General features: G+C 72.4%; 49 protein-coding genes (1 of these 49 cut by a window edge). 19 read left to right on the plus strand and 30 right to left on the minus strand.

The features are described 5' to 3' along the window. Positions 1-313: 313 nt before the first annotated feature. Positions 314-1321, minus strand: a complete 1008-nt coding sequence (locus ACZ7JA_RS20355; RefSeq protein WP_351664627.1) for a stage II sporulation protein M — start codon at positions 1319-1321, stop codon at positions 314-316. Between the two features lie 143 nt (positions 1322-1464). Here ACZ7JA_RS20355 and ACZ7JA_RS20360 point away from each other — a divergent pair, with 143 nt between their 5' ends. After that, positions 1465-2478, plus strand: coding sequence for an RDD family protein (locus ACZ7JA_RS20360; protein ID WP_470809597.1), 1014 nt, complete (start codon positions 1465-1467; stop codon positions 2476-2478). Positions 2479-2493: 15 nt separating this feature from the next. Here the strand turns inward: ACZ7JA_RS20360 and ACZ7JA_RS20365 are convergent, their stop codons facing one another. From ACZ7JA_RS20365 to ACZ7JA_RS20400, 8 genes are all read right to left on the minus strand, one after another. Further along, a complete protein-coding gene (locus tag ACZ7JA_RS20365) occupies positions 2494-3105 on the minus strand; it encodes a hypothetical protein (protein WP_389449748.1) in 612 nt (203 codons plus the stop codon). A gap of 178 nt (positions 3106-3283) precedes the next feature. Continuing rightward, positions 3284-4741 carry an adenosylhomocysteinase gene (gene ahcY / locus ACZ7JA_RS20370; RefSeq protein ID WP_351664633.1) on the minus strand — a complete coding sequence of 486 codons (1458 nt, stop codon included), beginning with the start codon at positions 4739-4741 and terminating at the stop codon, positions 3284-3286. 251 nt (positions 4742-4992) lie between these two features. Further along, entirely contained in the window at positions 4993-5973 is a 981-nt protein-coding gene (locus tag ACZ7JA_RS20375) for a cation diffusion facilitator family transporter (protein ID WP_351664635.1), read from the minus strand. A gap of 132 nt (positions 5974-6105) precedes the next feature. Continuing rightward, positions 6106-7257, minus strand: coding sequence for a mannose-6-phosphate isomerase, class I (manA, locus tag ACZ7JA_RS20380; RefSeq protein ID WP_470809600.1), 1152 nt, complete (start codon positions 7255-7257; stop codon positions 6106-6108). Between the two features lie 130 nt (positions 7258-7387). After that, positions 7388-8515 (minus strand): SIS domain-containing protein, encoded by a 1128-nt coding sequence (locus ACZ7JA_RS20385; protein ID WP_470809601.1) that lies wholly within the window; start codon positions 8513-8515, stop codon positions 7388-7390. Between the two features lie 110 nt (positions 8516-8625). Next, positions 8626-8796 carry a Trm112 family protein gene (locus ACZ7JA_RS20390; protein WP_007382472.1) on the minus strand — a complete coding sequence of 57 codons (171 nt, stop codon included), beginning with the start codon at positions 8794-8796 and terminating at the stop codon, positions 8626-8628. Between the two features lie 154 nt (positions 8797-8950). After that, positions 8951-10315: a phosphomannomutase/phosphoglucomutase gene (locus ACZ7JA_RS20395; RefSeq protein WP_450751982.1), complete on the minus strand. Its 1365-nt coding sequence runs from the start codon at positions 10313-10315 to the stop codon at positions 8951-8953. Between the two features lie 176 nt (positions 10316-10491). Beyond that, positions 10492-10869, minus strand: coding sequence for a DUF3499 domain-containing protein (locus ACZ7JA_RS20400; RefSeq protein WP_250404864.1), 378 nt, complete (start codon positions 10867-10869; stop codon positions 10492-10494). 366 nt (positions 10870-11235) lie between these two features. Between ACZ7JA_RS20400 and ACZ7JA_RS20405 the strand changes: the two genes are divergently transcribed. Next, entirely contained in the window at positions 11236-11688 is a 453-nt protein-coding gene (locus ACZ7JA_RS20405; RefSeq protein WP_470810034.1) for a metallopeptidase family protein, read from the plus strand. Positions 11689-11760: 72 nt separating this feature from the next. On the opposite strand, the gene ACZ7JA_RS20410 is transcribed toward ACZ7JA_RS20405, so the two are convergent. The 3 genes from ACZ7JA_RS20410 to ACZ7JA_RS20420 all read right to left on the minus strand — a co-directional run bounded on the left by ACZ7JA_RS20410 (position 11761) and on the right by ACZ7JA_RS20420 (position 17388). Next, a complete protein-coding gene (locus ACZ7JA_RS20410; protein ID WP_470809602.1) occupies positions 11761-13263 on the minus strand; it encodes a DUF5719 family protein in 1503 nt (500 codons plus the stop codon). Continuing rightward, positions 13260-16910: a glycosyltransferase family 2 protein gene (locus tag ACZ7JA_RS20415; protein ID WP_470809603.1), complete on the minus strand. Its 3651-nt coding sequence runs from the start codon at positions 16908-16910 to the stop codon at positions 13260-13262. The genes ACZ7JA_RS20410 and ACZ7JA_RS20415 overlap by 4 nt, the downstream gene beginning before the upstream one ends. Positions 16911-17124: 214 nt before the next feature. Next, positions 17125-17388 carry a WhiB family transcriptional regulator gene (locus ACZ7JA_RS20420; protein ID WP_003975777.1) on the minus strand — a complete coding sequence of 88 codons (264 nt, stop codon included), beginning with the start codon at positions 17386-17388 and terminating at the stop codon, positions 17125-17127. Positions 17389-18056: 668 nt separating this feature from the next. Here ACZ7JA_RS20420 and ACZ7JA_RS20425 point away from each other — a divergent pair. The 4 genes from ACZ7JA_RS20425 to ACZ7JA_RS20440 all read left to right on the plus strand — a co-directional run bounded on the left by ACZ7JA_RS20425 (position 18057) and on the right by ACZ7JA_RS20440 (position 21988). Beyond that, positions 18057-18563, plus strand: coding sequence for a cysteine dioxygenase (locus ACZ7JA_RS20425; protein ID WP_351664647.1), 507 nt, complete (start codon positions 18057-18059; stop codon positions 18561-18563). Positions 18564-18596: 33 nt separating this feature from the next. Further along, on the plus strand, positions 18597-19556 hold the full coding sequence (gene cofD / locus ACZ7JA_RS20430) for a 2-phospho-L-lactate transferase (protein ID WP_351664649.1): 960 nt from the start codon (positions 18597-18599) through the stop codon (positions 19554-19556). Beyond that, on the plus strand, positions 19553-20860 hold the full coding sequence (locus tag ACZ7JA_RS20435) for a coenzyme F420-0:L-glutamate ligase (protein ID WP_470809604.1): 1308 nt from the start codon (positions 19553-19555) through the stop codon (positions 20858-20860). Before cofD ends, ACZ7JA_RS20435 begins: the two co-directional genes overlap by 4 nt. Positions 20861-20941: 81 nt before the next feature. Beyond that, positions 20942-21988 (plus strand): DNA-3-methyladenine glycosylase family protein, encoded by a 1047-nt coding sequence (locus ACZ7JA_RS20440; RefSeq protein ID WP_389449768.1) that lies wholly within the window; start codon positions 20942-20944, stop codon positions 21986-21988. Positions 21989-22388: 400 nt separating this feature from the next. Here ACZ7JA_RS20440 and manB read toward each other — a convergent pair whose 3' ends face one another. Further along, positions 22389-23471 (minus strand): mannose-1-phosphate guanylyltransferase, encoded by a 1083-nt coding sequence (manB, locus tag ACZ7JA_RS20445; RefSeq protein ID WP_389306503.1) that lies wholly within the window; start codon positions 23469-23471, stop codon positions 22389-22391. A gap of 166 nt (positions 23472-23637) precedes the next feature. Next, a complete protein-coding gene (locus ACZ7JA_RS20450) occupies positions 23638-24960 on the minus strand; it encodes a peptidoglycan recognition protein family protein (RefSeq protein ID WP_403682427.1) in 1323 nt (440 codons plus the stop codon). Positions 24961-25088: 128 nt separating this feature from the next. On the opposite strand from ACZ7JA_RS20450, the gene ACZ7JA_RS20455 reads away from it, so the two are divergent. The 4 genes from ACZ7JA_RS20455 to ACZ7JA_RS20470 all read left to right on the plus strand — a co-directional run bounded on the left by ACZ7JA_RS20455 (position 25089) and on the right by ACZ7JA_RS20470 (position 30985). Continuing rightward, on the plus strand, positions 25089-25844 hold the full coding sequence (locus ACZ7JA_RS20455) for a TIGR03089 family protein (RefSeq protein WP_389306499.1): 756 nt from the start codon (positions 25089-25091) through the stop codon (positions 25842-25844). A 172-nt stretch (positions 25845-26016) separates the two neighbouring features. After that, positions 26017-27198 carry an LCP family protein gene (locus tag ACZ7JA_RS20460; RefSeq protein WP_470809605.1) on the plus strand — a complete coding sequence of 394 codons (1182 nt, stop codon included), beginning with the start codon at positions 26017-26019 and terminating at the stop codon, positions 27196-27198. Between the two features lie 233 nt (positions 27199-27431). Continuing rightward, positions 27432-29201 (plus strand): LCP family protein, encoded by a 1770-nt coding sequence (locus tag ACZ7JA_RS20465; protein ID WP_470809606.1) that lies wholly within the window; start codon positions 27432-27434, stop codon positions 29199-29201. Positions 29202-29395: 194 nt separating this feature from the next. Next, entirely contained in the window at positions 29396-30985 is a 1590-nt protein-coding gene (locus ACZ7JA_RS20470; protein WP_351664665.1) for an LCP family protein, read from the plus strand. 64 nt (positions 30986-31049) lie between these two features. On the opposite strand, the gene ACZ7JA_RS20475 is transcribed toward ACZ7JA_RS20470, so the two are convergent. Continuing rightward, positions 31050-32078 carry a glycosyltransferase family 2 protein gene (locus ACZ7JA_RS20475; protein ID WP_351664667.1) on the minus strand — a complete coding sequence of 343 codons (1029 nt, stop codon included), beginning with the start codon at positions 32076-32078 and terminating at the stop codon, positions 31050-31052. Between the two features lie 127 nt (positions 32079-32205). Between ACZ7JA_RS20475 and ACZ7JA_RS20480 the strand changes: the two genes are divergently transcribed. Continuing rightward, entirely contained in the window at positions 32206-33765 is a 1560-nt protein-coding gene (locus tag ACZ7JA_RS20480) for an LCP family protein (RefSeq protein ID WP_470809608.1), read from the plus strand. A 51-nt stretch (positions 33766-33816) separates the two neighbouring features. On the opposite strand, the gene ACZ7JA_RS20485 is transcribed toward ACZ7JA_RS20480, so the two are convergent. Next, positions 33817-34365, minus strand: coding sequence for an acyl-CoA thioesterase (locus ACZ7JA_RS20485; RefSeq protein ID WP_351664669.1), 549 nt, complete (start codon positions 34363-34365; stop codon positions 33817-33819). A 119-nt stretch (positions 34366-34484) separates the two neighbouring features. Here ACZ7JA_RS20485 and ACZ7JA_RS20490 point away from each other — a divergent pair, with 119 nt between their 5' ends. After that, on the plus strand, positions 34485-35777 hold the full coding sequence (locus ACZ7JA_RS20490) for an LCP family protein (RefSeq protein WP_351664671.1): 1293 nt from the start codon (positions 34485-34487) through the stop codon (positions 35775-35777). On the opposite strand, the gene ACZ7JA_RS20495 is transcribed toward ACZ7JA_RS20490, so the two are convergent. The 3 genes from ACZ7JA_RS20495 to ACZ7JA_RS20505 form a co-directional block, all read right to left on the minus strand. Continuing rightward, on the minus strand, positions 35774-36592 hold the full coding sequence (locus ACZ7JA_RS20495; protein WP_450747034.1) for a class I SAM-dependent methyltransferase: 819 nt from the start codon (positions 36590-36592) through the stop codon (positions 35774-35776). The genes ACZ7JA_RS20490 and ACZ7JA_RS20495 overlap by 4 nt on opposite strands. 71 nt (positions 36593-36663) lie before the next feature. After that, entirely contained in the window at positions 36664-37026 is a 363-nt protein-coding gene (locus ACZ7JA_RS20500; protein ID WP_351664675.1) for a four-helix bundle copper-binding protein, read from the minus strand. A 160-nt stretch (positions 37027-37186) separates the two neighbouring features. After that, positions 37187-38344, minus strand: a complete 1158-nt coding sequence (locus ACZ7JA_RS20505) for an acyl-CoA dehydrogenase (RefSeq protein ID WP_470809611.1) — start codon at positions 38342-38344, stop codon at positions 37187-37189. A 180-nt stretch (positions 38345-38524) separates the two neighbouring features. Between ACZ7JA_RS20505 and ACZ7JA_RS20510 the strand changes: the two genes are divergently transcribed. Further along, positions 38525-39868, plus strand: coding sequence for a UDP-glucose dehydrogenase family protein (locus tag ACZ7JA_RS20510; RefSeq protein ID WP_351665045.1), 1344 nt, complete (start codon positions 38525-38527; stop codon positions 39866-39868). 92 nt (positions 39869-39960) lie between these two features. On the opposite strand, the gene ACZ7JA_RS20515 is transcribed toward ACZ7JA_RS20510, so the two are convergent. Further along, positions 39961-40494 carry a CGNR zinc finger domain-containing protein gene (locus tag ACZ7JA_RS20515; protein WP_470809613.1) on the minus strand — a complete coding sequence of 178 codons (534 nt, stop codon included), beginning with the start codon at positions 40492-40494 and terminating at the stop codon, positions 39961-39963. Positions 40495-40608: 114 nt separating this feature from the next. Between ACZ7JA_RS20515 and ACZ7JA_RS20520 the strand changes: the two genes are divergently transcribed. Beyond that, a complete protein-coding gene (locus tag ACZ7JA_RS20520; protein ID WP_389306484.1) occupies positions 40609-40971 on the plus strand; it encodes a VOC family protein in 363 nt (120 codons plus the stop codon). 24 nt (positions 40972-40995) lie between these two features. Next, positions 40996-41397: a VOC family protein gene (locus ACZ7JA_RS20525; protein WP_351664683.1), complete on the plus strand. Its 402-nt coding sequence runs from the start codon at positions 40996-40998 to the stop codon at positions 41395-41397. Between the two features lie 234 nt (positions 41398-41631). On the opposite strand, the gene ACZ7JA_RS20530 is transcribed toward ACZ7JA_RS20525, so the two are convergent. The 4 genes from ACZ7JA_RS20530 to ACZ7JA_RS20545 form a co-directional block, all read right to left on the minus strand. Continuing rightward, a complete protein-coding gene (locus ACZ7JA_RS20530; RefSeq protein WP_351664685.1) occupies positions 41632-42759 on the minus strand; it encodes a dipeptidase in 1128 nt (375 codons plus the stop codon). Positions 42760-43135: 376 nt separating this feature from the next. Then, complete coding sequence (locus ACZ7JA_RS20535) at positions 43136-44323, minus strand: dipeptidase (RefSeq protein ID WP_389303611.1); 1188 nt, start codon at positions 44321-44323, stop codon at positions 43136-43138. Between the two features lie 5 nt (positions 44324-44328). Next, positions 44329-44853, minus strand: coding sequence for a 5-(carboxyamino)imidazole ribonucleotide mutase (purE, locus tag ACZ7JA_RS20540; protein WP_351664689.1), 525 nt, complete (start codon positions 44851-44853; stop codon positions 44329-44331). Beyond that, positions 44850-46010, minus strand: a complete 1161-nt coding sequence (locus tag ACZ7JA_RS20545; RefSeq protein ID WP_389303609.1) for a 5-(carboxyamino)imidazole ribonucleotide synthase — start codon at positions 46008-46010, stop codon at positions 44850-44852. The genes purE and ACZ7JA_RS20545 overlap by 4 nt, the downstream gene beginning before the upstream one ends. Before the next feature lie 182 nt (positions 46011-46192). On the opposite strand from ACZ7JA_RS20545, the gene ACZ7JA_RS20550 reads away from it, so the two are divergent. Next, positions 46193-46714 carry a GtrA family protein gene (locus tag ACZ7JA_RS20550; protein ID WP_389303607.1) on the plus strand — a complete coding sequence of 174 codons (522 nt, stop codon included), beginning with the start codon at positions 46193-46195 and terminating at the stop codon, positions 46712-46714. 160 nt (positions 46715-46874) lie between these two features. Here the strand turns inward: ACZ7JA_RS20550 and ACZ7JA_RS20555 are convergent, their stop codons facing one another. Beyond that, positions 46875-48146, minus strand: a complete 1272-nt coding sequence (locus ACZ7JA_RS20555) for an ATP-binding protein (protein WP_351664695.1) — start codon at positions 48144-48146, stop codon at positions 46875-46877. 42 nt (positions 48147-48188) lie between these two features. Next, positions 48189-48866 carry a response regulator transcription factor gene (locus tag ACZ7JA_RS20560; RefSeq protein ID WP_351664697.1) on the minus strand — a complete coding sequence of 226 codons (678 nt, stop codon included), beginning with the start codon at positions 48864-48866 and terminating at the stop codon, positions 48189-48191. A gap of 490 nt (positions 48867-49356) precedes the next feature. Here ACZ7JA_RS20560 and ACZ7JA_RS20565 point away from each other — a divergent pair, with 490 nt between their 5' ends. Beyond that, positions 49357-50895: a peptide MFS transporter gene (locus tag ACZ7JA_RS20565; RefSeq protein ID WP_403682395.1), complete on the plus strand. Its 1539-nt coding sequence runs from the start codon at positions 49357-49359 to the stop codon at positions 50893-50895. An 85-nt stretch (positions 50896-50980) separates the two neighbouring features. On the opposite strand, the gene ACZ7JA_RS20570 is transcribed toward ACZ7JA_RS20565, so the two are convergent. The 3 genes from ACZ7JA_RS20570 to ACZ7JA_RS20580 form a co-directional block, all read right to left on the minus strand. Further along, the gene (locus tag ACZ7JA_RS20570) at positions 50981-51340 is read right to left on the minus strand and encodes a hypothetical protein (protein ID WP_389303601.1); all 360 of its coding nucleotides are present in this window, start codon (positions 51338-51340) and stop codon (positions 50981-50983) included. A gap of 822 nt (positions 51341-52162) precedes the next feature. Continuing rightward, complete coding sequence (locus tag ACZ7JA_RS20575) at positions 52163-52723, minus strand: ATP-binding protein (protein ID WP_389449808.1); 561 nt, start codon at positions 52721-52723, stop codon at positions 52163-52165. A gap of 280 nt (positions 52724-53003) precedes the next feature. Further along, positions 53004-53381, minus strand: coding sequence for an STAS domain-containing protein (locus tag ACZ7JA_RS20580; RefSeq protein WP_351664704.1), 378 nt, complete (start codon positions 53379-53381; stop codon positions 53004-53006). 249 nt (positions 53382-53630) lie between these two features. Between ACZ7JA_RS20580 and ACZ7JA_RS20585 the strand changes: the two genes are divergently transcribed. Then, positions 53631-54524 (plus strand): RNA polymerase sigma factor SigF, encoded by an 894-nt coding sequence (locus tag ACZ7JA_RS20585; protein ID WP_351664705.1) that lies wholly within the window; start codon positions 53631-53633, stop codon positions 54522-54524. A 288-nt stretch (positions 54525-54812) separates the two neighbouring features. After that, on the plus strand, positions 54813-56351 hold the full coding sequence (locus tag ACZ7JA_RS20590; RefSeq protein ID WP_470809620.1) for a ricin-type beta-trefoil lectin domain protein: 1539 nt from the start codon (positions 54813-54815) through the stop codon (positions 56349-56351). 22 nt (positions 56352-56373) lie between these two features. On the opposite strand, the gene hutI is transcribed toward ACZ7JA_RS20590, so the two are convergent. Then, positions 56374-56611 carry the 3' portion of an imidazolonepropionase gene (gene hutI, locus ACZ7JA_RS20595; RefSeq protein ID WP_351664708.1) on the minus strand. The gene runs 938 nt beyond the window's last position, so 238 of the gene's 1176 nt are visible here — the last part of the coding sequence; the start codon falls outside the window, past its right edge; its stop codon occupies positions 56374-56376.

Raw genomic sequence — 56611 nt, forward strand, 5'->3', positions numbered from 1 at the left:
TCTATCAGATCTTTTCTCGACCCGATTTCCTCGGCGCTTTCCAGGTTCCCGCTCTCGCGTTTCCCTTTCCGGCGGTTCCGACTTTATCAGAAGTTTTCAGCCGGTCTGACCGGCTGCTCATTTCTGAGTAATTCGGAGGAGTGCTTCTCTCGGCCGCGTCCGCGGCTCTTGGGAAGCGAGTAGATTCTAAACGATCAGCCCCGAACCTGTCCAGTTCTAGGCAACTGTTTGAATCTACCTCCCCGCTCGCGCCGTGTCAACGGCTCTTGCGGGGCGATGGAGAGACTAGCAGCTCAGAGACCGTGGATGCACATCAGGCGGCCGTGGGCACGGTGGAACTCCGTTCGGTCGCCTCGACGTCCCCCGTCTCTCCGGCCCGCACCGCACGGCCGCCCAGGACGAAGACGTACGCCAGGAACGCCAGCTCGGCCGCGATCCCGATGCCGATCCGAGCCCAGGTGGGCAGGCCGGACGGGGTGACGAAGCCTTCGATGGCACCGGAGACGAAGAGGACGAGCGCCAGGCCGATGGCCATGCCGACCGCGGCTCGGCCCTCCTCGGCGAGGGCGACCCGTCGGGTGCGCGGCCCCGGGTCGATGAGGGTCCAGCCGAGGCGCAGACCGGTGCCGGCGGCGACGAACACCGCGGTCAGTTCGAGCAGGCCGTGCGGAAGGATCAGTCCGAGGAACGTGTCGAGGCGGCCGGCGGACGACATCAGGCCGAAGCCGACGCCCAGGTTGAGCATGTTCTCGAAGAGGATGAAGAGCACGGGCAGGCCCAGGAAGATGCCCAGAACCAGGCACATCGCCGCCGCCTGGGCGTTGTTCGTCCACACCTGGGCGGCGAAGGACGCCGCGGGGTGGCTCGAGTAGTAGGTCTCGTACTCGCCGCCGGGACGGGTCAGCTCGCGCAGCTGGCTGGGGGCCGCGATGGTCGACTGCACCTCCGGATGGGTGCCTATCCACCAGCCCAGGAGGATCGCGACGGCTGTGGAGACGAGCGCGGTGGGCACCCACCAGCGACGCGCGCGGTAGACCGCGGCGGGGAATCCCTGTCCCAGGAATCGTGTGACGTCCCGCCATGACGCACGGCGGGTGCCGGTCACGGCGCTGCGCGCGCGTGCCACCAGTTGGCTGAGCCTGCCGGTCAGCTGCGGGTCGGGAGCGCTGGACTGGATGAGGGAGAGGTGGGTGGCGGTGCGCTGGTAGAGGGCGACGAGCTCGTCCGCCTCGGTTCCGTTGAGCCGGCGCCGGCGGCGGAGCAGGGAGTCGAGGCGGTCCCACTCGGCGCGATGTGCGGCGACGAAGACGTCCAGGTCCATGGGGTCTGCCTGCTCCTCGGCTGGTCGTCCACTGCTCGTCGTGGAGGCTCTTGTTGCCGTCAGCTTGTCGTACTGCGGCGCGATGCGCCCTCAGCTTGGCAGACTTGCGGTTCACGGGGCAGGCCAGGGGAAGGACGACGGGCGTGAGTGAGCTGGTGACCGGCGAGGCGGTGGCACTCGAACTGCGGCCCGCGAAGCTGCCGAGCAGGGCGTTGGCCGTGTTGCTCGATCTGGTCGTGGCGGTGTTCGTGTACATGGCCGCGACGCTGGCGCTGGTGGCGGCGACGGCGTCCCTCGACGAGGCCGCTCAGGTCGCGCTGTCGATCGCCACCTTCCTGCTGGTGCTGGTGGGTGGGCCGATCGCGGTGGAGACGCTCAGTCACGGCCGTTCGCTGGGGAAGCTGGCGTTCGGGCTGCGTGTGGTGCGGGACGACGGTGGTCCCGTCCGGTTCCGGCACGCGTTGGTGCGCGGCGCCATCGGTGTGGTCGAGATCCTGATGACGTTCGGGGTGGTGGCCTGTATCGCCTCGCTGGTGTCGGCCCGGGGGCGCCGGCTCGGTGACGTGTTCGCGGGCACCCTGGTCGTGCGCGAGCGGATACCCGCCGGGCAGGCCGGTCAGGTGCCTCCGCCGCCGCCGTGGCTGTCGGGGCGGTTCGCCGAGCTGGACCTGTCGGCCGTACCGGACGGGCTGTGGCTCGCGATCCGGCAGTACCTGACCCGGATGCAGCAGCTGGACGCGCAGGTGTCCTGGGAGATGGCGCAGCGGCTCGCGGCGGACGTGGCGGCGCGCACCGGCGCTCCCGTGCCGCAGGGCGAGCACCCGGCGGCCTTTCTGGCCGCCGTGCTCCAGGAGCGGCAGTCCCGCGAGGCCCGGCTGGCGTTCGGCGGGACCGGGTCCGTCGCGGCGGGCCCGTCGTCCTCACCCTTCTCTCCGGGAGTGTCCGCGGAGCCTGTGGGGCCTTCGGCGGCGGGCGACGGTGCGCCCGGGGGCTTCGCGCCGCCGTCGACGCAGCCGCCCGCGCCGGGCATCCACGGGTCCCCGGTCGCCGCTGGGCCTCGGGTTCCCGTGCCGTCGTCTTCCGCGCCGGACGCACCGGTCCGTCCGGACGAGCCGCCGGCCGGTCGCCCCGCCACCGGATTCGCGCCGCCGGCCTGAAGCGTCGGCGGTCGCTCAGTCGAAGCTGGACGGCGGTGACTGGAGGTCCTCCAGTTCGATCCCGGGCGCGGACAGGACCACGTCCCCGGCGATGTGCACGGTGTGGCTCTCGCCCGTGTCCAGGGCTGTGACCTGGTATTCGTCCACGGTCAGGGGGCCGTTGTCAGTGGCGTGTGCTTCGCTCTTCAGCAAGGTCCAGGACTGGTCCAGGGTGCGGGGGGCGAGGACCGGGTCGGTGAATGCGACGAGGCGTACGCGGGTCGCCGAGGAGGGGGTGAGGCGCAGGAGTCGGGCGGTGGCGACGAGGAACGCGGGGGACGTGCCGGTGAAGGCGTGGGCGCGCACATTGCCTTCGGTGGCATGGGTTCCGGTGGCGTCGGTGCGGACCCAGGTGACGCCGTCGAGGGCGGCGCCTCGCACCTGCCAGCCTTCCGCGTGCAGTTCGAGGCGGATGGGGCGGCCGAGGTCGTCCAGGGTGAGGTCGACTGAGCCGCGGTGGTCACCGGCGAGGGTGGTCAGCTGGGAGACGTAGCGCCAGCCGGAGGGGCCGGGCGCGCACTGGAAGTGCTCTTCGGCGAAGGGGGTGTGATCGTGCGGATCGTGAAGCGAATATCGGCCGCGTGGCATGGGGGTCCTGGGTCTTGACGGGCCGGCGGTCCGGCTGCGGCTGCTGGTCCGGTCCGGGGCCAAAGGGGCAGGCCCCCGGCACGGGGGTGCGGGGGCCTGCCTCTGCGGATCTTGCGGACCTGCTGCCGGGGAGCGCGGCGGTGCACCGGTGTGCTCCCCGGCGGGCGGGACTGCGGACTCAGTAGCGGTAGTGGTCCGACTTGTAGGGGCCGTCGACCTCCACGCCGATGTAGGAGGCCTGCTCGGGGCGCAGCTTGGTGAGCTTCACGCCGAGGGCGTCCAGGTGGAGGCGGGCGACCTTCTCGTCGAGGTGCTTGGGCAGCACGTAGACGCCGGTCGGGTACTCGTCGGGCTTGGTGAACAGCTCGATCTGGGCCAGGGTCTGGTCCGCGAAGGAGTTGGACATCACGAACGACGGGTGACCGGTGGCGTTGCCGAGGTTCAGCAGACGGCCCTCGGACAGCACGATGATGACCTTGCCGTCGGGGAACGTCCAGGTGTGGACCTGCGGCTTCACCTCGTCCTTGACGATGCCCGGGATCTGGGCGAGGCCGGCCATGTCGATCTCGTTGTCGAAGTGGCCGATGTTGCCGACGATCGCCTGGTGCTTCATCTTCGCCATATCCGAGGCGAGGATGATGTCCTTGTTGCCGGTGGTGGTGACGAAGATGTCGGCGGTCTCGACGACCTCGTCCAGGGTGGTGACCTGGTAGCCGTCCATCGCCGCCTGCAGGGCGCAGATCGGGTCGATCTCGGTGATGATCACGCGGGCGCCCTGGCCGCGCAGGGACTCCGCGCAGCCCTTGCCCACGTCGCCGTAACCGCAGACGACGGCGGTCTTGCCGCCGATGAGGACGTCGGTGGCGCGGTTGATGCCGTCGACCAGGGAGTGGCGGCAGCCGTACTTGTTGTCGAACTTCGACTTGGTGACGGCGTCGTTGACGTTGATCGCGGGGAAGAGGAGGACGCCGTCGCGCTGCATCTCGTACAGACGGTGGACGCCGGTCGTGGTCTCCTCAGTGACGCCGCGGATCTCCGAGGCGAGCTGGGTCCACTTCTGGGGGTTCTCGCCCAGGGTGCGGTGCAGCAGCTGGAGGATGACGCGGTGCTCGTCGGACTCGGCGGTCTCCAGGCCGGGGACCTTGCCGTCCTTCTCGTACTCGACGCCCTTGTGGACGAGCAGGGTGGCGTCGCCGCCGTCGTCGAGGATCATGTTCGGGCCGCCGGTGGCGCTGTCAGGCCAGGTCAGCGCCTGCTCGGTGCACCACCAGTACTCCTCCAGGGTCTCGCCCTTCCAGGCGAAGACCGGGACGCCCTGCGGGTTGTCCGGCGTGCCGTTCGGACCGACGGCGATGGCGGCGGCCGCGTGGTCCTGGGTGGAGAAGATGTTGCAGGAGGCCCAGCGGACCCGCGCGCCGAGGGCGACCAGGGTCTCGATGAGGACGGCGGTCTGCACGGTCATGTGCAGGGAGCCGGTGACGCGGGCGCCGGCGAGGGGCTGGGCTTCGGCGTATTCCTTGCGGATCGCCATCAGGCCCGGCATCTCGTGCTCGGCGAGGGTGATCTCCTTGCGGCCGAACTCGGCCAGGGAGAGGTCGGCGACCTTGAAGTCCTGTCGGTTGTCGACAGTCGTCATTGGGAGCTGCTCCTCGGGGTTGGGTCGAGGGTGGGTACGGCTGGTCTGCGCGACGGCGGACACAGGAATGCCCGAGAAGAGGACACAGGCATGCCCACGTGCGCGCAGCGCAGTCCGTCGGAGGCCCTCTCTCCCTCGGCCGGTCCGCTTCGGGACCGCCCGACCGCCATCAGCAGCGACGTCTGGCTCCGTCCCAAGCTACACCGGGAGACGGGAGAGCCCCCAGTCCGCCTTCGACGAGTTCCCGTCAATCAGTGCCCGGCCGCGTGCGGAGTGGGGCCGCCAGGGGTGGCCTCCGGATCCGGGCCCTTGGCGGCCTCGGCCTCGCTGTAGATGTCGGGTTCCAGGTAGATCACGCGGGCGATGGGGACGGCCGTCCGGATACGGGCCTCGGCGGCGTCGATGGCCCGGGCGACCTCCGTGGCCGTGTCGTCGTGCTGGACGGCGATCTTGGCGGCGACCAGCAGTTCCTCGGGGCCGAGGTGGAGGGTGCGCATGTGGATGATCCGGGTGACGGTGTCGCCGTCGACGATCGCGGCCTCGATCTTCTTGACCTCCTCGAGGCCCGCGGCCTCGCCGAGGAGCAGCGACTTGGTCTCGGCGGCGAGCACGAGGGCGATGCAGACCAGCAGGACACCGATGCAGACCGTGCCGATGCCGTCCCAGACGCCGTCACCGGTGAGCAGGGCCAGGCCGACGCCGCCGAGGGCGAGGACCAGACCGATGAGCGCGCCGAAGTCCTCGAGGAGCACGACGGGCAGCTCGGGGGCCTTGGCGCGGCGGATGAACTGCGACCAGGACAGCTTGCCGCGGAGTTCGTTGGACTCCTTCATGGCCGTGCGGAAGGAGAAGCCCTCGGCGATGATCGCGAAGAGCAGGACCCCCACCGGCCAGTACCAGTGCTCGACCTCGTGGGGGTGGGTGATCTTCTCGTAGCCCTCGTAGATGGCGAACATGCCGCCGATGGAGAAGAGCACGATCGAGACGAGGAAGGCGTAGATGTAGCGCTCGCGGCCGTAGCCGAAGGGGTGCTGCGGGGTCGCCTCGCGCTGCGCCTTCTTGCCGCCGACGAGCAGCAGGAACTGGTTGCCGGAGTCGGCGACCGAGTGGACACCTTCGGCGAGCATCGACGACGAGCCGCTGAACGCGAAGGCCACGAACTTCGATGCCGCGATCGCGAGATTGGCGCCGAGTGCCGCCACGATCGCCCTGGTACCGCCTGACGCGCTCATGTGTCCGCGTTGTCCCTTCGCCCTCGTCCGTCTACGCCGTCCAGGCGTGTACCCGTCTTTGCCCGTGCTTTGCCGGTGGGCCATTGTTGCAGCCCGTCCGGGTGGCGACGCGTCAGGTGTCCACAACCCCGGTCATACGATCACAGTGGCCCGGAAGAGCGTGCCCGCGCCGGAGACCTCGGCCTTCTCGCCCGCGGGAACGAAGACCGACTGGCCGGGGGCCAGCTCGTGCTCGCCGGCCCGGACGGACCCGGCCGTGCAGAGCAGGATCTGCGGGGTGTCCAGGGTGAGGTCGTGGGCGGTGCCGCCCTCGGACAGGGCGTACCGGGAGAGCCGGAACTCGTCGATCGGGGTCTCGTAGACCTCCTCGCCGTCCGGGGAGGCCTCGGGGCGCAGGACGCCCGGGTCGCCCGCCTCGAAGCGGACGACGCGCAGCAGTTCGGGGACGTCGACGTGCTTGGGGGTCAGGCCGCAGCGCAGGACGTTGTCGGAGTTGGCCATGATCTCGACGCCGAGGCCGTCGAGGTAGGCGTGCGGGATGCCGGCGCCGAGGAACAGCGCCTCGCCGGGCTGCAGGCGGACGTGGTTGAGGAGCATGGCCGCGATGACGCCGGGGTCGCCCGGGTAGTGGTGGGCGAGGCCGGCGTAGGGGGCGTAGTCGCCGCCGAGGCGGGTGCAGGCGGCGGTGGCCTCGGCGACCGTGTGCGCCATCTCCTGCGGGTCGGCGGTGAGTACGGCGGTGAGGACCTCGCGGAGGGCCGCGTCCTCGGGGCGCGCCCGCAGCAGGTCCACGTACGGCTTCAGGGAGCCGACGCCGAGCCCGTCGAGCAGACCGGCCGCCTCGGCAGGGGCGCGGAACCCGCACAGGCCGTCGAACTCGGTGAGCGCGCAGATCAGTTCGGGCTTGTGGTTGGCGTCCTTGTAGTTGCGGTGCGGGGCGTCGACGGGGATGCCGCGGCGCTCCTCGTCGGCGAAGCCCTCCCCGGCCTGCCGCAGGTCGGGGTGCACCTGGAGGGAGAGGGGCGCGCCAGCGGCGAGGATCTTGAGCAGGAACGGCAGCCGCCGACCGAACCTGGCGACCGCCGCGGGGCCCAGTTCGCGCTCCGGATTCGCGTTGATGACCTCGACGAGCGTCCCGCGCGCGGTGCGTGAGGGGGCGCCCGGGTGGGCGCCCATCCACATCTCCGCCTGCGGTTCGCCGCTCGGCTCGACGCCGAGGAGGTGCGGGATGGCGGTGGTGGAACCCCAGGCGTAGGGGCGGACGGTGTTGTCGAGGCGGTCCATGTGGTTTCTCTGTCTCCGTACGTACGCGGCTCGGCCGGCGCCGGTGGTGTGCCGGTGCCGGCCGGTGTTCCGGTGATGAGGCGCGGGCGGCCCGGCCCGGGCGGGCCCGGATGGACCGCCCTGGGCAAGATCAGGCCCCGGAAGCGAGCGCCAGGTAAACGGCGGCGAAATCCGTGACGGCGATCAGCTCCGCGAGGGTCTCCAGCTCGTCGCCCTCCTCCGGTTCGAGTTCGCTGACCGGCGTGTCGTGGCTGAGCGCCAGGTCACGGGCGGCGGGGGCGGCGGTGAGGCCGCCGATCGGGCGGTCGCGCAGCAGCACCACGCGCGCGTGCATCGCGGGCGGCTCGTCCACGCGGTCACGGAAGAAGTCGTCCGGGTCGGCGCTGGCCGCGAGCGGGCCGGCCAGCAGGGCGCTGTGCTCGGCGAGCGCCTCGGGGAGTTCGGCGACGAGGGCGGGGCGGCCGGCCAGTTCGGCGAGGGCCGCGACGAAACGGCGGCCTGCGGGCCCGGTCGCGGGGCCCTCCGTCCACACGACGGGGAGGGCGTCGGCGAGTTCGGCGGCGAGGGTCTTGGCCGGGTTGCTGTAGGCCGCGATGGCCGGCCCGCAGCGCTCGGCGATGTGGTCCAGGCGGTCGGCGACCTTCTCCAGGGTGTCCGGCGGCGCGTCCAGCAGTCCGATGCGGTCCAGCAGCGCGAGCAGCGGGGTGAGCAGGGCCCAGAAGACGCCCGGGGAGGACGCGGCGAGGGGTTCTTCCTGGTCGTAGGGCGCCGTCGCCATCGGCACGAACATGCCGTGCGCCGCGGCGACCGCCTCGGCGAGCGGGGTGTCGGCCGGGGCGACGGCGACGACCGTGCAGCCCCGGCGGTAGGCCTGCTCGGCGAGCAGGGAGAGGCTGGGCTCGCTGCCGTCCGGGGTGGCGATGAGCAGCAGGTCGACGGAGCCGACCCAGCCCGGGATCTCCCAGCGCAGGGCACCGGCGGCGGGAGCGACGCCGGTGGGCGCCAGCCGGATGACGGGGCTGCCGGCGCCGGCCAGGGTGCCGAGCAGGTCGGCGGTGTGGGTGGCGGCGGCACCGGGGCCCGCGATCAGCACGGCGCGGGGGCGGCCGTCGGGCTTGAGCTGGGCCACGCCGGCCTCGGCGGCGTGCCGGACGGCGGTGCGTACGCGGGCGCCGGCCTCGGCCGCGCCGCGGAGGAGGCCGCGGCGGTCGGCGTCGGCGAGGCCCTCCGGACTGTCGAGCAGCGATTCGTCGAGCATGGGCGGCAGCCTCCGATCGCCGGGGTCCTGTGCGGGGTTCGAACGCGGGTGGGCGCCTCGTCGGTGCGCGGCGGCGGCGCCGCGGAGCGGGCGGGGCGGGAGCGCCGCGGTTACGCGGGGCGGCGGGCCTCGTCGACGAGCAGGACCGGGATGCCGTCGCGGACCGGGTATGCCAGGCCGCAGTCCTGACCGGTGCAGATCAGCTCGGTGTCCTGCTCCTTGAGGGGGGCGTGACAGGCGGGGCAGGCGAGGATCTCCAGAAGGCCGGCTTCGAGCGGCATGAGGGTGTCCCTTCGGGGCGGAAGTTCTATTGCCGATGTGCTGGTCAGCGTACCGCTGGTGGCGGGGTGGGGCCGGGCCTGCTGGTGCGGGCGGAAGGCGCGCTGCCCGCCTGACCCCGGTCCACCCGGCCCCGGTGCGGGTCGGGCGGGCGGCTCAGGCCCTGATGATCGCCAGGGCCTCGTCGCGGATCCGGATCATCGTCGCCTCGTCCTTCGCCTCGGCGTTCAGGCGCAGCAGCGGCTCCGTGTTGGACGGGCGGACGTTGAACCACCAGTCGGCGGCGGAGACCGTGAGGCCGTCGAGGTCGTCGAGCTCGATGCCCGGGCGGCCCTCGTAGGCGGCGCGGATCGCGGCGAGGCGGGCGGCCTGGTCGGCGACGGTGGAGTTGATCTCGCCGGAGCCCGCGTAGCGGTCGTACTGGGCGGTCAGGGCGGACAGCGGCCCGTCCTGGCCCCCGAGGGCCGCGAGGACGTGGAGGGCGGCCAGCATGCCCGTGTCGGCGTTCCAGAAGTCCTTGAAGTAGTAGTGCGCGGAGTGCTCGCCGCCGAAGATCGCGCCGGAGCGGGCCATCTCGGCCTTGATGAAGGAGTGCCCGACACGGGTGCGGACCGGGGTGCCGCCGTTCTCCTTCACCACCTCCGGAACGGTGCGGGACGTGATCAGGTTGTGGATGACGGTGCCGCTGCCGCCGGTGCGGGCCAGTTCGCGCGCCGCGACCAGGGCGGTGATCGCGGACGGGGAGACCGGGTCGCCGTTCTCGTCCACGACGAAGCAGCGGTCGGCGTCTCCGTCGAAGGCGATGCCCAGGTCGGCGCCCTCCGCGGGGACCCGCTTCTGCAGGTCCACGATGTTGGCCGGGTCGAGGGGGTTGGCCTCGTGGTTCGGGAAGGTGCCGTCCAGTTCGAAGTACATCGGCACGAGGGTCAGGGGCAGGCCGGCGAAGACGGTGGGGACCGTGTGGCCGCCCATGCCGTTGCCGGCGTCGACGACGACCTTCAGGGGGCGGACGGCGGTGAGGTCGACGAGGGACCGCAGGTGGGCCGCGTAGTCCTCCAGCGTCTCGCGGGTGGTGAGGGTCCCCGGCTCGGCGGCCGGCCCGGGTGCGCCCGACTCCAGCCACCGCTCGACGAGTTCGCGGATCTGCGTCAGGCCCGTGTCCTGGCCGACCGGGGCGGCGCCCGCGCGGCACATCTTGATGCCGTTGTACTGCGCCGGGTTGTGGGAGGCCGTGAACATCGCGCCCGGCAGGTTCAGCGCGCCCGAGGCGTAGTAGAGCTGGTCCGTCGAGCACAGGCCGATCTCGGTGACGTCCGCCCCGTGGTCGGCGGCGCCGCGCGCGAAGGCGCGGGACAGGCCGGGGGACGAGGGGCGCATGTCGTGGCCGACGACGATGGCCGTCGCGTCCGTCACCTCGGCGAAGGCGGCGCCGAAGAGGGCGGCCAGCGGCTCGTCCCACTGGTCCGGGACCACTCCGCGTACGTCGTACGCCTTCACGATCTGCGACAGATCAGCAGCCACGGCCAACCCTCCTGAAGTCCTATGGGTGCCCACAAACTACCCGTCGGGGGTGAGAGGCGGGTGTGCGGACACCCGCCGGACGCTCAGCGGAGGGGCAACCGGGCGGCGCGGGGCGGGCAAGTGGGCTCGCGGGCCGTCCGGGTGGGTGCCGGATCGGTTCTCCGCGGGATGCGGAGTCAGTTGTCCGGTGAGCGCAGGATGCGCAGGTGCCCGCGGCGGGCGACCTCCATGGGGTCCGGCGTACGGGCCCCGCCGCCGCCCGCCTCGGCCGCCCGCTGCTGGGGGCGGGCCGCCTCGCGCACGGCGTTGGCGAGCGCTTCCAGGTCGTCCCCGCTGGGCCGCGCGGGCGCGGAGCCGTCCAGGAGCCGGACGACCTCCCAGCCGCGGGGCGCGGTGAGGCGCTCGGAGTGCTCGGCGCACAGGTCGTAGCAGTGGGGCTCGGCGTAGGTGGCGAGCGGGCCGAGGACCGCGGTCGAGTCGGCGTAGACGTACGTCAGCGTCGCGACGGCGGGTCGGCCGCAGGCGGTGCGCGAACAGCGACGTACAGGGCTCACGACGATGGACGGTACCGCACTCTTGAGCGGGCCGCGACGACTCTCCTCCAGGTCACGCCACCGTGTCGGACTGTGAGACGCCCCACAGGCACCTCCGAACGGACCCTGCTGACCTGCGGGTACGGGGTCGGACCGGGTTCCGGGCGGGGAGGCGTTCGGTCACGAGTCAGCACAAACATCGTCAAATGCCTTGAGTCAACCGGTCTTGGAGGGTTACGGAAACGAGCCAGACCTTGGCTTGAATGGTCAACCTCTGACATGCCCGATGGCCCGTGTTTCGCCGCGCCCGGCGACACGGAGTGCCGGTGGCCGGTTGCCGCGTGGGGTCGGGCGGGCGGAGCGTGCGGGGACTAGGCTTCTGCGGTGATGGACAACCGTGTACCGCCCCGCGCCGCCGGCCCCGGGCCCCGTCGCCGTGATCGTCACGGACGGGGCATGCGAGGGCCGATCGCGCCGCCGCAGGTGCCGCTGGCGGCCAGCCGCGCCGAGGTGTTCGCGGACCTGGTGCAGGACTCCGTGGAGCGTCTCGAGCGGCGGTGGCCGCAGCTGGCCGACATGGACTTCATGGTGCTCGAGGTGCCGCGGCTCGGGGGCCGGGACGCGGACCTCTGGGGCGACGAGGCCGTGCCGCTGGGCGGGATCATTCCCGCACGGGACGGGCGGCGGGCCCGGGTCGTGGTGTACCGGCGGCCGGTGGAGATCCGCACCAAAGGGCGGGACGAGCGGGCCGCGCTGGTGCACGAGGTCGTGGTGGAGCAGGTGGCGGAGCTGCTGGGACTGACTCCGGAGACGGTTGATCCCCGGTACGGGGAGGACTAGGGCCGCGCCCCGCCGCAGGCGTCCCCCGAGCCGCGGCGGCTCGGCCGCGGCTCGGGGGACGCGTGCCCCGGGTCACTTCTGCAGGAGGGACAGGTCCTCTTCCGTCCGGGGGACCGAGACCAGGCCCCGGTCACTGGGCAGGGTCTGGACGGTGAAGGCCGGGACGCCGGCCGCCGTGGACGTGAGGGTGCGCGCGGCGTAGAGGGGGCCGCCGGAGACGGGTTCCACCGTCAGGGCGTAGGTGCCCTTCAGACCGGACGGGACGAGGGCCGGGATGTCCTGCGTGGTGCCGGACTTGACGGTGAAGGTCTTCGTCACCGGGGTACCGCCCTCGCTGCCCGCCGAGGCCGTGACCTTCACCGTGGTGGTGGCCGTGGGCGCGGTCAGGGAGAGGGTCGAGGTCTTGCCGCGGTTGTCTGCCGACGTGGCCCGCTTGCCGACGGGGGCGGTGGCGGGGATGAAGGCCGTCTCCTGCTTGGCCCCCTTGCCCCGGACCACGCGCAGGGCCGCCACCACGGGCACGGACTGGTCGGTGGGCGTGAGCACCAGGGAGCCCGCCTCGCCACGGGTGACGTCGCCGAGGTCGGCCGAGGTCGTCATCCCGGCCTTGACGTGCAGGGTCTCGTTCCCGGCCGGGGTGATCAGGCCGTCGGGCGAGGCCAGGCGGACCTTCAGGTCCGCGTCGGTGTCGCCGGGGGTGAAGGCGATCAGGCGGACGTCGGTGGCGTCCTTGGGGATGCCGGGCAGCACCAGGCTGCCGGAGGGATCGTCCGCCGCGGCCAGCCAGTCGCCGCCCACCTTGTCGTCCAGTGCCTGCACCGCCGCGCCGACCCGGCCGCTGCGCACGCTGACGTGCACGGTCAGATCGCTCTGCCGTTCGTCGGTGAGCGTGGAGAGCAGGACGGGCTCGCTCCCGTGCGCCGGGATCGTGAAGCCGTCCGTGACCGAGGACTTGATCGCGCCGTCCTTGCCGTACAGCTCGATGTCGACGACGGCGGCCGAGTCCTCCGGGTTGGTGAGGTGCACGTAGTCGGTGCGGCCGGCGGCCGTGCTGGCGCCGGGGAACCAGAACTCGGTGTCCGGGGCCGTGCAGTTGACGCCCTGCAGCCCACGGCCGGTGCCCGCGACCACCTCGGTGGTCTCCTGCACCGTCCAGCCGGGCGCGTACCTGCCGTCGGCGGTGCCGATCTGCGCCGGGGACTCGGCGCCCGAGGTGTCGCCGGTGGCCGGCGTGCCGGGGTTCTTCGGGGTGAGGACCGCCTTGGCGGGCTTCTTGGCGTCCCCGCCCTTCTTCGACCCGCCCGCGCCGTCTGACTGCTCGTCGGCCGCCTGGAGTTGTGCCTTGCCGCCGCTCGCCGTGCCCCTCGTGACGGGCGTGAACGACGTGTACGAGGTGTCGGCGATGTCGGAGGAACTGGGCGCGGGGCACAGCAGGCTGGTGCGCTCCACGGGCAGTTCCGCGGCGGCCTCGGCCGGGGCCGCGCCGGACGCGGACGGGGTGTCGAGCGCGGCGAAGGCGGTGACGGCGGCCAGCGCGGTCGTGCAGGCGATCAGGGACAGGGTCGTGCGGTTCACTGCTGGCTCCCGTCGGGGCGCTCGCTGCCGGTGCCGTACTGCTGCTGGGCCGGGTCGTAACCCTGCTGGTACGCCTGCTGCTCGGCCGTGCCGCCGTAGGCGTAGGGGTCGTACTGGCCGTTCTGGTAGGCGTCGGCCCCGTACGCCTGCTGGTCGTAGCCCTCGGCCGGGTACTGCCCGGCTTCCTGGTACTGGCCGGCATCCTGGTACTGGCCGGTGCCGTAGCCGGGGTAGTCGCCGCTCGCGTAGTCCCACTCGCCGTACGCCGGCTGCTGGGGGACGGCCGCGGGGGCCTGCTGCGGGGGTGGCGGCACGTCGGCGGGACCGGGCTGGTGCGGGACGGCCGCCTCGGGCTCCTCCGGGACGGCGGCCTCCTCGGCCTGGGCGCGCAGCCGGCGGGCGCGGCGGCCCTCGCCGGCGGTGGCCTCGGCGGGCACCGGCTCCTCCTCGGGCAGGTCGTCGTCGATGTCGCGGCGGCGGCCGGGCAGGGCGAGGACGACCAGGACGACGGCCAGCGCGCCCTGTGCCCACAGCCAGGCGGTGTGGGTGATCGGGTCGTCGTGCACGACGTCCAGCCGGCCGCCGGTGGAGGGCAGTTGGAAGCCCTGCGCCCAGCCGTCGACCGTGGTGGAGGTGAGCGGCTTGCCGTCCAGGGTGGCCGTCCACCCGTCGGAGGCGGCGTCGGCCAGCCGCAGCACACGGCCGCCGGAGCCGGAGGGGACGGTCGTGTGGATCTCCACGGGCCCGGAGGCGACGGATTGCGCGACGCCGGTGCCGCCCGCCGGCACGATGGTGGCGCGGGAGACCTGCTGGTCGACGCGCCAGAGGGCGCTGCCGTCCTGTTGGCTGAGCCGGCTCAGGCCGGGTGTGGCGTCCAGGACGCGGGTGATGTCGCGGGGCGCGCCCTTGTGGACCAGGACGTAGCGCACGGCGAAGCCGCCGAGCTGGCCCGCCTGGTCGGCGCCGGAGCCCGCGACCAGGTTGGCGACGACCTTGTCGAGCCTGGCGTTCTCGCCGTCGGTGGCGGCGAGTTCGGCGTCTCCCATCCGGGCGCCGGAGCCGCGGACCAGGCTGTAGCGCACGCGTGCGGTGGAGTCGCTGTCCAGGACCAGGGTGCGGGCCTGGTCGCGGGTGGTGGCGTCCTCGGCGACGAACGCGGGGACCTGCACCGGGTCGCGGCGCTCCAGCGGGCCGTCGGCGCCGCCGATCATCCAGCCGGCGGCGACGAGCAGCGGGCCCGCGGCCGAGGCGAAGGCGATCAGGGCGGCGACGGGCTGGCGCCAGCCGAAGCTCTGCTCGGCGACGCGCGCGCGGGCCCCGTCGGCGCCGAGCGCGGCGGCGGACAGCAGGGCGATGCCGTAGACGAGGGTGGCCGGTCCGGCCCACGTGGAGCGGTTGGACAGGACGGCGAAGACGAGGGCCACGAGGGCGACCGCCCAGGCGGTCCGGATGCCCAACTGGCGTTCGGAGCGCAGCAGTGCGGCAAGGGCGGCGAGGACGATGCCGATGAGCATCAGGCCGTCGACGGTGCCGGGGCCGCCCGGGCCCGCGCCGAGCAGGTCGAGCGCGGAGGCGCTGGAGGCGCCGTACTCCAGGCCCGCCTCCGTGAAGAAGCCGGTCGGGAGCAGCGTCAGCGACCAGGGGGCGAGGATCAGCAGCGGGGTGCCGAGCTGGGCGAGGAAGCGCAGGCCGTGGGCGACGAGGTCGCCGCGGCGCAGGACCAGCACACCGGTGCCGAGGATCAGCGCGATGGGCCAGACGATCGGGGTGAACGCCGTGGTGATGGTCAGCAGCAGCGCGTACGCCCAGGTGGCGCGCCAGCTGCCGCGCGCACCGGAGGCGCGGGTGAGGCCGCTCGCGGCGATGCCCGCGCGCGCGATGAGCGGCAGCAGCACGGCGAGGACGGCGGTGCCGATGCGGCCGCCGGCCAGGGCGCCGGTGGCGGCGGGCAGGAAGGCGTAGGCGATCGCGGCCCAGGCGCGCAGCAGGCGGGAGGTGACCAGGGGCCGGGAGGCGAAGTAGGCGGTGAGGCCGGCCAGCGGGACCGAGCAGACCAGCAGCACGGTGACGGCGAGTCCGGTGGAGCCGAACAGGATCGAGGCGAGGGTCGCGACGATGGCGAGGTAGGGCGGTGCGGCGGCGGTGCCGCCGGCGCCCACCGGGTGCCAGGCGTCCAGGTAGCGGGACCACAGGTCGCCGGCGCTCGCCGGGGCGGGCAGCAGGGCCCCGCCCGCGAGGGCGCCGCCGCCGAGCAGGGCGCGGCAGGCGACGAGCGAGACCAGCAGCAGGGCCAGAAAGAGCACCGGGCCGGGCTTGCGGGCGATCCGCTTCAGCCGGGCGAACTGCTCGATCTCCAGGAAGTCGGCGTCGTCGCCGCCGGGCCCGGACTCCACGGCGCCGCCGTGCCGGCCGGCCGAGGAGGTCTCGCTGTCGGAGCGGCCGGAGAAGTTGCCCGCGACCTGTTCCACGGTGGCGCGGATGGTCGCGCCGGGGGGCGGGAAGAGCCGGCGCAGCTCGGTCTTGTCGATCTGGGAGGGGCCGCGGCGGCGCCGGCCGGCGAGGATCCGCTCGGGCCGCAGCAGGGTTCCCAGGAGACCGCGGATCTCGTCGACGGCCTGCCCGGGGACCTTGCCGACCAGGTAGGCGACGGTCCTCAGCAGGGTGCCGAGGACGAGCCGCAGCAGCACCCAGGGCAGCGCGGCCGTGCGGGTGTTGACGAGCAGGGTGTAGATGGCGCCGGCCTTGTCGACCTTGTGCGGGGAGGCGGCGGTGCGGCCAACGCAGTCGACGGTGCGGCGCTCGCGGGAGGCCGCCTCGGCGTGTCGCACGACGGCGTCCGGGGCGACGAGGACCCGGTGGCCGGCCGTGTGGGCCCGCCAGCACAGGTCGACGTCGTCGCGCATCAGGGGCAGCCGGCGGTCGAATCCGCCGAGCTGTTCGAAGACGTCGCGGCGGACGAGCATGCCGGCGGTGGAGACGGACAGCACGGTGCGGACGTGGTCGTGCTGGCCCTGGTCCTGCTCCCGGCGGTCCAGGCCGGTCCAGCGGCGGCCGGAGTTGGCGATGGAGACGCCGACCTCCAGCAGCTGCCTGCGGTCGTACCAGCCGCGCAGCTTGGGACCGACGATCGCCACGTCGTCGCGGCCGAGTTCGAGTTCGTTGTCGACGACCCGCAGCAGCTGCGCGAGGGCGTCGGGTTCGGGGGCGCAGTCGTCGTGCAGCAGCCAGAGCCACTGGACGGGCTCGCCGTGCGGCAGTTCGGGCAGGTCGTAGGCGTCGTCGCGCCACGAGCGCGTGACCGGGTCCCAGCCGCTGGGGCGCCTGAGGTAGGGAAGCTCGTCGGGGGTGAGGAGGGGGGCGATGCGGCTCGCCTCCTCCACCGCCTGGCCGAAGCCGGTGCGCCGGGCCAGGTGCAGCACGCGGTCGTCGCCGAGGGCCTCGGCGACCAGCTGGGCGGAGTCGTCCGCGCTGCCGGTGTCGGCCGCCACCGCGTTCTGGACGGGGCGCTCCTGGCCGAGCAGTCCGGCCAGCGCGTCGGGCAGCCAGCGGGCGCCGTCGTGGGAGACGAGGACCGCCGTCACCACATGACGCGGGAACTCAGGATGGGCAGCCGGGTCTTGAGCTGCCGTTTGGCTGTGCACGGACATCGAGGTACGGGCCCCGGTTCGATGGACTGCGGTGGACGCCTGTGCCCCGAGGGGACAGCGGTGCGTCTCGGACGAGCGACCACACTATCGGCTGACCATGAGGACGACCCGCCGCCTGTGGATAACCCACGGGCGACGGGCCGTTCGCGACATGTGCTGGGGTGCCGTCCGGCCGCTCGGCGGTGCGGCGGCCGCAGGGGCGACCGGGCGCCGGTCAGACGGCGGCCTTCTTCAGCCGGCGGCGCTCACGCTCGGACAGACCGCCCCAGATGCCGAAGCGCTCGTCGTTGGCGAGGGCGTACTCGAGGCATTCGGAGCGCACCTCGCAGGCGAGGCAGACCTTCTTCGCCTCTCTCGTCGAGCCGCCCTTCTCGGGAAAGAAGGACTCGGGGTCGGTCTGGGCGCACAGTGCGCGCTCCTGCCAGCCGAGTTCCTCGTCCGCGTCGTCGACCAGCAGTTGCTGCACCAGCTCGGTCATGTGCGCCCCTCGTCTGTCTCCACGTCCCCGTGCGTAGCCGCTACCGATTTCGGCTGAACGACACGAGTGAAATTACAAGTGTGCTGCTCCGGGCGAGTCAAGCCGAGATCTGCTATTGAGCCCGTTATTCACTCTGCGGAACCAAGGCCGTGCGGAAAGTGTTCAAATCGCCTTAAACCCTGACACACAGAAAAGGGCCCGTTGGGGCGGCGGACCCCGCACAGCTCCCTGTACGAAGAAGGACGCCCCCGCGTTCGATCTCGTTCCGGGAGGCTCGAGCGCTCGGTTGTGCGCCATGTGTCCCGGGATCCGGGTGAACAAACCTTTCACCTGACAGATGAACCGGATGAGGTGAACCATGTCGCACTTTCCGGGCGCCGAGTTGACAGTCCGGGTGTGAGCCGGTGTCCTTGTGGGCATGCTCGCGAACTTGGCGCCCGTCTCGACCCGCACCGCCGGGTCCCTCGGTGCCGCACGCGCGCGCTGTAGCTGTTGTTGCTGTCCCAGCTGTTGAGCCCATCGCGCTCCGGCTGCTCCCGAGTCCACCCCGGCTCGGCCGCGTTTCCCTGTCCTTGACCCTCATCCGGGACACCTCTCCTCGCCCGCGACCCGGGCGGACGCAGAGCGACACCCAGCCCCCACTCTCCGCCGAGGAACCCCCTCACCCGATGAACAGCGACAACGACCTCCAGATCGCCGGCGACATCCTCGAAGTCCCGCACCTGCTCCAGCCGCCGCGTGAGCACCCCGCCACCGTCGCCGAGTTCGTGGGCCTCGCCCGCGCCATCGCCGCCGACCGCTCCCAGTGGGCGCACCTCGTCCGCTACGACGCCGCCACCCGCTGGTACCACCGGCTCCGCACCGGCCCCGGCTACGAGGTCTGGCTGCTGTCCTGGGTGCCCGGGCAGGGCAGCGGACCGCACGACCACGGCCGTTCCTCCGGTGTCCTCACCGTCCTGGACGGGACGCTGACCGAGCGCACCGGGCGGGGCACGCGCGCGCTGGCGGCCGGCGCCCAGCGGGTGTTCGCGCCGGGCTATGTGCACGAGGTGGTGAACGACGCGCTGGAGCCCGCGGTGAGCCTGCACGTCTACTACCCGGGCCTGACCGAGATGCCGATGCACGACTCCCCGCACTGCGAGGCGCGCACCGGACCGCGTCCGGTGACTGCCTGACACGATGTCGCACCCGCCTGCGAGAATCGGCGCATGCGCATTGTGGTTCTGGCAGGCGGCATCGGTGGTGCCCGGTTCCTGCGCGGTCTGAAGCGGGCCGTGCCGGACGCGGACGTCACGGTCATCGGCAACACCGGCGACGACATCCACCTCTTCGGGCTGAAGGTCTGCCCGGACCTCGACACGGTGATGTACACGCTGGGCGGCGGCATCAACGAGGAGCAGGGCTGGGGGCGGACGGACGAGACCTTCCACCTCAAGGAGGAACTGGCGGCCTACGGGGTCGGCCCGGAGTGGTTCGGGCTCGGCGACCGGGACTTCGCCACGCACATCGTGCGGACGCAGATGCTGGGCGCCGGCTTTCCGCTGAGCGCGGTCACCGAGGCGCTCTGCGACCGCTGGAAGCCGGGGGTGCGGCTGATCCCGATGACCGACGACCGCGTGGAGACCCATGTGGCCGTGGACATCGACGGCGAACGCAAGGCGATCCACTTCCAGGAGTACTGGGTGCGGCTGCGCGCCTCGGTCGCCGCCGAGGCGGTCGTGCCGGTCGGCGCCGAGCAGGCCAAGCCGGCGCCGGGCGTCCTGGAGGCCATCGCGGAGGCGGACGTCATCCTCTTCCCGCCGTCCAACCCGGTCGTGTCCATCGGCACCATCCTGGCCGTGCCCGGTGTCCGGGAGGCGATCGCGGAGGCCGGCGTGCCCGTGGTGGGCCTTTCCCCCATCGTGGGGGACGCGCCGGTGCGCGGGATGGCCGACAAGGTGCTCGCCGCCGTGGGCGTGGAGTCCACGGCCGCCGCGGTCGCCGAGCACTACGGCTCGGGGCTGCTGGACGGCTGGCTGGTCGACACCGTGGACGCGGGCGTGGTGGAGCGGGTGGAGGCGGACGGGATCCGCTGCCGGGCCGTGCCGCTGATGATGACCGACGTGGACGCGGCCGCGCAGATGGCGCGGGAGGCGCTGGCGCTGGCCGAGGAGGTGCGGGGAGCGTGAGCGGTCAGCGCCCCGAGTACCGGGTCTGGGCCCCGTCCGGAATCGCCGAGGTACGGCCGGGCGACGACCTGGCCAAGCTGATCGCCGCCGCCGAGCCCGGGCTGGCCGACGGGGACGTGCTGCTCGTCACGTCCAAGATCGTGTCCAAGGCGGAGGGCCGCCTCGTCCGGGCGGACGACCGCGAGGCCGCGATCGACGCGGAGACCGTGCGGGTGGTGGCCCGGCGCGGCCCCCTGCGCATCGTCGAGAACCGGCAGGGCCTGGTGATGGCGGCCGCCGGGGTCGACGCCTCCAACACTCCTTCCGGCACCGTGCTGTTGCTCCCCGAGGACCCCGACGCGTCGGCGCGCGCGATCCGCGACGGACTGCGCGACGCCCTCGGCGTCCGGGTCGGCGTCGTCGTCACCGACACCTTCGGCCGGCCCTGGCGCGCGGGACTCACCGACGTCGCGATCGGCGCCGCCGGGGTGCGCGTGCTGGACGACCTGCGCGGCGGCACGGACGCGCACGGCAACCCGCTCGGCGCCACCGTCGTCGCCACCGCCGACGAACTGGCCGCCGCGGGCGACCTGGTCAAGGGCAAGGCCGCCGGACTCCCGGTCGCCGTGGTCCGCGGGCTGCCCCACGTGGTGGACGGCGGGGACGGCGAGGGGGCGCGGGCGCTGGTGCGCGACGCCCGGGACGACATGTTCCGGCTCGGCACGTCCGAGGCGGTGCGGGAGGCCGTGACCCAGCGCCGTACCGTACGGGCCTTCACCGACGAGCCCGTCGACCCCGGCGCGGTACGACGCGCGGTGGCCGCGGCGGTCACCGCGCCGGCCCCGCACCACACCACGCCCTGGCGGTTCGTACTGCTGGAGTCCGAGGAGTCGCGGGTGCGGCTGCTCGACGCGATGCGGGACGCCTGGATCGCCGACCTGCGCCGGGACGGCAAGAGCGAGGAGTCCATCGCCAAGCGGGTCCGGCGCGGGGACGTGCTCCGCAACGCGCCGTACCTGGTCGTGCCGTGCCTCGTCATGGACGGCTCGCACACCTACGGCGACGCGCGGCGGGACGCCGCCGAGCGGGAGATGTTCGTGGTCGCGACGGGCGCGGGCGTGCAGAACCTCCTGGTCGCGCTGGCCGGGGAGCGGCTGGGCTCGGCCTGGGTGTCTTCGACGATGTTCTGCCGGGACACGGTGCGCGAGGTGCTGGGACTGCCCGCGGACTGGGACCCCATGGGCGCGGTGGCGGTGGGCCATCCGGCAGGGGAACCGCGGCCGCGCCCGGAGCGGGGCGCGGAGGCGTTCATCGAGGTGCGGTGAGGCCGGTGGGCGAAGTCGCGTCCGGCACGCCCGGCGACCGCCTAGTCTCTTAGGACAGCCCGGCACCCCGAGGAACCACCAGTGGCAGGACGATTCGCTCCGCGTCCCACGCTCCCCCACAGCCCGAAAGGCGTGGGAGGGGCCCCCAAGCCTGTGCGCGGCGGGCACGTCGGTGTGCCCGCCGCCGGGATACCCCGGCAGGCCGCGGGGCCGGCCCGGGTGCGGCGCTGGACGCCGGAGGGGCCGCTGGACCTCGGCCTGGTGCTCGGTCCGCTGCGGCGCGGGCCGGGCGATCCGACGTTCCGGACCACGCCGGACGGGTCCGTGTGGCGGGCCACCCTGACACCGGCCGGCCCGGGCACGCTGCGGGTGCGCGCGTACGGCGGCGAGGTGCTCGGTGAGGCGTGGGGGCCGGGTGCGCAGTGGCTGCTGGAGCAGTTGCCCGGGCTGCTGGGAGCCGCCGACGATCCGGACGCTTTCGTGCCCCGGCACCGGGTGGTGGCGCTGGCGCGGCACCGGCGGCCGGGGCTGCGGCTGACGCGGACCGGGCTGGTGCTGGAGTCACTGATCCCGTCGGTGCTGGAGCAGAAGGTCACGACCGACGAGGCGTACCGTGCGTGGCGCCTGCTGGTGCGGAGGTTCGGGGAGCCGGCGCCCGGCCCCGCGGGGGCGTTCGAGCGGCCGATGTGGGTGATGCCCGCGGCGCGGACGTGGGCGCTGATTCCCTCCTGGGACTGGCACCGGGCCGGCGTCGACGACAAGCGGGCCTCGACGATCCTGCGGGCCGTGCGGGTGGCCGCGCGGCTGGAGCAGGCGGTGGGGATGCCGGCGGCCGAGGCTCGGGCGCGGCTGGAGGTCGTGCCGGGGATCGGGCCGTGGACGTCGACGGAGGTGGTGCAGCGCAGTCACGGGGCGGCGGACGAGGTGACCGTCGGGGATCTGCATCTGCCGGGGATCGTGGGGTGGGTGCTGGGGCGGAACCGGGACGCGGACGACGCGGAGATGCTGCGGCTGCTTGAGCCTTATGCGGGGCAGCGGCATCGGGCGGCCCGGCTGATTCTGCTCAGTGGGCAGGGGCCGCGGCGGCGGGCGCCGAAGATGCCTCGGGTGGATATCGGGTTGCTTTGAGCTCCGCTGGGCTGGGCCGGCTTTGACGGGTGCTCGGCGACGGAGCGGCTGGAGGTGCCTCGCTCGCCCGCGCTTGTCAGGTGCTCGGCGTTGGTGCCGGCCCAGGGGGTTTCGCTCGCCCGCGCTCGCGGGGTGCCTCCCCCACTCTCGGCTTCGCTCGAGCAGCGGGACCCCCACCGCCCACCCGTACCGCCCCTAGCGGCACGCATGCCCGTAGCGGGGACGGGGCCGGCGCACCGAGCTGGGCGGGGTACGCATCCTGTGGGGCGGGCCGGAAGCCCCAAGCTGGGCGGAATGCGCATGCCCGCAGCGGGGGCGGGCCCGGCGTCCCTCGCTGGGCGGAGTACGCATGCCCGCAGCCGGGCGGGCCCGGCGCACACAGCTTGGGCGGCTCTGAGGGTTACTGGTCTGAGGAGAAGCGGAGAGCGGCCTGGGGGATGTGGGCGTCGCACCAGACTCGGACGCCCTCGCGGAGTTCGTTGTCGGGGCCGACCACCGCGCCGTCGCCGATGACCGTGCCGGTGAGGACGGAGCGTTCGCCCACCCGGGCGCGGCTGCCGATGAGGGAGTCGGTGATGACGGCGCCGGGCTCGATGACCGCGCCGGGCAGGATCGTGGAACCGGAGACCCGGGCGCCGTCCGCGACGAACGCGCCCTCGCCGACCACCGTGCCCCCGGTCAGCTTGGCGTTCGGGGCGACGACGGCCGTGGGCAGCACCAGCCGGTCGCCGCAGCGGCCGGGGACGGCCGGCGACGGGGCCCGGCCGAGGACCAGGTCGGCGGAGCCGCGCACGAAGGCCGCGGGCGTACCGAGGTCGAGCCAGTACGTCGAGTCCACCATGCCCTGCAGGTGGGCCCCGGCGGACAGCAGCTCCGGGAAGGTCTCGCGCTCGACGGAGACCGGACGGCCCGCCGGGATGGTGTCGATCACCGAGCGGCGGAAGACGTACGCCCCCGCGTTGATCTGGTCGGTGACGATCTCCTCCGGCGTCTGCGGCTTCTCCAGGAAGGCGAGCACGCGGCCGGTGCCGTCGGTGGGGACCAGTCCGTAGGCGCGCGGGTCCGTCACCTTCGTCAGGTGCAGGGAGACGTCCGCGCCCGTCGACTCGTGGGTGTCGACCAGGGCCCGGATGTCCAGGCCGGTCAGGATGTCGCCGTTGAAGACCAGTACCGGGTCGTCGGGCCCGGAATGCAGACGCGAGGCCACGTTGCGGATGGCGCCGCCGGTGCCGAGGGGCTCCACCTCGGTGACGTACTCGATGTGCAGGCCCAGCGCGGCGCCGTCGCCGAAGTAGGGCTCGAAGACCTCGGCGAGGTAGCTCGTGGCGAGGACGATGTGCTCGACGCCCGCCGCTCTCGCTCGCGCGAGCTGGTGCGTGAGGAACGGCACCCCGGCCGCCGGGACCATGGGCTTGGGCGTGTGCACCGTGAGCGGACGCAGCCGGGTGCCTTTGCCGCCGACCAGGAGGATCGCTTCTGTCACCTGTCGTCTCTGCTTCCTGCCGGGACCGGCCGAACTTCTCGTTTCGGCCGGTCAGTGTATGCAGACCGGCCGGCGACACCTCCGCCGGCCGCGCGGTGTCCGGCGGGATCGGCGCCAGGATTCCCTCCACTGCGCGCACGGCCGCGACGGCGGCCGTGACGCGGCCTCAGCGGCCCTGGTACCGCGCGGCGCTGGAACGGGCCGAGCCGAGCTTGGCGTAGAGCCGCTTGCCCGGGCAGTCGGTGGCGAATCCGTCCCTATGTCCCGAGATCACGTTGAGTCGTACGCTTTTCCCCTTCGGGTAGAGATTGCCACCGCCCGATGTCAGATATGTCTTCCCGCGCGGATTGGCGCCGTAGAGGCCGAGTTTCCACGCGGTGAGCTTGGCGACGGCCTTCACGGCGGCGCCGGACGGCTTGCTCGAGTTGTAGCTGCCGATGACGGCGACACCCATGCTGTTGCTGTTGAACCCGAGGGTGTGGGCGCCCAGGACGGCCTTCGCCACTCCCCCGGCCCGGCCCTCGTAGATGGTTCCGCACTTGTCGACGAGGAAGTTGTAGCCGATGTCCCGCCAGCCCATGCTCTTGACGTGGTAGCGGTAGATGCCGCGGATGACGGACGGGGCCTGCGAGCAGGAGTAGTTGTTGCCCGTGGACGTGTGGTGCACGAAGGCCGCCTTGATCTTCTTCGTGTAGACGAAGCCGCGCCCGCGCAGTGACTCGTCCGCGCCCCAGCCCCGGCGCGTCACGATTCCCGGACGGGGCCCGATGTAGGGCTTGGCCCGGGGCGCGCCGACGTCCGCGCCCTCCAGTTCGCCGTCGGCCCACAGCCGGTCCATCTCGCGCTCGGTGTCGCGCCTGCTCAGCGCGGGGAGGGTACGGGGGCTGTCCGCCTGCGGGCCCTGGGCCGTCGTCCCGCCGCCGGGGTCGACGAGTTCCAGGCGCAGCCCGGACGGCAGGGCCGGGCCCGGGTCGCCGCCCCGGCCGCGGCCCGCGACGGCGCGGCCCGGCGCCGCGTCGGCGCGCACCCGTACGTCCACGCCGTCCGAGTCGCCCACCCACAGCGGCGCGGTGGCTCCGCGCACCCGGCCGGAGGAGCGTTCGGCGGTGGCCGGGTCGGCGCCGTGCTCCTCGTTGTGCGTATCGACGTCCTGCCAGCCGGACCACTTGCCGGACGCCGCCGACCGGGTGCGCACCTGCACCGCGCCGCGCAGTGCGGTGTCCGGGTCGTCCCAGATCACCCCGACGAGCGAGAAGTGCCGTACGTCGGTGCGGAACAGGCCCTGTTCGGGGGCGCTCCCCGGGGTGCGCTCCTGGTCGAGCGGGGCCAGTGGCAGTGACTGGGTGCTGCCCGGGACCGCGGCCCCGGCCGGACTCCCCGCGCGCGGGGACGCGGCGGTCGCGGGCAGGGCGGCCGGGAGGACGAGGGCGGCCGCGCAGGTGACGCCGATCGAGGTGGCGCCTACCGGGAGGCTGAGGAATCCACGCATGCCCTTGATCCTGGACACGCCCGCCGCGGCCCGCCATCGGGGAACTGACGGTGCGTCGGCGGCCGTTGCGCCGAACCGGTGGCCCCGGCACGCGGTGCGCGGGGCCGCCCCGGCGTACTCTTGCGCGGGTGAACGCCACCGATCGCACCCCTGCCGACCTGCTGCGTTCCGCGCTCGCCGCGGACGCCGGACGCCCCCTGGTGACCTTCTACGACGACGCCACGGGCGAGCGCGTGGAACTGTCCGTCGCCACCTTCGCCAATTGGGTGGCCAAGACCGCGAACCTGCTGCAGGGCGACCTGTCCGTCGAGCCCGGTGACCGGGTCGCGCTGCTGCTGCCCGCCCACTGGCAGACGGCGGTCTGGCTGCTCGCCTGCTCGTCGGTGGGGGCGGTCGCGGACATGGCCGGCGACCCGGCCGCCGCCGATGTCGTGGTGAGCGGGCCCGACACCCTGGAGGCGGCCCGGGCCTGCCGCGGCGAGCGGGTCGCGCTCGCGCTGCGGCCGCTCGGCGGCCGGTTCCCCCGGACGCCGGACGGGTTCGTCGACTACGCGGTGGAGGCGCCGAGCCAGGGCGACCGGTTCGCGCCGTTCGCCCCGGTGGACCCCGAGGACCCCGCGCTGATCGTCGCGGGGGCGGAGTTCAGCGGGGCCGAGGTGGTCGAGCGGGCGCTGTCCGAGGCGCCGTCGCTGGATCTGACGGGGCCCGGGTCGCGGCTGCTGTCGGGGCTGCCGTACGACACGTGGGACGGGCTGAGCGCGGGGCTCTATGCGCCGCTGGCCGTCGGCGGATCCGTGGTGCTGTGCCGGAACCTGGACCGGCTGGACGGGGAGAGCCTGGCCAAGCGGATCGAGAGCGAACGGGTGACGGCGTCCCGCCACTGAGCGCCCGGCCCCCGGCCCCTGGCCCCTGGGTGACGGCACCGCCTCCGTGCCCGCCCGACTCCGCCGCCGTCACCCGAACGGAGTAGTAAAGGGCGGCTCCCCCGGTCCCCTGCCGCCATCGTCGTAGGAGCAGCACGTGACGCTCGTACGCCATGGAGGGGTGTGACCGGACGTGCCCGACAGCGCAGGCAAGCCCCTCGGACCCGGCCTCGGGTCGTCGGCCGGCGGGGAGGGCCTGGCACGGCGGCACCGGCGGCGCTGGGTGTGGGCCACGGCACTGGGCGTGACCGCGTTCCTGATGGCCTCGTCGGGGATCGGCTGGGTCGTCTACGCCAAGCTCAACGGCAACATCACCGCCGACGAGGCGGCCGCCGCCGAACTCGCCGAGTACGAGCGGGAGCGACCCACGTCGCTGGTGCGGGGCGCGCAGAACATCCTGCTGATCGGCTCCGACACGCGGGCCGGGCAGGGCAACCGGGAGTACGGGCGGGACGTGGGCAGCGAGCGGTCCGACACCACGATCCTGCTGCACCTGGCCGCCGACCGGCGCAGCGCCACGGCCGTCTCGCTGCCGCGCGACCTGATGGTGGACATCCCCGGCTGCCACAAGGCGGACGGCAGCCGCAGCGAGCCGGTGTTCGCGATGTTCAACCGCGCCTTCCAGATGGGCGGTTCGGCCTGCACCATCCGCACCGTCGAGAAGCTGACGGACATCCGCGTCGACCATCACATGGTGGTCGACTTCAGCGGGTTCAAGGAGATGGTGGACGCCGTCGACGGGGTGCGGTTGTGCCTGCGGGAACCCATCGACGACAAGGCCGCCAGACTCAGGCTGCCGGCCGGGAAGGTGACGCTCGACGGGGAACAGGCGCTCGGTTACGTACGGGCCCGCAAGTCGCTGGGCAACGGCAGCGACACCGACCGGATCGACCGGCAGCAGCAGTTCCTCGGGGCGCTCGTGAACAAGGTGCAGAGCAACGGCGTGCTGCTGAACCCGGTGAAGCTCTACCCGCTGCTCGACGCGGCGACCTCCTCGCTCACCACCGATCCGGAACTGGCGAGTCTGCGCGGTTTGTACCAGTTGGTGCGCGGACTGCGCGACATCCCCACCGACCACGTCCACTTCCTGACGGTGCCGCGCAGGTCGTACGTCTACGACGCCAACCGCGACCAACTGGTGGAGCCGGAGGCCGAGAAGCTGTTCGCGCGACTGCGGGCGGACCAGCCGGTCGCGGTGAAACCCGTTTCCCGGGAGGCTTCCGGCGGCGGCGGTGGGGAAGAAAACCGTAAGAATGCCCCCTCCCCCGCTCCCACCTTCCGCGGCAACACCGCCGACGAGCACTCCTGCGAGTGAGCCGCACGGCCGGGCCTACAAACTTTTGTTCGGAAATATGAGGGGGATTGCCCGGTTGTAGGAACGTGGAATTTGTCACCGCCGTCGCTCGACGCTGAACTGGGCGGATAGTGTGAGCGATCCGGTGCACCCGGCCGCGAGGTCTGTCCTGGGGTCGTGCACTGTTTCACCGAGACCCGAGCGCCTTTGAGGGGGAAGGCGCCGCGTGGCCCCGACGGAGGATTCGGACAACCGTGGACGCGCAAGGCCGTGGGCGGGCGGACAACATCGATCCCGCAGACCAGTGGGTGCTCAATCCGAACACCGGCGAATACGAATTGCGACTGGGCCCTTCCGCTCCGCAGTCGGCCGTTCCCGGCCCGCGCAGAGCGGGCAACCGGGCCGCCGGGGGCGGAGATCGGGGTCGCGGCGACTCGGCGGCGGGCGGGACGCGCGAGATGCGGCAGGCGCGCGGCGCGGACGTGCCGGGCCCGCGCAGGCGCCGCGGCGCCGAGCCCGAGCCGGAGCCGCCGCAGGGGCGGCGCAACCGGCGGCCGGTGAAGAAGAAGTCGACGGCGAAGAAGGTGCTGGCCTGGACCGCGGGCGGCACGGCGTTCGTGCTCGTCGCCGTCGGCACGGCCGGCTATCTCTACCTCAAGCACCTCGAGGGCAACGTCACCACGACGGAGACCAGCGCGGCCAAGGACGGCTTCAGCAAGGACGACGCCTTCAACATCCTGATCATCGGCACCGACAAGCGGACCGGCAAGGGCAACGAGGGCTACGGTGACAAGGGCAGCATCGGCCACGCGGACACCAACATCCTGCTGCACGTGGCCAAGGACCGGACGAACGCCACCGCGCTGAGCATCCCGCGCGACCTGGTCGTGGACGTCCCGGACTGCGAGACCATCCAGCCCGACGGCAGCAAGAAGATCATCGCCGGCACCAGCGACGTCCGGTTCAACACCAGCCTGGGACAGGACGGCCGGGACCCGGGCTGCACCATGAACACCGTGAAGGCGGTCACCGGGATCACGCCGGACCACTTCATGATGGTCGACTTCAACGCGGTGAAGACGCTGACGACGGCGGTCGGCGGTGTCGACGTGTGCCTCAAGCACGCCGTCAAGGACAAGGACTCGCACCTCGACCTGCCCGCCGGCCCGTCGAAGGTCGCGGGCGAGCAGGCGCTGGCGTTCGTCCGCACCCGGCACAGCTGGGGCAACCAGGGCGACCTGGACCGCATCAAGGTCCAGCAGCAGTTCATGGGCTCGCTGATGCGCAAGATGTCCTCCAGCGACACCCTCACCAGCCCGACCAAGCTGGTGAAGCTGGCGGAGGCCGCCACCAAGGCGCTGACCGTCGACCAGGGCATCAACTCGGTCAGCACGCTCAAGGACGTGGCGCTGGAGCTGAAGAAGGTGCCGCCGAAGAACATCACCTTCCTGACGGTCCCCGTCCTCGACAACCCGGCCGACGGCGTCGTGCACAAGACGGTGATCGTCAACGAGGCCAAGGGGCCCGCGGTCTTCGACGCCATCAACAACGACGTCTCCTTCACCGCCGTGAAGAAGAAGGAGAAGGCGGCCAAGGCCAAGGCGAAGGACGAGGCGGCCGCTCGGCTGAAGGGCACCAAGTCCGACCCCTCCGAGGTGCGGGTGCGGATCCTCAACGGCGGCGCCCCGGCGGGCAGCGCCCAGGCCGAGCTGAACTGGCTGCAGAACACCGCGGGCGTGCTCAAGTCGGAGAACGGGGGCAACGCCCCGGCCCAGCTGAGCAGGACCACGCTGGAGTACGCGCCCGGCCAGGCGGCTCAGGCGCGCCGGCTGGCCGCCGTCATGGGCCTGTCCGGTTCGGCGCTGAAGCCCGGCAAGAGCGTGACCAACTCCCAGGGGCTGCCCGCGATGACGCTGACCCTGGGCAAGGACTTCAAGGGCGCGGGCGTGTCCCTGACTGCCCCGACGAAGGCGCCCGAGGTCGACGGCCAGTCCACGGCGGACAAGGTGCAGTGCGCCTCGTAGCCAAGGCGCTCCGGGACACAGGAAGTTGACAGTCAAGGCAGTTCATTGTTCAGCGCCGTTCACAGGTAACCCAACGGGCCCGTCGTGCGTCTAACCCGACGCGGGACGGGCCCGCTGCTTGGCGCAAGTGGGGGGAGGGCGGGGAGTTGTCGCAGAGCGGTGTTCGGGGGGAGCCTCCTGCGGTCGAGGACACGATGGCGCTCACGCCGCGAACGGCGGGCGCGCCGGAGGGGTCCGGACGGCATGGCGGCGGGCGCCGCGGCGGCGGCCCGGGGACGGACCGGCGGCCGCGCCGGCGGCGCGCGCTGCGCTGGTCGGCGACCGTGCTGGCCGTGGTCATAATCGGCACCGCGGGTGCGGGCTATCTGTATTACGAGCATTTGAACGGAAATATTCAGAAGGGCCGGCGGACCAGCGCCGACGACTCCAAGGCGCAGCGCACCCGTCCGAACGCGGCCGGCCAGACTCCGCTGAACATCCTGCTGATCGGCTCCGACAGCCGTAACTCCGCCGAGAACGTCAAGCTCGGCGGCAGCAAGAACAACCGGGGCAATCCGCCGCTCGGCGACGTGCAGATGCTCATCCACCTCTCCGCGGACCGCAAGAGCGCCGCGATGGTGAGCATTCCCCGGGACACCCGCGTGGACATCCCCAAGTGCGAGGACCCGAAGACCGGCAGGACGTATCCGGCCACCAACGGCATCATCAACACCTCGCTGGCCCGGGGCGGCGCCGGCTGCACCCTGGCCACCTGGGAGAACCTCACCGGGGTCTACATCGACCACTGGATGACGATCGACTTCTCCGGCGTGGTGCGGATGGCGGACGCCATCGGCGGCGTCGAGGTCTGTGTGAACCAGAACGTCTGGGACCGTCCGACGCCCGATCAGCCGGGCGGCTCCGGGCTGAAGATGAAGGCCGGGCGGAAGAAGGTCAAGGGCGTGCAGGCCCTGCAGTGGCTGCGCACGCGGCACGCCTGGGGCAGCGACCTGATGCGGGCCCGCGCCCAGCACATGTACCTGAACTCGATGCTGCGGACGCTGAAGCAGCAGAACATCTTCACCGACACCGGCCGGCTGACGGACCTGGCCGAGGCGGCCACCAAGTCGCTGACCGTGTCGGAGGAGATCGGCACCGTCAAGAAGCTCTACGACCTCGGCATGGAGCTGAAGTCGGTGCCGACCAACCGCATCACGTCGGTGACGATGCCCAACGTCGAGGACCCGGTGAACGGGCAGCACGTGGTGCCGGAGAAGGGCGGCGCCGACAGGATGTGGCAGATGCTCCGCGACGACGTGCCCTTCGACAAGAACGGCAAGGAAGCGAAGAAGAAGAGCAAGGACGAGCCGGCCAAGTCCCCGTCGATGGACGCGGCCGAACTCGGGGTGCTCGTGCAGAACGCCACCCAGTCCTCGTCCGGGGCCGCGGTGCCGGGCCGGGCACGCGCGATCGGCGAGGTCCTCGTAGGACACGGGTACGGCAGGGCGGCCGCCGACACCTCGGCGGCCGTGTCGGCGGACGAGACCGTCGTGCGCTACCCGAGCGCCGACCTGCAGGGCGACGCACAGGCCGTGGCCAAGGCGCTGGGCATCCCGGCGAGCCAGGTGAAGCGGTCGACGGACGTGTCCGGCGTCACCGTCGTCGTGGGCGCGGACTGGCGGACGGGCTCCGCCTATCCGAAGAAGTCGGCCCCGGAGGCCGGTGACGTGCCGGAGAACTCCGACGCCCTCAACGGCTCGGACACCTCCAAGTGCATGGACGTGTACAAGCCCTACCGGTGGTAGTGCGCCGAGCGGACGGGAAGAGGGCCCCGCCTCGGACAGGCGGGGCCCTCTTCGTGTGCCGTCGTCAGCGGGGTTCGAGCACCGCCGGGCGCCGCGAGGCGATCACGCGCTTCGCCAGTGACCTGGGGCTGGTCAGGAAGCCCCAGCCCCACGTCATGTGCATGGTCGCCAGGGCCACCGGGATCTGCAGCCGGGCCTTGAGGGGCAGCCCCTTGCCCGCCGGGACCGAGCCCGCGAGGATCGCCGCCAGGTAGCCTCCGGGTATCACCAGACCCCACGGGGTGAGGGCGGCGCCCACCACGAGACCCGCGGCGATCGCGCACACCGCGGTCGGCGGGGCGAGATAGCGCAGGTTGATCGAGCCCTCGTGGTACCGGGCCACGACGTGGCGCCAGCGGCCGTAGTCCTTGTACTGCTTGGCCAGCGCCTTCACGCTGGGCCGCGGCCGGTACGACACCCTCAGCTCCGGCGAGAACCAGATCAGGCCGCCCGCCTCACGGATGCGGAAGTTCAGCTCCCAGTCCTGGGCGCGGATGAACTCCTCGTTGTAGCCGCCCTGCTGCTCCAGGGCCTCGCGGCGGAACACCCCGAGGTAGACCGTCTCGGCGGGGCCCGCCTGGCCACCGGTGTGGAAGGCCGCGTTGCCGACGCCGATCTTCGAGGTCATCGCGGCGGCGACGGCGTGCTCCCAGTCGTTCTCGCCCTCGGCGTGCATGACACCGCCGACGTTCTGCGCGCCGGTCTCGTCCAGGAGCCGGACGGCGGTGGCTATGTAGTTCGGCGAGAGCATGCCGTGGCCGTCGACGCGGACCACGATCGGATGCCGGGAGGCCTTGATCGCCGCGTTCAGCGCGGCGGGGGTGCGGCCGGTCGGGTTCGGGACGGTGTGTACGCGGGGATGTTCCGCGACCAGCTCGGCGGCGATCTCGTCCGTGCGGTCCGTGGACGGACCGAGGGCGATCACGACCTCCAGCTCGCCGGCGTACTCCTGCGCGAGGATCGCTTGGACGGCCCCGCGCAGATGCCGCTCCTCATTGAGGACGGGCATGATCACAGACACGGCGGGGTGCCGCACGTCGGGCTTGGTGTTCATAGGGGGCTCACGTTACCGCGAACGGGGGACACCGGTGCGCGCCGCCGGGGCCGATCGGCGGGCTGAGGATCGTATCGGCCTACCGTGCTCACGGATCCCACGTACGGCCGTCGTCCGGAGGTTCCCATTGCCCAGCCCGCCACGGTCCCCCTCCCCCGCCGCCAAGGGCGCGGGAGACGCCCCCAGGCCGCAACGCCGGCCGCAGCCGTCGCCCCGCGTACCCAGGCCGCCCCGGCCGCCCAGACCGCCCAGGTCCGTCCGGCCGGCCGGACGGGCGATGCGGCCCAGGCGGCCGCGCTGGGCTATGCGGGCGGTGACAACGCTGTCCGTGGTCGTCCTCGCCTCGGCCGGGATCGGCCACGCGGTCGTCACCAGCCTGGACGCCGGCATCACGCGGGTCGACGCCTTCAAGGACATGAAGAACCGGCCCAGCGCGGGGCACGGCACGAACGTCCTGCTGGTCGGCACCGACGGCCGCGACAAGATCGGCGACCGGGAGCGGCGGGCCTACCACCTCGGCGGCCAGCCCTGCCACTGCACCGACACGATGATGATCGTGCACATCTCGGCGGACCGGGAGCGGGCCAGCGTGGTGAGCCTGCCCCGCGACTCCTACGCCGAGGTGCCCGCGCACACCGACCCGGCCACCGGCCGGCAGCGCGCCGCGCACCCCGCCCGGCTGAACGCGGCCTACGCCGAGGGCGGCCCCCGGCTGACCATCGGCACCGTGGAGAACATGACCCGTGTGAAGATCGACCACTATCTGGAGGTCGACTTCACCAGCTTCATGCGGACCGTGGACGTGCTCGGGGGCGTCCGGGTCTGCACCGCGACACCGCTGAAGGACTCGTACACCGGACTCGACCTCGCGCCCGGCACCCACACCCTCAAGGGCGGGCAGGCGCTGCAGTACGTCCGCGCCCGGCACGTCGACGGGGCCAGCGACCTGGGCCGGATGAAACGGCAGCAGCGCTTCCTGGCCGCGCTGATCGACCGGGCCACCTCCTCCGGAGTGCTGCTGAACCCCATGCGGTTCCGCGACGTGACCCGGGCGGTGCTCGGCTCGGTGCGCGCCGACGTGGGCTTCGGCACCGACGAGCTGCTCGACCTGGGGCGGGCGATGCGGAACTTCTCGCCGTCCTCCTCCGAGTTCACCACCGTGCCCATCGGGCAGATGAACTACCAGGTCAAGGGGCTCGGCTCGACCCTGAAGTGGGACGACGCGGCGTCCGGCCGGCTGTTCGCGGCGCTGCGCGAGGACGAACCGCTCAGCGCGGAACGGCCGCGGCCCGCCGCCGGACCGGCCCCGGTGGAGGTCGACCCGCGGCAGATCCGGGTCCAGGTGGAGAACGGCACCCGCACCGAAGGGGTCGCCAAACGGCTCGACGCGGCGCTCGCCGCGGCCGGCTTCGCCGCCACCCGCCGGCCGGTCACCGCGGCCGCCCACGACGTCACGCGCACGGTGATCTCCTACGACCCCCGCTGGGACCGCTCGGCCCGCTCGCTGGCCGCCGCCCTGCCCGGCAGCGAGCTGCGCGCGGTGCGCGGGCAGGGGCCGCTGATGAAGGTGACCACCGGGTCCGACTTCCTGGACGCCGGCAAGGTGCGCAAGGTGCGGGCCGGGAACCCGGCGCGGCCGGAGCACAGCGTGCTGCGCGGCAACGAGGTGGTGTGCCCCGAGGGCTGACCGGGCAGGGCCGCCGAACGGCTCACCGGCGCGGGCGGGACCCGCGCCGGATCAGTCCTCGAAGCCCTCCGCCGCCCGCTGCTCGCGCAGCTCGCGGATCGCGCGGCGACGGGCCAGGCGGTGGGTCCGGCGGATCTGCGCCTCCTGGTTGCGGCGGCGGTCGCGGTCGGTCTCCGGGTGCACCTGCGGCACCCGGCGCGGCTTGCCGTCGGCGTCCACCGCGGCGAAGACCAGATAGGCGGAGCCGACCTGGGTGGCCGGGGCGGACTCGTTCCAGCGTTCGGCGAGCACCCGCACGCCGATCTCCATCGAGGTCCGGCCGGTCCAGTTCACCTGGGCCTTCACATGCACCAGATCGCCCACGCGTACCGGCTCGAGGAACACCATCTCGTCCATGGACGCGGTGACGGCGGGACCGCCCGAGTGCCGGCCGGCCACCGCGCCCGCCGCGTCGTCGACGAGCTTCATGATCACCCCGCCGTGCACCGTCCCCAGCAGGTTGGTGTCGTTGTGGGTCATGATGTGGCTGAGCGTGGTGCGGGAAGCGGATGTGGGCTTGCCCGGGATGTCCGGATCCGCGTCCGGGGCCTGATCTGTCATGACCCCTACCTTATGACGAAGTGACATTCACGGAATTTGTGTCAGCTTCGCAACAGCGGCGCCCTTATTTTCCGACAAGCCTTGTGGGGCACACGGCCCCGACCTGCACACTGGGGCGCATGAATGACTGGCCCCAGGGATGGTCCGACGACAACCGCGGCCCGCGCTACGGACGCGGCAGCGGCGGCGTGCAGCCGGAAGGCGCCCGCGTCATGCGTCAGGTGCGGCGCGGCCCGGCGGTTCCGCCCGGCCAGCGCCCCTACGGCACGCCCGGCTCGTCGGCGCCCTATGGCGCCGGGGTGCCGCAGCAGCCCTCGTACGTCGACGGCCAGGGTTACGACGACTACGACAGCGGCTACAACACCGGCCAGGTCTACGGCGGAGGCGGCCCGGGCGGCCCCGAGGAGCCCTACGGCAGGGGCCCGCGTCCGGCCCCGAACTGGCGGCGGCGGATCAAGCTGACGGCCCTGACGCTCGTGACCGTGCTCGTCGTCACATCCGTGGCCACCTACTTCTGGGCCGACTCCAAGCTGAACCGGGACGTCGACCTCTCCAAGGTCATCGACCGGCCGGAGACCGGCGAGGGCACGAACTACCTGATCGTCGGCTCCGACAGCCGCAAGGGCATGACGGCCGAGGACAAGAAGAAGCTGCACACGGGCTCGGCGCAGGGCCAGCGCACCGACTCGATGATGATCCTGCACGTCGGCGGCAACGGCGACACCCTGATCTCGCTGCCGCGTGACTCCGACGTGGCGATCCCCTCCTACAAGGGGTCGACGTCCGGGAAGGTCTACCCGAACCAGGGCCGGCACACGAAGCTGAACGCGGCCTACGCCGAGGACGGCCCGACGCTCCTGGTCCGCACGGTCGAGTTCAACACCGGCCTGCACATCGACCACTACGTGGAGATCGGCTTCGGCGGCTTCGCGAAGATCGTGGACGCGGTCGGCGGGGTCGAGATGACCCTCGACCAGGGCTTCAAGGACAAGTGGTCCGGCGCCGACTTCAAGGCCGGCAAGCAGACCCTGAACGGCGAGCAGGCCCTGGCCTTCGTCCGCACCCGGCATGCCTTCGCGGCGAGCGACCTGCAGCGCACCAAGAACCAGCAGAAGTTCCTGTCCGCGCTGGCCCACCAGGTCGCCACCCCGTCGACGGTCCTCAACCCGTTCAAGTTCTACCCGACCATGGGCGCCGGCCTGGACTCCCTCACGGTCGACAAGGACATGAGCCTGTGGGACCTGGCGTCGATGTTCTGGGCGATGAAGGGCGTGAGCGGCGGTGACGGCAAGTCCATGAACATGCCGGTCTCCGGCTCCTCCGGCGGCAACCTCGTCTGGGACAAGGCGAAGGTGAAGACCCTGGTGGACGAGCTGAAGAACGACGAGAAGGTGACCGTCTCCGGCAACTAGGCGGTCCCGCGGGCCAGCAGCGCGACATGGGGAAGGGCGAGCCGCCCTTCCCCTTCGTCGTACCGGGCGCACAGCCGCTCGTACTCGCGCCGGATGCGGCCCGTGGTCTCCGCGTCCTGCGACGTCACGACGAGACCGACGGTGGCGACCCCACCGGCCGCGCCGCCCCACCACTCCTCGACGGTCGCCCGGTGGTCCCACTCCAGCTCCTCCGCCCCGGCGCCGCCGAAGCCGGCCTCCGTGAGCAGTCCGGCCAGGCCGCGAGGGGTGCGCTCGAAGTCCTCGTCCGGGGCGAGGCGGGGCAGGTACGACGGCGGTACGGCGCCGCCCGCCGCGCACGCAGCGCCCAGCAGCTCCTGCCCGCCCCCGCGCCGGGCGCCCCAGAGCGTCACCGCGATCCGCCCGCCGGGCCGCAGCACCCTGCGCAGCTCGGCGAGGGCGGTACGCGGACGGCCCACGTGGTTGAGCACGAAGTTGCCGACGACCGCGTCGAACTCGCCGTCCGCGAAGGGGAGTACGGGAAGCACGGCCACCTCGGCGGCCACCCCGCGCCGGCGGGCCTCGGCGGCCATCCCGGGATCGGCGTCCACGGCCCGCACCAGCGCGCCCCGCTCCCCCGCCGCCAGCGCGGCCGTCCCGGTACCGGTGCCGACGTCGAGCACCCGGGTCCCCGCGCCGACGCCGGCGGCGTCCAGCAGGGCGGGCACGGTGTGGGCGCACAGGCGCCCGAAGCTCCCGGCGTAGGCCTCGGTCCGCCCGGCCCACATGGTCCGTTCGGCGGCGTCGAAGGCGGCCGTCGCATCCGTCTCGGTCATGCGCCCAGCCTGCCGCACAAACGATCAAGGGCACCAGGAAGGTGCCCTTGATCACACGCGGGCGCTCCGGATCACATCCGGGCGCCCGCCATCGTCCGGCACATCTCCGCGCAGCGGCGACACGCCTCGGCGCAGCGCATGAGCTGCTGGTCGTCGGGCATGGACATACACGCCTCGGCGCACATGTCGCAGGCCTTGGCGCACATCGCGCACATCTCCTGCGCCATGGGCGAGCGGCGCATCATCATGTCGGAGCACATGCGCGTCATCTCGGAGCAGTCCATGAGCGCGCGCATGATCTGCATCTGGGGCTGGCCGCCCATGTGCATGCAGGAACTCATGGCCTCCTCGCACATGGTGTGCGCCGCCATGCAGGCCTCGACGCAGTCCTGCATCTCCTTGCTCATCGGGGTCATGGTTCCGGGCTGGGTCATGGCTCCTCCTGGGAAGGCTGGGACCCCGACCGGGTCCCGTGTGCTTCTGTCCTACGCCCACCCGCCCCCGCCCGCATGTGACCGACCGGTCGTAAGGCGCCCCGGAACAGACGGAAGGCGCCCCGCGGGGCGCCTTCCGGAGTGCGTGGATCCGCGTCGGCTACGGCAGGTTGCGCGCCATGACGATGCGCTGGACCTGGTTGGTGCCTTCGTAGATCTGGGTGATCTTCGCGTCGCGCATCATGCGCTCCACCGGGTAGTCGCGGGTGTAGCCGTAGCCGCCGAGGAGCTGGACGGCGTCGGTGGTGACCTCCATCGCCGTGTCCGAGGCGAAGCACTTGGCCGCGGCGCCCAGGTAGGTGAGGTCGGCGTCGCCGCGCTCGGAGGCGGCGGCGGCCTGGTAGGTGAGGGCGCGGGCCGCCGAGATCTTCATCGACATGTCCGCGAGCATGAACTGGATGCCCTGGAAGTCCGCGATCGGCTTGCCGAACTGCTTGCGCTCCTGGACGTAGCCCTTGGCGTAGTCGAGGGCGCCCTGAGCGACGCCGAGCGCCTGCGCGGCGATGGTGATGCGGGTGTGGTCCAGGGTCTTCATCGCGGTGGCGAAGCCGGTGCCCTCCTCGCCGATCATGCGGTCGGCGGGGATGCGGACGTTGTCGAAGTAGACCTCGCGGGTCGGGGAGCCCTTGATGCCGAGCTTCTTCTCCGGGGCGCCGAAGGAGACGCCCTCGTCCGACTTCTCGACGACGAACGCCGAGATGCCCTTCGAGCGCTTGCTCGGGTCGGTGACCGCCATCACCGTGTAGAACTCGGAGACGCCCGCGTTGGTGATCCAGCGCTTCACGCCGTTGAGGATCCAGTAGTCGCCGTCGCGGACCGCCTTGGTCTTCATCCCGGCCGCGTCCGAACCCGCGTCCGGCTCGGACAGGCAGTACGAGAACATCGCGTCGCCCTTGGCGAGCGGCGTCAGGTACTTCTTCTTCAGCTCCTCGCCGCCGGAGAGGATCACCGGCAGGGAGCCCAGCTTGTTCACCGCGGGGATCAGGGAGGAGGAGACGCAGGCGCGGGCCACCTCCTCGATCACGATGACCGTGGCGAGCGCGTCGGCGCCGGCGCCGCCGTACTCCTCGGGGACGTGCACGGCGGCGAGGTCGTTCGCGACCAGCGCGTCGAGCGCCTCCTGGGGGAAGCGCGCCTCCTCGTCGACCGCCGCGGCGAACGGCGCGATCTTCGCCTCGACCAGCGAACGGACGGCGTCCCGGAGCATGTCGTGCTCCTCGGACGGGCGGTACAGGTCGAAGTCAGCCGTTCCGGCCACGGTCTCTCACGCTCCAAAGACGCAGTGATACTGACGCTAATTACCGTTAAGTAACTCAAATTTTAGTAGGCCGCCCGGAACCCGCCTACGTGACCTTGGCGACAGCTGGGAAATTGCCCGGTGGGCGGCCCGACTATGCTCAGGCACCGCATGACCGAGTCCCCGAGCTGGAGCGCACCCATGAGCCTGAAGATCACCGTGATCGGCACCGGCTATCTCGGCGCCACGCACGCCGCGGCCATGGCCGAGCTGGGCTTCGAGGTGCTGGGACTCGACGTCGTGCCGGAGAAGATCGCCATGCTGGAGCGCGGCGAGACCCCGATGTACGAGCCGGGACTGGAGGAGCTGCTGCGCCGGCACGTGGCCGGCTTCGAGGGGTCCTCGGGGCGGCTGCGGTTCACCACCGACTGGGCCGAGGTGGCCGAGTTCGGCGACGTGCACTTCGTGTGCGTGAACACCCCGCAGCGGCACGGCGAGTACGCGGCCGACATGTCGTACGTCGACGCGGCCGTCGCCTCGCTCGCCCCGCATCTGCGCGGCCCGGCGCTGGTGGTCGGCAAGTCGACCGTGCCGGTGGGTTCGGCGGACCGGCTGGCCGCCTACCTCGCGGACCACGCGCCCGCCGGCGCGGACGCGGAGCTGGCCTGGAACCCGGAGTTCCTGCGCGAGGGCTTCGCGGTGGAGGACACGCTGCACCCGGACCGGATCGTGGTCGGGGTGCGCAGCGAGCGGGCCGAGAAGCTGCTGCGCGAGGTGTACGCGACGCCGGTCGGCGAGGGGACCCCGTTCGTGGTGACGGACTTCCCGACGGCCGAGCTGGTGAAGACCGCGGCGAACTCGTTCCTCGCGACGAAGATCTCGTTCATCAACGCGATGGCGGAGGTCTGCGAGGCGGGCGGCGGTGACGTGGCGCAGCTCGCGGAGGCCATCGGGTACGACGACCGGATCGGGCGGAAGTTCCTGCGCGCCGGGATCGGCTTCGGCGGCGGCTGTCTGCCGAAGGACATCCGGGCGTTCATGGCGCGCGCCGGCGAGCTGGGCGCGGACCAGGCGCTGACCTTCCTGCGGGAGATCGACTCCATCAACATGCGCCGGCGCGGCCAGATGGTGGAGATGGCCCGGGAGGCGCTCGGCGGCGGCTCGTTCCTGGGCAAGCGGGTGGCGGTGCTGGGCGCCGCCTTCAAGCCCGACTCGGACGACGTGCGGGACTCGCCGGCGCTGAACGTGGCCGGGCAGATCCATCTGCAGGGCGGTCAGGTGACCGTGTACGACCCGAAGGGCATGGCGAACGCCCGCAAGGTCTTCCCGACGCTGGGTTACGCGGACTCCGCCCTGGAGGCGGTCCGGGGCGCCGACGTCGTGCTGCACCTGACGGAGTGGCGGGAGTTCCGCGAGCTGGACCCGGCGGCGCTGGGCGAGGTGGCGGCGGCCCGGCTGATCCTGGACGGGCGCAACGCGCTGGACCCGGAGCTGTGGCGGCGGGCCGGATGGACGTACCGGGCGATGGGCCGGCCGACCGCATAGCGCCGGCGCCAATCGCTCCAAGGAGGACGCCGGTTCGGCCGAGGCTCAGTCGGCCGAACCGGCGTCTTCCCGCATTCTGCCCCACAGGGCGGCTATGTCGCCGTCGAACTCTCTGTGGTGTGCGGCTCCTTCGCGCGGTAGCGGCGCATCTTCGCGCGCGCTCCGCACACCTGCATGGAGCACCAGCGGCCGCGGCCGGCGGGGCTGCGGTCGTAGTACGCCCAGTGGCAGGTGTCGGCGGCGCAGGCCTTCAGCCGGCTCCAGGTGCCCGCGACCAGGGCCTCGGCGACGGCCGCGGCGACACGGGAGAGCAGCGGGCCGGTGTCGGCCGGGGCGAGGGCCGCCGAGCCGTCGGCGGGGTCGACGGTGACGTGCAGCGGGGCGTGGGCCAGCAGCTCGCCGAGCGGGGTGACCTCGCGGTGCGGCGGGTGTCCGGCGTGGGCGAGCAGGGTGGCCCGCAGGGACTCGCGCAGGGCGACGGCGCCGGGCAGTTCGTCCTTGGTGAGCCCGAACGGCTCCCGGCCGCCGGCCGTGTCGAGCGTGTCCCGGCCGCTGCCGATGTCGAGCGTGTTCACCAGGGACTCGATCAGCGCCAGGCCGTCCGGGGCGGGCGATCGCTCGGTCATGTCCGCCACTCACCTCCGCAATCCGGTTGCGACGTTACCCGCCATGCGGGAGCATGCGGTAACTGTTACCGGATAACCGGTTTCAACGGTAACTCGGACGTCGTGGAGGAAGTCATGGCTCTCGCCAAGCTGGGTGTGGTCGTCCTGGACTGCCCCGACCCGCACGCGCTCGCCGGTTTCTACGCCGACGTGCTCGGCGGCACCCCGGAGGGGGAAGCGGACGCGGAGTGGGTGGACCTGAAGGTGCCGGGCGGGCAGGCGCTCGCCTTCCAGCGGGCCCCCGGGCACGTCCCGCCGAACTGGCCTGCCGCCGACGCCTCGCAGCAGCTCCACCTGGACCTGGTGGTGGAGGACCTGGACGAGGCGGAGAAGGGGGTGCTGGCACTGGGCGCGAAGCCGCTGGGCGAGCAGGGCGGGACCAGCTTCCGGGTTTACGCCGACCCGGCCGGGCACCCGTTCTGCCTCTGCGCCTGCTGACACCGCCTCACCTCAGGAGGATCCATGGCCGTCGCCCGTCTGCGTAGCGTCGTTCTCGACTGCCCCGACCCGCACGCGCTGGCCGCGTTCTACGCGGCGGTGGCGGGAGGCACTCCGGAGGCCGAGGACGACGACTGGGTCGTCCTGCGGGTGCCCGACGGGCCGCGGCTCTCCTTCCAGCGCGCCGAGGGGTTCACCCCGCCCGAGTGGCCGCGCGCCGACCGGGACTCGCAGCAGTTCCACCTGGACTTCGACGCGGGGCCGACCTGGGCGGAGATCGACGCGGCCCACGAGAAGGTCCTCGCGCTGGGAGCCCGGCCGCTGGACCTCGCGGACCGGGAGAAGAAGGACTTCCAGGTGTACGCCGATCCGGCCGGGCATCCTTTCTGCCTGTGCCGGATCGAGCGGCCGGAAGGGCGCGACTGAAGCACGCCGACGGCGCCACGGGGCGCTGGGCGGCCTAGGTGGTGTCCGCAAAGTCGCGTCGTTCGCCCGCAGGGCGGGCGTCGCGGCGTCCGGTGCGTGCTCTGGGGGCCCCCGGCCGAAGGCTGGGGGAGTGCCGGCCGGATGCCCTCGTACTGGGTGTACTCGGGCTTTCGGCCGGTGCGGCGAGAGTGCGTGCCGGGCGTCGCGACGCAGACGCGACTTTGCGGACACGACCTAGCCGTCCAACTCGGTGATGCTCGCGGTCGACGGGCCCCTGCGGTGCTGCGCGGTCCTGGCGGTGAAGTCCGCCCCGCGCAGCACCCGCTGCACGTTCTGCCACGTCAGCAGGGCCAGCTCGGACTCGGCCCAGCCGCGGCGGAGCAGTTCCGCGATCAGCGCCGGGTAGCGGGAGGTGTCGGCTAGGCCTCGGGGGTGGGCGGTGCCGGTGTCGTAGGTGCCGGACAGGCCCACGGCCTCGGGTCCGGCGACGTCGCGTACGTGGCCGAGGTGGTCGGCGACGTCCCGGACGCTCGGGCCGGTCTGCTCGGCCGTCATCGGCACCATGCACAGACCTCCGGCCGCGCCCAGCCCGGCGAGCAGGTCGTCGGGCAGGTTGGCGGGGTGCGGGCGCAGGGCGCGGGCCGCCGAACGGGTGCACAGCACCGGCGCCCGGGACAGGGCGAGGGTCCGGCGCACGGTGGCGTCGCCGGCGCCGGAGAGATCGGCGAGGACGCCCAGGCGGTTCATCTCGCGGACCACCTCCTCACCGAACCGGCTCAGCCCCGCCGCGCCCGCCCAGGTGGCGCCCGCCAGGGTGAGGACGCGCAGGCCGAGGGTGTGCAGGACGCGCAGGATGCCCAGCGAGTCGCCGAGCGCGGGCGCGCCGGCGGGGCCCAGCAGGACGGCGACCCGGCCGCGGCTGCGGGCGTCTATGACCTGTCCCGCGGTGAGTGCCGGGCGCAGGCTCTCCGGGTGGGCGTCGATCACCGAGCGGGCGAACTCCAACTGGTCCAGGGTGGCGCTCACCGCGCGGTCCCCGGCGGGCTCCCCGGGCGGGTGCAGCGACCAGAACAGCGCGCCCACGCCTCCCTCGCGCAGCCGGGGGACGTCGGTGTCGAGGGAGGTGTCGCCGAGTTCCAGTTCGTACCAGGGCAGCCGGCGCAGCGCCCGCGGCAGCCCGCTGTGACCGTCGGCGACGGGGTGGACGGCGAGCAGGGCGCGGGCCTCGGCCAGCTGCTCGGCGCCCGGACCGTCCGGGTCGCAGGGATCGCACGGCGCGTCGGGGAGGGTGTTCCCGTCCGGCAGGCTGTCGCTCGCGCCGACCTCGGTCGCGGTGGGCATGTCGTCCTGCACGTCGGTCATCGGCGGGCTCCGTACATCGTCGCGTGCGACGCCGGCCGTGAGCTGCGCGTGAGATGACCGACGTAGGCCCACCGTCCCACGGCGCGCGACGATCTTTCCTGGTGAGTGGGGCGTTCGGGCGTACGAACGCAAGCCCCCTGCCCACCCCGGCCACCCTCGCCCGGCACCCTCCGACCGTTCCCCTTCGAACCGCCGGACGGGCGACACGGCGAGGCGGGCGACACGGCCGGAAGGGCGGAGCCCTGGGGCCAGCGGGACCGTCGGACAGTTGAGCCGCCAGCCGGGCAAGACGGCTCGACGGGCGGGGCCGCCGGCCAGGCGGACCGCCGGCCCGCCGGGCCGAATCGCCGGGCCGGCCTCCCGCTCGTGACCGCCGTCAGGCCTTCGTGCCGTCCAGGGACTCGATCGTGGCGTTGGACGGGGCGCGGGTGGTCTGGAGGTCGCGGGCGACGTCCTCCGCCGCACCCAGGACGCGTACCGCGTTCTGCCAGGTCAGCTTGGCCAGGTCGGCGCGGGACCAGCCGCGGTCGAGCAGTTCGGCGAGCAGGTTCGGGTAGCCGGAGACGTCGTCCAGGCCGTCCGGGGTGAACGCCGTGCCGTCGTAGTCGCCGCCGATGCCGAGGTGGTCGATGCCCGCGACCTCGCGCATGTGGTCGAGGTGGTCGGCGACCGTGGACACCGTGGCGACCGGGCGCGGGTTGCCCTCCTCGAAGGCGCGGTGCACCTTCATGGCCTCGGCGGTGGTGTCGAGGTGGTGGAAGCCGTGGGCGCGCAGGTTCGCGTCGGCCGCGACCGTCCAGTCGACCGCCGCCTGGAGCACGAACTTCGGCACGAACGTCACCATCGCCATGCCGCCGTTGGCGGGCAGCCGCTCCAGGACGTCGTCCGGGATGTTGCGGGGGTGGTCGCAGACGGCTCGGGACGAGGAGTGCGAGAAGATCACCGGCGCGGTGGAGGTGTCCAGCGCGTCCATCATGGTCGTCGCCGCCACGTGGGAGAGGTCGACGAGCATGCCGAGCCGGTTCATCTCGCGCACGACCTCGTGGCCGAACGCCGACAGGCCGCCGGCCTTGGGCTCGTCGGTCGCGGAGTCCGCCCAGTCGTTGTTGTCGTTGTGGGTGAGCGTCATGTAGCGCACGCCGAGCGCGTACAGACCGCGCAGCGTGCCGAGCGAGTTGGCGATGGAGTGGCCGCCCTCGGCGCCCATCAGGGAGGCGATACGGCCGTCCTGCCGTGCCGCCTCCATGTCCGCCGCGGTCAGCGCGGGGGCCAGGTCGGCCGGGTAGCGGTCGATCAGCTGCCGGACGCAGTCGATCTGCTCGAGGGTGGCCGGAACCGCGCCGGGCCGGTCCGACGGCACGTACACCGACCAGTACTGCGCACCGACGCCGCCCGCGCGCAGCCGCGGGATGTCGGTGTGCAGGTGGCCGTGCTGGGCCGATGCGATGTCCCGGGCGTCCAGGTCGTAGCTGACCTGCTCACGCAGAGCCCATGGCAGATCGTTGTGGCCGTCGACGACCGGAAACTCACGCAGCAGCTCGCGGGCCTCGTCCAGGGAGGGCATGCGCCTCACTTCCCGAAGCCGAAGCCGCTGCCCGCGCCCTCGACCTTGGTGCGCAGGCGCTTGCCCTTCTCGGTGGCCTGGTCGTTGAGGTCCTGCTGGAACTCGCGCATCCGCTGGAGCAGGTCCTCGTCGTGCGCCGCGAGCATGCGGGCCGCGAGGAGGCCGGCGTTGCGGGCGCCGGCGACGGAGACGGTGGCGACCGGGACGCCGGCCGGCATCTGCACGATCGACAGCAGGGAGTCCATGCCGTCGAGGTACTTCAGCGGGACCGGGACGCCGATGACCGGCAGCGGGGTGACGGAGGCCAGCATGCCGGGCAGGTGGGCGGCGCCGCCCGCGCCGGCGATGATCGCCTTCAGGCCGCGCTCGGCCGCCTGCTCGCCGTACGTGATCATCTCGCGCGGCATGCGGTGCGCGGAGACGACGTCGACCTCGTAGGCGATCTCGAACTCGTCCAGCGCCTTGGCGGCGGCCTCCATGACGGGCCAGTCGGAGTCCGACCCCATGACGATGCCAACAACGGGGCTCATTCGGTGATGGTGCCTCTCAGGTAGCCGGCAGCGTGACGGGCGCGCTCCAGCACGTCGTCCAGGTCGTCGCCGTAGGTGTTGACGTGTCCGACCTTGCGACCGGGCTTCACGTCCTTGCCGTACATGTGGATCTTGAGCTTGGGGTCGCGGGCCATGCAGTGCAAGTACGCGGAGTACATGTCCGGGTAGTCGCCGCCCAGGACGTTGACCATGACGGTCCAGGGGGCGCGCGGGCGCGGGTCGCCGAGCGGGAGGTCGAGGACCGCGCGGACGTGGTTGGCGAACTGGGAGGTCACCGCGCCGTCCTGGGTCCAGTGGCCGGAGTTGTGCGGGCGCATCGCGAGCTCGTTGACGAGGATGCGGCCGTCGCGGGTCTGGAACAGCTCGACGGCGAGGTGGCCGACGACGCCGAGTTCCTTGGCGATGGTCAGGGCCATCTCCTCGGCCCGCAGCGCGAGGTCCTCTTCGAGGTCGGGGGCGGGCGCGATGACGGTGTCGCAGACGCCGTTCACCTGCTGCGACTCGACCACCGGGTAGGCGACGGCCTGGCCGTGCGGGGAGCGTACGACGTTGGCGGCGAGCTCGCGGACGTAGTCGACCTTCTCCTCGGCGAGGACCGGGACGCCCGCGCGGAACGGGTCGGCCGCCTCCTCGACGGAGTCGACGACCCACACGCCCTTGCCGTCGTAGCCGCCGCGGACGGTCTTGAGGACGACGGGGAAGCCGTCGCCCGCCGCGCCCTCGGCGAGGCCTTCGCGGGCGAAGGCGGCCACGTCCTGCGGATCGCTCACGATGCGGTGCCGCGGGCACGGGATGCCGATCGCGTCGAGCCTCGCCCGCATCACGCCCTTGTCCTGGGCGTGCACGAGCGCGTCGGGTCCCGGGCGCACGGGGATGCCGTCCGCCTCCAGGGCCCTGAGGTGCTCGGTGGGTACATGTTCGTGATCGAAGGTGATCACATCGCACCCGCGCGCGAAGTCACGCAGCGTGTCCAGGTCGCGATAGTCGCCGACGACGACATCGTTCACGACCTGTGCCGCGGAATCCTGAGGGGTGTCACTGAGGAGCTTGAACCTGATGCCCAACGGGATGCCGGCTTCGTGCGTCATACGCGCGAGCTGCCCCCCGCCGACCATGCCGACTACCGGGAACGTCACACCCCTAGGGTATCGGCCACGCCGACCCGCCCGGCCTGCCGCCCTCGCACCCCCTCTTACCCTGGGCTTTCCCGGTTCTTTACGACCCGTTCCCGAGCTGTGGCCTCGTCCGCAGGCGCCGGGGGTGCGGCCTGGATAGCATGGCTTGGCCGACGAAACCTACGGACGGGAGCTGCACAGCCATGGAACTACGTTCCTCGGGGCTGCAACGGCTCGTACGCGAGGTGGCCAAGTTCGGTGCCGTCGGCGGTGCCGGTGTCCTCGTCAATCTGGGTGTGTTCAACCTGGTCCGGCACGTCTCCGACCTGCCGGTGGTGCGCGCCAGCATCATCGCGACCGTCGTCGCGATCGTCTTCAACTACGTCGGGTTCCGCTACTGGACGTACCGGGACCGTGACAAGAGCGGCCGCACCCGGGAGCTCACGCTGTTCCTGCTGTTCAGCGCGATCGGCCTGGTGATCGAGAACGGCGTCCTGTACCTGGCGACCTACGGGTTCGGCTGGGACAGCCCGCTGCAGAGCAACGTCTTCAAGTTCGTGGGCATCGGCGTCGCCACCCTGTTCCGCTTCTGGTCGTACCGCAGCTGGGTCTTCCGTGCCATGCCCGCCCGGGAGGCCGTGGCGGCCCCGGAGCCGATCCTGGCGCGCCAGCCGAAGAAGCCCGCGCCGGCGACCGCGTCCGAGCCCCGGCAGCGCGTTCCGTAGCTAGCCTGGGCGGCGCGTTCCGTAGTGATTCCGGGCAGCGCGTTCCGTAGTGATTCCGGGCAGCGCGTTCCCTAGTGATCCCGGGCGGCGGCCTCGCACAGTGCGTTGCGGCAGGCGGTTCCGCGGCGGGTCGCCGTGCCGGCCGGGCCGCCGTGTCCGGTCAGCGGACCGTGGGGCCGTTCTCGTCGGGCTTGCGGGCCGGGGGTGTGCGGGACAGGAACAGGCCGAACACCGGCGGCTGGGCCTGGAGCAGTTCCAGGCGGCCTCCGTCGGCCTCCGCGAGGTCGCGGGCGACGGCCAGTCCGATGCCCGTGGAGTTGCGGCCGCTGATGGTGCGCTCGAAGATCCGCGCGCCGAGGTCGGCCGGGACGCCGGGGCCCTCGTCGGTGACCTCCACGACCGCCTGGTTGCCGGTGACGCGGGTGCGCAGGGCCACGGTCCCGCCGCCGTGCATGAGGGAGTTCTCGATCAGTGCGGCCAGCACCTGTGCGACCGCGCCGGGGGTGCCGACGGCGTGCAGGTGCCGCTTGCCGGAGGAGACGACGGCCCGGCCGGCGCTGCGGTAGGCAGGCCGCCACTCGGCGAGCTGCTGCTGGATGACCTCGTCGAGGTCGAAGGTGACGGCGGAGCCGGTGCGGGGGTCGCGGGCGTTGGTCAGCAGCCGCTGCACCACGTCCGTCAGCCGCTCGACCTGGGTCAGCGCGATCGTCGCCTCGTCCTTCACCGTGTCCGGGTCGTCGGTGAGGGTGATCTCCTCCAGCCGCATGGACAGCGCGGTCAGCGGCGTGCGGAGCTGGTGGGAGGCGTCGGCGGCCAGGCGCCGCTCGGCGGTCAGCATGCGGCCGATCCGCTCGGCGGAGGAGTCCAGGACGTCGGCGACCCGGTCCAGTTCGGGGACGCCGTACCGCTTGTGCCTCGGGCGCGGGTCGCCGGAGCCGAGGCGTTCGGCGGTCTCGGCGAGGTCGGTCAGCGGGGAGGCGAGGCGGTTGGCCTGGCGGACGGCGAGCAGCACGGCGGCGACCACGGCGAGCAGCGCGACCAGGCCGATGATCAGCAGGGTCCGGCCCACCTCGCGGGTGACCGCGGAGCGCGGCTCCTGCACGGTGACCGTCTCGCCCTCCTCGCCCCGCTGGGTGGCGTGGATGACGTCGCCCTCGGGCTTGCTGCCGATCTCGATCGGCGCCCGGCCGGGGACGTCGATGACCGCGTACTGGTCCTTGCTGACCGGGTTGCGCAGGACCTCGGAGTTGACGTTCTCCTCCGCGAGGATGCGGCTGTCCACGATGCTCGCCAGCCGCACCGCCTCGGACTCGACCCGTTCCTGGGCGCTGCTGGTGATGGTCCGCGTCTCGACGATCACCAGGGAGACCCCGAAGACGGCGATCACGACGAGGACGACGGCGAGGGTGGACTGGATGAGACGTCGGCGCATGTCCTGGTTACCTGAAGCGGTGCCGGGCCCCTGGTGAGGGGCTCAGCTCTTCTCGAAGCGGAAGCCGACTCCGCGCACGGTGGCGATGTAGCGGGGGTTCGCCGCGTCGTCGCCGAGCTTCTTGCGCAGCCAGGAGATGTGCATGTCGAGGGTCTTGGTGGAGGACCACCAGGTGGTGTCCCAGACCTCGCGCATGAGCTGGTCCCGGGTGACCACGCGTCCGGCGTCCCGCACCAGCACCCGCAGCAGGTCGAACTCCTTGGCGGTGAGCTGGAGTTCCTCCTCGCCCATCCAGGCGCGGTGCGACTCGACGTCGATGCGCACCCCGTGCGTGGCCGGCGGCTGCTGGGGCTCCGCGGCGCCGCGCCGCAGCAGGGCCCGTACCCGGGCGAGCAGTTCGGCGAGCCGGAAGGGCTTGGTGACGTAGTCGTCGGCGCCCGCGTCGAGGCCGACGACGGTGTCCACCTCGTCGGCGCGCGCGGTCAGGATGAGGATGGGCACGGACTGCCCGTCGGCGCGCAGCCGGCGGGCGACCTCCAGGCCGTCCATGCCGGGCAGGCCCAGGTCGAGCACGACCAGGTCGACACCGCCCTGGACTCCGGCGTCGAGAGCGGTGGGTCCGTCCTCGCGCACCTCGACCTCGTAACCTTCCCGGCGCAGTGCGCGGGCCAGCGGCTCCGAGATGGACGCGTCGTCCTCGGCGAGCAGTACACGGGTCATGAGGTGATGGTAGACCGCCCGCGCTCGGTGCCGGGGTGTGATCGCTTCCCGGGATTCTTACCTTCCCGGGCCGGTGGTACGAACCATTGCCTGAGGGATGCGATCGTAGGGAAGACCTTCGAATCAGCCCCCGCGGTTCCTGCGACACCTGTGATCCGTGTCTCAAGTCCTTCCATATCCGGCAGTGTCCTGACGTAGAGTGACGTGAACGCCTGTAGCACACCGGGGACCTTTGGCGGGCACTTTTCGCTGAAGGTCTCTTTTGTGTGCGGGCTGACGAAGATCAGCCCCGAAAGGAATGACCTCTGGCCGGGCTCCGGACGCAGTGACGCGTGCGGGGCGTGGATCCCGGTGGTCGCCGTCCGCCGCTCCGCGATCCGGAGCGGACTCCCCCTGGGCGTGGGGGTGGACGCCCGACCCTGCCGGTGCCGGCCACCCCCCACCGGGCGCGCAACGCTCCATCGCGCGTCCCGACCAGCAAGGAACGACCATGGCGTCCAGCCTGACGAAGGACTCGGTCCGCCCGGGCACCCCCGGGTCCGAGAAGACCTTCTTCGGCCACCCCCGCGGACTGGCCACTCTCTTCATGACCGAGATGTGGGAGCGATTCTCCTACTACGGCATGAAGGCCCTGCTCACCGTCTACCTGCTCTCCGGCGGCCCTGATGCCGGCAAGGGCAGCATGGGCGGCGGCCTGGCCATGGACGTGGCCACCACCACGGTGATCGTGTCCGTCTACTCGGCGATGGTGTACCTGCTCGCCATGCCCGGCGGCTGGCTCGGTGACCGCGTCTGGGGCCCGCGCAAGACGGTGGCCATCGCCGCTGTGACGATCATGTCGGGCCACATCGTGCTGGCCCTGCCCGGCGGTCAGGCGCCGTTCTTCGCCGGTCTGGCGCTGGTCGCGGCCGGTTCTGGTCTGCTCAAGGCCAACATCTCCACGATGGTGGGGCACCTGTACAACGGCCCGGACGACCCGCGCCGTGACGGTGGCTTCACGATCTTCTACATGGGCATCAACGCGGGCGCCTTCTTCGCCCCGCTGGCCATCGGCACCGTCGGCCAGGAGGTCAACTGGCACCTCGGCTTCGGCATGGCCGCGGTCGGCATGGCGATCGGTCTGGCCGCGTTCCTGCTCGGCACCCGCCACCTGAACCCGCAGAGCAGCGTCGTCCCGAAGCCGCTGAGCACCGAGGAGCGGACCTCCTGGCTGCGCAAGGGCCTGACCTGGGTCATCATCGCGGCCGTGTTCTACGGCGTCGTGGGCGTCACCGGCCACTTCACCCTGAACTGGGCGATGATCCCGCTGACCGTCATCGGTCTGATCATCCCTGCCGGTGTGCTGATGCGCATCAAGCGGGACAAGGAGCTGTCCTCCACCGAGCAGTCGAAGATGACCGGCTACATCTGGTTCTTCGTCGCGGCCGCCGTGTTCTGGATGATCTACGACCAGGGCGCGTCCACCGTCCAGGCGTTCGGTGAGGGCAAGGCCTCCGGCTCGCTGCTCGGCTTCGACTTCCCGTCGTCCTGGTACCAGTCGCTGAACCCGCTGTTCATCATGGCGCTGGCCCCGGTCTTCGCCTGGGTCTGGATGTGGCTGAACCGCCAGGGCAAGGAGCCCAGCACCATCGTGAAGTTCTCGATGGGCCTGGTCCTGATCGGCGTGTCGTTCTTCTTCTTCCTGATCCCGCTCGGCATGGCCGCCAACGGCACCGCGGTCTCCCCGATGTGGCTGGTCGGCATCTACTTCATCCAGACCGTCGGCGAGCTGTGCCTGTCGCCGGTGGGCCTGTCGGTGACGACGAAGATGGCCCCGGCCAAGTACGCCAGCCAGATGATGGGCGTGTGGTTCCTCGCGGTCACCGCGGGCGACTCCATCACCAGCCTGCTGTCCAACCCGGCCATCGCCGGGGTCGACCTCGGCGGCACGGGCGCGGTGTTCGGGGAGGCGGCCCTCGCGGCGCTCGCCGGATTCGCGGTGTGGATGTACCGCCGGAAGGTGAAGACGCTGATGGGCGACGTGCGCTGACGCACCCCCGTACGCAAGGCCGGAGGGCCGTCGCACGTCTCGTGCGGCGGCCCTCCGTCGTCGTCCGGGTCCCCGGTTCAGGGGGTCAGGACTTCGTCTCGACCGACCAGGACCGGGTGAAACTGCTGAAACCGCACATCACCGTGGACTTCTGACCCGGCTTCACCCAGGGTCCCCACAGGTACCACGGGATCTCGTGCGGGGTGCCGCGGCCGCGGATCACGTCGCACACCAGCTTCACCCGGTGCCGGCTCACCGTCTTGCCCGACGCGGACTTCTTGCACGAGGACGTGGCCTTGGGCCGGCCCAGGTCGAGGTGCACCACGGCCGTGCACTTGTACTTGGCGCCGGCCGCCTCCGCGGTGCCCGCGGTGGCCAGGCCGGTCCCCGTCGCCATGAGAACGGTGGCGAGCACGCCGCCCGCCACCTTCTTCCCCCAGATCATTTGCTCCTCTTTCCTCCGCCGGGCATCGCAGGCGATGGTCAATCGCTCAACTGCGCATTCACCCGGCGGGCAGCGTTCCCGTTCGCTTTGCTTGCACGAACGACGGGGACGCTATGCCGTATTTGATCTTGGTAGCAAATCGCAAGGGCGGTTCTGAGCAAGATCTGAGGTGCGGGGGGGGGCTCCGCGGAGGGCGGGGCGCTTGGGTGCGGGTCAGGGGGTGAGGGGGCGGGGGCTGGGGCGCGCGTCGCGGGGGGGCGGCGAGAGGGGGTGTGCCGCCGGGAGCGGGACGGGGGCTGGGGCGCACGTCGCGGGGGCGGCGAGAGGGGGTGCGCCGCCGGGAGCGGGACGGCGGGCTTGAGCAGGGAGCGCTGGGAGGCGGGTCGGGCGCCTTAGGGGGCTCGACGCGTGCGCGGGCGCGTTGGCGGGCGCACTCTGCGCATGACAGGCGCGCCCTCCGCGCATGGCATACAGCCCAGCGGGTGGCAGGCTCGCCCAGCGGGTGCAGGCACGCTCTGCGCGGGACAGGCAGCCGAGCGGGGTGCAGGCACGCTCTGCGCGGCACAGGCAGCCGAGCGGGGCGCAGGCACGCTCTGCGCGTGGCGCGCAGCCCGGCGGCAAGGGCTCGGCGCGCCGGCGGGCGCACTCTGCGCATGACAGGCGCGCACCCTGTGCGGGCAGGCAGCCCAGCGGGTGCGAGCACGCTCTGCCCGGGGGCAGGCAGCCCGGCGGCAGGGGCCGCTCGTCCAGCGGGTGCTGGCTAGCCCTGCGTGTGGTCGGCGCGCCGGTGGGGGGGCCGGCGCGTCGGCGGGTGGCTCCGGGTTACGCCGGGGCGCCCAGCTCCGCCCAGACCGTCTTGCCGTCGCGGCCGGGGACGCGCAGGACGCCCCAGTCCAGGCAGAGCCGCTGCACGATGAACATGCCGTGGCCGCCGGGGCGACCGGCGCGGTGCGGGGTACGGGGTGCCGGCTGGCCGGCGCCCCGGTCGGAGACCTCCAGCCGTATCACCTTGTTGTCGCAGGCGAGCAGCAGCTCGTCCGGGCCCTCGGCGTGCAGACAGGCGTTGGTGACCAGCTCGGACACCACGAGCAGCACGTCCTCGGCGGCGGCACGCTGATCGGCGCCGGCGGCGGGCAGCCAGCCCCACGCGTACAGCGCCTGGCGGGTGAAGTCACGGGCGAGCGGGACGACACCGCTCTCGCCGTCCAGGCGCAGCGTGCGTACCTGCCGCCCACGCCCCGGAGGCGAGCCCTCGGACGGCGCGGACGGCGCGGCTGCCCCCGTGGACGCGCCCGGCTCCGGCGCACCCCCTTCGGACGCCCCGGAAGCGCCGCTCGGCTCCGGGCCGCGGTCGCCCGGCGAGTAAGGCCGGGTGGTGCTCATCAGCGCTTCACCTCACCGATCCACCAGTTCACAGTTCAACATTCCGGCACCGATCGGTGCCGGGCGGTCCGTACACAGTCCGCCCACGACTCCTCCGTCCGCCCTTCGCACGTACGTCGCGCCCAGGCCGTTCATCGGCTCCCTGACGGCTCCGGCGTGCTCGCGGGCGACGGCTTTCAGGATGACTCCTGCCCGACGGATCCGGCGGAACACCCCCTGTTTGGACATGACCGGTGCCATGTACAAACACCGGTCGTCCGGGGGCGACGGGAGCACGGGCTCAGTCGGAGTCGCCGGCCAGTGCGGCTTCCACGGAGTCGTGGACGGTGAAGACCGCCTCGGCCCCGGTGATCTCGAATACGCGTGCCACCACGGGCAGCATGCCCGCGAGGTGCACTCCGCCTCCGGCGGCCTCCGCCTTCAGTCGCGCCCCGAGCAGGACGTTCAGTCCCGTGGAGTCGCAGAACTCAAGCCGTGAGCAGTCCACGACGAGCCGTGAGAACCCCTTCTCCAGAAGGTCCTCGAGGGGCTCGCGCAGAAGATCGGCGGTGTGGTGGTCCAGTTCACCCGCAGGTGTCACTACGGCGCTGGGACCCTCTTCCCGCACCTCCACCAGAAGCCGGCCCGACTGTGCGCTGCCGACCGTCCCGTGGTCCATGCCGTCTCTCTCCCGAGGTCGTGGCTGCTGATGCCCTCGAACATTACGCCTTTCAATCGCACTCCGACACCCGAACAACCTCCCACAATCGGACATATCAACACAGAACGCACTTGCGACCTGCTCGGGGAAGCGGGTAGGGCTAGTAAGGACACACAGCCCTACAGCCGGCTTCGGAGGCGCCGCACACCGTAAGTGCACGTTTTTTTGGCTTCGGCAGCCATATGCCGAGAACGATGGAGGACACCCATGTCACCCCGGCTCGACGAATCGCATACCCCACTCGCGACGTCGACACCCACACCGGAACTGGATCATCCCATCAATCCCCTCGAGGCGATCGAGGGACTCCCGGAGATCCCGCCCTTCGACGAGGTCGGCGCGGTCGACGCCCGAGCCCTGTCCCGGACGCTCTTCGAGCGCCTCGAGTCGCTCGAGGAGGGAACGCCCGACTACTCGTACGTGCGCAACACGCTCGTCGAGCTGAACCTCGCGCTGGTCAAGTTCGCCGCCTCCCGCTTCCGCTCCCGCAGCGAGCCGATGGAGGACATCATCCAGGTCGGCACCATCGGCCTGATCAAGGCGATCGACCGCTTCGAGCTCTCCCGCGGTGTGGAGTTCCCCACGTTCGCGATGCCGACCATCATCGGCGAGATCAAGCGCTTCTTCCGTGACACCTCGTGGTCCGTGCGCGTGCCGCGCCGGCTTCAGGAGCTGCGGCTGGACCTGGCCAAGGCCGGGGACGAGCTCGCGCAGAAGCTGGACCGCGCCCCCACCGTGGCGGAACTCGCCGAGCGGCTCGGCATCTCCAACGACGAGGTCGTCGAGGGCATGGCCGCCTCCAACGCCTACACCGCCTCCTCCCTGGACGCCCAGCCCGAGGAGGACGACTCCGAGGGCGCGCTCGCGGACCGCATCGGGTACGAGGACCACGGGCTGGAAGGCATCGAGTACATCGAGTCGCTCAAGCCGCTGATCGCCGAACTCCCCTCCAGGGACCGGAAGATCCTCTCGCTGCGCTTCGTCGCGGGAATGACCCAGTCGGAGATCGGCGAGGAGCTGGGCATCTCCCAGATGCACGTCTCCCGGCTGCTGTCGCGGACGCTGGTGCGGCTGCGCAAGGGGCTGACCGTCGAGGAGTGATCCCTGTGGTGCCGCGTGCCAGGCGGCCCGGTCCACGGCGACTGGGCCGCTTCGCCGTATCCGGGACGGACCACGCCGGTTGCCGGGTACCCGGCGCCCCAGCCCTCATGCCCGCCCGCTCACGGGCCGGTTCCCCGCCCGGGTGCGTGCGCCGGTGCGCCCTCGCCCTGCGCGAACCGTTACCGGGGTTACCCGGGGAAACGTCTTTCCCGAAGCCCGTCGCTCCACCACCATGAGCCCCCAAACCGTCCGGTACGCCGGACAGTTCGAGCGGACGGAGGGCATGCGATGGCTCAGGGCGGCGACGGGGCCGCGGCGGACACGGGACTCGCCGAAGCTCCGGACGCGCGGCTGACGGCACTGCTGCGCACCTCGTCCCCGACGGCCTTCCCGGCCCTCCAGGAACTGCGCCGCCGGCACCACCCGGCGGTCCTCGCCTACGCCCGGCTGTGCACCGCGAGCGAGTCGGCGGCCCGCAGGCTGGCGGCCGAGACGTTCACCGCGGCGGTCCGCGAGACGGCCCGCGGCCGGGAGCCGAACGTGCCCCTGCGCCACCAGCTCCTGCTGCTCACCGCCCGGCTGGCGGCCGCCTGGGCGGCCGACGAACGCGCCGCGGGCGTCGACGCCGGTCTGCTGCTGGTGCTGAACGCGAGCGGCCGGTCCGACGGGCCCGCACCGGCGCTCCTCCCGGCGTTCCAGACGCTCCCCTCCCGCGCCCAGGGCCTGATCTGGTACGCCGTCCTCGAAGCGGAGCCCGTGGAGCGCACCGCGGCCTGTCTGGGCCTGAGCCACGTGGACGTGAGCCATGACACCCCGCAGGCGTTGCAGGCGCTGGCCCAGGCCTGTCTGCGGCACCGCCTGGCCGGCTCGGACGACCCGCGCTGCCCGGACTTCCGCCGTCTGATCGAGGAGGCGGTACGGCCCGCGGGTCCCCGCCGCAGCGCCGACCTGGACGCCCACCGGGCCCACTGCCCGCACTGCACGGCCGCGGTCGAGGAGCTGACCGCGCTGCGGGACACCCCGCGGCAGACCCTGGCGGAGGGCCTGCTGCCCTGGCACGGGACGTCGTACCTCCGTCCTTCCGATCCGGATCCCGCGCCCGGTCCGCGTGCCACGCGCCGGAACCGGCCGCCCGGTCGCCGCTATCTGCCGGCGGCCGCGGCGCTCGCCGTGGCCCTGGCGCCCCTGCTGGTCCTGCTGCTCTCCCCGTCCGAGGCCGCCGACCGGCAGGCGACGGCGGCGACACCCGCTTCCCCGCCGGTGACGGTGACGGCCACGGTCTCGCTGTCCCCGTCGCCGGCGCCGACGCCCTCGCGCACCGGCCGGTCGCCGTCGCCCTCGCCGAGCAGGACCTCGCACGCCCCGGCCACCTCCCCGCCGCCCCGTCGCAGCACCCCGCCGCCGTCCCCCGCGTTCGCACCGCCGGGCAGCGCCTTCGCCCAGGTGGTGAACCTGGCCACGGGCCGCTGCCTGGACATCCGGGACGGCGAGCTGTGGAAGGGCAACGACGTCGTCATGGCGCCCTGCGACTCCTCCGCCACCCAGCGCTGGCGGGTCGACGCGGGTCCGGGCGTGCTGCGCTCGGCCGCCGACTCCGGCTTCTGCCTGGACAGCCGCGGCTCGACCGACCGGGGCGTGGGCATCTGGGAGTGCGACTCGGTCTACGGCCGCAACGGCCGGAACCTCCGCTTCGGCGTCGGCGCCGACGGCACGATCCGGCCGGAGATCGACAGCGGCACCGCGGTGACTCCGGACGACGGCGACGGCGTCGTGCTGCGGCCGCTGGCCGGGGCGTCGGCGCAGCGGTGGCGGGCCGGGGCCGTCTGACCGGCCGGCGGGTACGCCCGGCTCAGACCTCGCGCACGCCGCGCCGCCAGACACCGGCGGTCAGCGGCACGCCCGGCCGGTAGGCCAGGTGCACATGGCTCGGGGCGTCGAGCAGCAGCAGGTCGGCGCGGGCCCCCGGGGTGAGGCGGCCGATGTCCGTGCGGCGCAGGGCCGCCGCGCCGCCCGCCGTGGCCGACCAGACCGCCTCGTCCGGGGTCATCCCCATGTCCCGCACCGCGAGCGCCACGCAGAAGGGGACC

The organism is Streptomyces sp. NPDC038135, from assembly GCF_055601245.1.

Coding starts and splice junctions, on each gene's coding strand:
- ACZ7JA_RS20560 (WP_351664697.1), bottom strand. CDS start 48,866: ATGACCCGTGTACTGCTCGCCGAGGACGACGCGTCCATCTCGGAGCCG.
- ACZ7JA_RS20510 (WP_351665045.1), top strand. CDS start 38,525: ATGAGCCTGAAGATCACCGTGATCGGCACCGGCTATCTCGGCGCCACG.
- ACZ7JA_RS20575 (WP_389449808.1), bottom strand. CDS start 52,723: ATGAGCACCACCCGGCCTTACTCGCCGGGCGACCGCGGCCCGGAGCCG.
- ACZ7JA_RS20365 (WP_389449748.1), bottom strand. CDS start 3,105: ATGCCACGCGGCCGATATTCGCTTCACGATCCGCACGATCACACCCCC.
- ACZ7JA_RS20355 (WP_351664627.1), bottom strand. CDS start 1,321: ATGGACCTGGACGTCTTCGTCGCCGCACATCGCGCCGAGTGGGACCGC.
- ACZ7JA_RS20535 (WP_389303611.1), bottom strand. CDS start 44,323: ATGCCCTCCCTGGACGAGGCCCGCGAGCTGCTGCGTGAGTTTCCGGTC.
- ACZ7JA_RS20415 (WP_470809603.1), bottom strand. CDS start 16,910: ATGTCCGTGCACAGCCAAACGGCAGCTCAAGACCCGGCTGCCCATCCT.
- cofD (WP_351664649.1), top strand. CDS start 18,597: ATGCGCATTGTGGTTCTGGCAGGCGGCATCGGTGGTGCCCGGTTCCTG.
- ACZ7JA_RS20385 (WP_470809601.1), bottom strand. CDS start 8,515: ATGCTCGACGAATCGCTGCTCGACAGTCCGGAGGGCCTCGCCGACGCC.
- ACZ7JA_RS20570 (WP_389303601.1), bottom strand. CDS start 51,340: ATGATCTGGGGGAAGAAGGTGGCGGGCGGCGTGCTCGCCACCGTTCTC.
- ACZ7JA_RS20585 (WP_351664705.1), top strand. CDS start 53,631: ATGTCACCCCGGCTCGACGAATCGCATACCCCACTCGCGACGTCGACA.
- purE (WP_351664689.1), bottom strand. CDS start 44,853: ATGAGCCCCGTTGTTGGCATCGTCATGGGGTCGGACTCCGACTGGCCC.
- ACZ7JA_RS20470 (WP_351664665.1), top strand. CDS start 29,396: ATGGCGCTCACGCCGCGAACGGCGGGCGCGCCGGAGGGGTCCGGACGG.
- ACZ7JA_RS20500 (WP_351664675.1), bottom strand. CDS start 37,026: ATGACCCAGCCCGGAACCATGACCCCGATGAGCAAGGAGATGCAGGAC.
- ACZ7JA_RS20555 (WP_351664695.1), bottom strand. CDS start 48,146: ATGCGCCGACGTCTCATCCAGTCCACCCTCGCCGTCGTCCTCGTCGTG.
- ACZ7JA_RS20565 (WP_403682395.1), top strand. CDS start 49,357: ATGGCGTCCAGCCTGACGAAGGACTCGGTCCGCCCGGGCACCCCCGGG.
- ACZ7JA_RS20420 (WP_003975777.1), bottom strand. CDS start 17,388: ATGACCGAGCTGGTGCAGCAACTGCTGGTCGACGACGCGGACGAGGAA.
- ACZ7JA_RS20590 (WP_470809620.1), top strand. CDS start 54,813: ATGGCTCAGGGCGGCGACGGGGCCGCGGCGGACACGGGACTCGCCGAA.
- ACZ7JA_RS20405 (WP_470810034.1), top strand. CDS start 11,236: ATGGACAACCGTGTACCGCCCCGCGCCGCCGGCCCCGGGCCCCGTCGC.
- manA (WP_470809600.1), bottom strand. CDS start 7,257: ATGGACCGCCTCGACAACACCGTCCGCCCCTACGCCTGGGGTTCCACC.
- ahcY (WP_351664633.1), bottom strand. CDS start 4,741: ATGACGACTGTCGACAACCGACAGGACTTCAAGGTCGCCGACCTCTCC.
- ACZ7JA_RS20390 (WP_007382472.1), bottom strand. CDS start 8,796: ATGCCGCTCGAAGCCGGCCTTCTGGAGATCCTCGCCTGCCCCGCCTGT.
- ACZ7JA_RS20525 (WP_351664683.1), top strand. CDS start 40,996: ATGGCCGTCGCCCGTCTGCGTAGCGTCGTTCTCGACTGCCCCGACCCG.
- ACZ7JA_RS20495 (WP_450747034.1), bottom strand. CDS start 36,592: ATGACCGAGACGGATGCGACGGCCGCCTTCGACGCCGCCGAACGGACC.
- ACZ7JA_RS20520 (WP_389306484.1), top strand. CDS start 40,609: ATGGCTCTCGCCAAGCTGGGTGTGGTCGTCCTGGACTGCCCCGACCCG.
- ACZ7JA_RS20515 (WP_470809613.1), bottom strand. CDS start 40,494: ATGACCGAGCGATCGCCCGCCCCGGACGGCCTGGCGCTGATCGAGTCC.
- ACZ7JA_RS20580 (WP_351664704.1), bottom strand. CDS start 53,381: ATGGACCACGGGACGGTCGGCAGCGCACAGTCGGGCCGGCTTCTGGTG.
- ACZ7JA_RS20530 (WP_351664685.1), bottom strand. CDS start 42,759: ATGACCGACGTGCAGGACGACATGCCCACCGCGACCGAGGTCGGCGCG.
- ACZ7JA_RS20450 (WP_403682427.1), bottom strand. CDS start 24,960: ATGCGTGGATTCCTCAGCCTCCCGGTAGGCGCCACCTCGATCGGCGTC.
- ACZ7JA_RS20375 (WP_351664635.1), bottom strand. CDS start 5,973: ATGAGCGCGTCAGGCGGTACCAGGGCGATCGTGGCGGCACTCGGCGCC.
- ACZ7JA_RS20475 (WP_351664667.1), bottom strand. CDS start 32,078: ATGAACACCAAGCCCGACGTGCGGCACCCCGCCGTGTCTGTGATCATG.
- ACZ7JA_RS20425 (WP_351664647.1), top strand. CDS start 18,057: ATGAACAGCGACAACGACCTCCAGATCGCCGGCGACATCCTCGAAGTC.
- ACZ7JA_RS20490 (WP_351664671.1), top strand. CDS start 34,485: ATGAATGACTGGCCCCAGGGATGGTCCGACGACAACCGCGGCCCGCGC.
- ACZ7JA_RS20485 (WP_351664669.1), bottom strand. CDS start 34,365: ATGACAGATCAGGCCCCGGACGCGGATCCGGACATCCCGGGCAAGCCC.
- ACZ7JA_RS20550 (WP_389303607.1), top strand. CDS start 46,193: ATGGAACTACGTTCCTCGGGGCTGCAACGGCTCGTACGCGAGGTGGCC.